The 56123-nt window shown below is 68.9% G+C and carries 51 protein-coding genes (2 of these 51 only partly in view); 23 read left to right on the top strand and 28 right to left on the bottom strand.

The genetic code is table 11. The features are described from left to right. The 5 genes in view from L1Z78_RS26950 to L1Z78_RS26930 are tightly spaced (at most 52 nt apart) and all read left to right on the top strand, a layout consistent with a single transcriptional unit that may run on beyond the window. Positions 1–1030, top strand: partial view of a class I adenylate-forming enzyme family protein gene (locus tag L1Z78_RS26950; RefSeq protein ID WP_234639389.1) — the 3' portion only. The gene continues 485 nt to the left of window position 1, outside the view; the window shows 1030 of its 1515 coding nt (coding positions 486–1515); its start codon lies beyond the left edge, outside the window; the stop codon is at positions 1028–1030. Positions 1031–1082: 52 nt separating this feature from the next. After that, a complete protein-coding gene (locus L1Z78_RS26945) occupies positions 1083–1868 on the top strand; it encodes a citryl-CoA lyase (protein ID WP_234639388.1) in 786 nt (261 codons plus the stop codon). Positions 1869–1916: 48 nt separating this feature from the next. Next, complete coding sequence (locus L1Z78_RS26940; protein WP_234639387.1) at positions 1917–3083, top strand: CaiB/BaiF CoA transferase family protein; 1167 nt, start codon at positions 1917–1919, stop codon at positions 3081–3083. A gap of 33 nt (positions 3084–3116) precedes the next feature. Next, on the top strand, positions 3117–4091 hold the full coding sequence (locus tag L1Z78_RS26935; RefSeq protein WP_234639386.1) for a Bug family tripartite tricarboxylate transporter substrate binding protein: 975 nt from the start codon (positions 3117–3119) through the stop codon (positions 4089–4091). An 11-nt stretch (positions 4092–4102) separates the two neighbouring features. Next, the gene (locus tag L1Z78_RS26930) at positions 4103–4870 is read left to right on the top strand and encodes an enoyl-CoA hydratase (RefSeq protein WP_234639385.1); all 768 of its coding nucleotides are present in this window, start codon (positions 4103–4105) and stop codon (positions 4868–4870) included. 18 nt (positions 4871–4888) lie between these two features. Here L1Z78_RS26930 and L1Z78_RS26925 read toward each other — a convergent pair whose 3' ends face one another. The 3 genes from L1Z78_RS26925 to L1Z78_RS26915 form a co-directional block, all read right to left on the bottom strand. Next, positions 4889–5815, bottom strand: coding sequence for a LysR substrate-binding domain-containing protein (locus L1Z78_RS26925; RefSeq protein WP_234639384.1), 927 nt, complete (start codon positions 5813–5815; stop codon positions 4889–4891). 112 nt (positions 5816–5927) lie between these two features. Next, entirely contained in the window at positions 5928–6641 is a 714-nt protein-coding gene (locus L1Z78_RS26920; protein ID WP_234639383.1) for a Bax inhibitor-1 family protein, read from the bottom strand. A gap of 113 nt (positions 6642–6754) precedes the next feature. Then, positions 6755–7333, bottom strand: a complete 579-nt coding sequence (locus L1Z78_RS26915) for a hypothetical protein (protein ID WP_234639382.1) — start codon at positions 7331–7333, stop codon at positions 6755–6757. 240 nt (positions 7334–7573) lie between these two features. On the opposite strand from L1Z78_RS26915, the gene mnmA reads away from it, so the two are divergent. Next, positions 7574–8728: a tRNA 2-thiouridine(34) synthase MnmA gene (mnmA, locus tag L1Z78_RS26910; protein ID WP_234639381.1), complete on the top strand. Its 1155-nt coding sequence runs from the start codon at positions 7574–7576 to the stop codon at positions 8726–8728. Positions 8729–8798: 70 nt separating this feature from the next. Beyond that, complete coding sequence (locus L1Z78_RS26905; protein ID WP_234639380.1) at positions 8799–10358, top strand: serine hydrolase; 1560 nt, start codon at positions 8799–8801, stop codon at positions 10356–10358. On the opposite strand, the gene L1Z78_RS26900 is transcribed toward L1Z78_RS26905, so the two are convergent. Next, a complete protein-coding gene (locus tag L1Z78_RS26900) occupies positions 10327–10494 on the bottom strand; it encodes a hypothetical protein (RefSeq protein ID WP_234639379.1) in 168 nt (55 codons plus the stop codon). The two genes, L1Z78_RS26905 and L1Z78_RS26900, sit on opposite strands and share 32 nt — an antisense overlap. A gap of 167 nt (positions 10495–10661) precedes the next feature. Beyond that, complete coding sequence (locus L1Z78_RS26895) at positions 10662–11342, bottom strand: LuxR C-terminal-related transcriptional regulator (RefSeq protein ID WP_234639378.1); 681 nt, start codon at positions 11340–11342, stop codon at positions 10662–10664. A gap of 190 nt (positions 11343–11532) precedes the next feature. Here L1Z78_RS26895 and L1Z78_RS26890 point away from each other — a divergent pair, with 190 nt between their 5' ends. Beyond that, positions 11533–12168: a TetR/AcrR family transcriptional regulator gene (locus tag L1Z78_RS26890; protein WP_234639377.1), complete on the top strand. Its 636-nt coding sequence runs from the start codon at positions 11533–11535 to the stop codon at positions 12166–12168. Positions 12169–12183: 15 nt separating this feature from the next. Here L1Z78_RS26890 and paaN read toward each other — a convergent pair whose 3' ends face one another. Further along, positions 12184–13842 carry a phenylacetic acid degradation protein PaaN gene (gene paaN / locus L1Z78_RS26885; RefSeq protein WP_234639376.1) on the bottom strand — a complete coding sequence of 553 codons (1659 nt, stop codon included), beginning with the start codon at positions 13840–13842 and terminating at the stop codon, positions 12184–12186. 148 nt (positions 13843–13990) lie between these two features. On the opposite strand from paaN, the gene paaK reads away from it, so the two are divergent. Genes paaK through paaE form a run of 6 tightly spaced genes read left to right on the top strand, consistent with a single transcriptional unit; the run spans position 13991 to position 19094 of the window. Further along, the gene (gene paaK / locus L1Z78_RS26880; RefSeq protein WP_234639375.1) at positions 13991–15310 is read left to right on the top strand and encodes a phenylacetate--CoA ligase PaaK; all 1320 of its coding nucleotides are present in this window, start codon (positions 13991–13993) and stop codon (positions 15308–15310) included. 24 nt (positions 15311–15334) lie between these two features. Beyond that, complete coding sequence (gene paaA / locus L1Z78_RS26875; RefSeq protein WP_234639374.1) at positions 15335–16357, top strand: 1,2-phenylacetyl-CoA epoxidase subunit PaaA; 1023 nt, start codon at positions 15335–15337, stop codon at positions 16355–16357. Further along, complete coding sequence (gene paaB, locus L1Z78_RS26870; RefSeq protein ID WP_234639373.1) at positions 16354–16671, top strand: 1,2-phenylacetyl-CoA epoxidase subunit PaaB; 318 nt, start codon at positions 16354–16356, stop codon at positions 16669–16671. Before paaA ends, paaB begins: the two co-directional genes overlap by 4 nt. A gap of 13 nt (positions 16672–16684) precedes the next feature. Further along, positions 16685–17455 carry a 1,2-phenylacetyl-CoA epoxidase subunit PaaC gene (paaC, locus tag L1Z78_RS26865; protein ID WP_234639372.1) on the top strand — a complete coding sequence of 257 codons (771 nt, stop codon included), beginning with the start codon at positions 16685–16687 and terminating at the stop codon, positions 17453–17455. Further along, the gene (paaD, locus tag L1Z78_RS26860; RefSeq protein ID WP_234639371.1) at positions 17455–18000 is read left to right on the top strand and encodes a 1,2-phenylacetyl-CoA epoxidase subunit PaaD; all 546 of its coding nucleotides are present in this window, start codon (positions 17455–17457) and stop codon (positions 17998–18000) included. Before paaC ends, paaD begins: the two co-directional genes overlap by 1 nt. Beyond that, entirely contained in the window at positions 17997–19094 is a 1098-nt protein-coding gene (paaE, locus tag L1Z78_RS26855) for a 1,2-phenylacetyl-CoA epoxidase subunit PaaE (protein WP_234639370.1), read from the top strand. The genes paaD and paaE overlap by 4 nt, the downstream gene beginning before the upstream one ends. Before the next feature lie 224 nt (positions 19095–19318). Here paaE and ssb read toward each other — a convergent pair whose 3' ends face one another. Both ssb and L1Z78_RS26845 read right to left on the bottom strand, forming a co-directional pair. Further along, positions 19319–19879, bottom strand: a complete 561-nt coding sequence (gene ssb, locus L1Z78_RS26850) for a single-stranded DNA-binding protein (protein ID WP_234639369.1) — start codon at positions 19877–19879, stop codon at positions 19319–19321. Positions 19880–20038: 159 nt separating this feature from the next. After that, the gene (locus tag L1Z78_RS26845) at positions 20039–21214 is read right to left on the bottom strand and encodes an MFS transporter (RefSeq protein WP_234642273.1); all 1176 of its coding nucleotides are present in this window, start codon (positions 21212–21214) and stop codon (positions 20039–20041) included. Positions 21215–21470: 256 nt separating this feature from the next. On the opposite strand from L1Z78_RS26845, the gene uvrA reads away from it, so the two are divergent. Together uvrA and L1Z78_RS26835 are read left to right on the top strand one after the other, a co-directional pair. Beyond that, complete coding sequence (uvrA, locus tag L1Z78_RS26840; protein WP_234639368.1) at positions 21471–24572, top strand: excinuclease ABC subunit UvrA; 3102 nt, start codon at positions 21471–21473, stop codon at positions 24570–24572. Positions 24573–24580: 8 nt separating this feature from the next. Then, positions 24581–25735, top strand: coding sequence for an NAD(P)/FAD-dependent oxidoreductase (locus tag L1Z78_RS26835; protein ID WP_234639367.1), 1155 nt, complete (start codon positions 24581–24583; stop codon positions 25733–25735). Positions 25736–25738: 3 nt separating this feature from the next. Here the strand turns inward: L1Z78_RS26835 and L1Z78_RS26830 are convergent, their stop codons facing one another. The 4 genes from L1Z78_RS26830 to pyrF form a co-directional block, all read right to left on the bottom strand. Then, positions 25739–26716 carry a succinylglutamate desuccinylase/aspartoacylase domain-containing protein gene (locus L1Z78_RS26830; protein ID WP_234639366.1) on the bottom strand — a complete coding sequence of 326 codons (978 nt, stop codon included), beginning with the start codon at positions 26714–26716 and terminating at the stop codon, positions 25739–25741. Between the two features lie 7 nt (positions 26717–26723). After that, the gene (locus tag L1Z78_RS26825) at positions 26724–27707 is read right to left on the bottom strand and encodes a Bug family tripartite tricarboxylate transporter substrate binding protein (protein ID WP_234639365.1); all 984 of its coding nucleotides are present in this window, start codon (positions 27705–27707) and stop codon (positions 26724–26726) included. A 155-nt stretch (positions 27708–27862) separates the two neighbouring features. Next, positions 27863–28768 carry a LysR family transcriptional regulator gene (locus tag L1Z78_RS26820; protein WP_234639364.1) on the bottom strand — a complete coding sequence of 302 codons (906 nt, stop codon included), beginning with the start codon at positions 28766–28768 and terminating at the stop codon, positions 27863–27865. A gap of 20 nt (positions 28769–28788) precedes the next feature. Next, positions 28789–29616: an orotidine-5'-phosphate decarboxylase gene (gene pyrF / locus L1Z78_RS26815; protein ID WP_234639363.1), complete on the bottom strand. Its 828-nt coding sequence runs from the start codon at positions 29614–29616 to the stop codon at positions 28789–28791. Between the two features lie 88 nt (positions 29617–29704). On the opposite strand from pyrF, the gene L1Z78_RS26810 reads away from it, so the two are divergent. Further along, positions 29705–30586: a DMT family transporter gene (locus L1Z78_RS26810; RefSeq protein WP_234639362.1), complete on the top strand. Its 882-nt coding sequence runs from the start codon at positions 29705–29707 to the stop codon at positions 30584–30586. Between the two features lie 74 nt (positions 30587–30660). Here L1Z78_RS26810 and L1Z78_RS26805 read toward each other — a convergent pair whose 3' ends face one another. From L1Z78_RS26805 to def, 8 genes are all read right to left on the bottom strand, one after another. Further along, positions 30661–31260: a FlgO family outer membrane protein gene (locus tag L1Z78_RS26805; protein ID WP_234639361.1), complete on the bottom strand. Its 600-nt coding sequence runs from the start codon at positions 31258–31260 to the stop codon at positions 30661–30663. Then, positions 31257–31796, bottom strand: coding sequence for a hypothetical protein (locus L1Z78_RS26800; protein ID WP_012202759.1), 540 nt, complete (start codon positions 31794–31796; stop codon positions 31257–31259). Before L1Z78_RS26800 ends, L1Z78_RS26805 begins: the two co-directional genes overlap by 4 nt. A gap of 120 nt (positions 31797–31916) precedes the next feature. After that, on the bottom strand, positions 31917–33110 hold the full coding sequence (locus L1Z78_RS26795; protein WP_234642272.1) for a phosphoglycerate kinase: 1194 nt from the start codon (positions 33108–33110) through the stop codon (positions 31917–31919). Between the two features lie 192 nt (positions 33111–33302). Continuing rightward, a complete protein-coding gene (locus L1Z78_RS26790; RefSeq protein ID WP_234639360.1) occupies positions 33303–33638 on the bottom strand; it encodes an AzlD domain-containing protein in 336 nt (111 codons plus the stop codon). Next, positions 33638–34501 (bottom strand): AzlC family ABC transporter permease, encoded by an 864-nt coding sequence (locus L1Z78_RS26785; protein WP_234639359.1) that lies wholly within the window; start codon positions 34499–34501, stop codon positions 33638–33640. Before L1Z78_RS26785 ends, L1Z78_RS26790 begins: the two co-directional genes overlap by 1 nt. Beyond that, a complete protein-coding gene (gene fmt / locus L1Z78_RS26780) occupies positions 34498–35481 on the bottom strand; it encodes a methionyl-tRNA formyltransferase (protein WP_234639358.1) in 984 nt (327 codons plus the stop codon). The genes L1Z78_RS26785 and fmt overlap by 4 nt, the downstream gene beginning before the upstream one ends. 35 nt (positions 35482–35516) lie before the next feature. Further along, positions 35517–36047 (bottom strand): outer membrane protein assembly factor BamE, encoded by a 531-nt coding sequence (locus tag L1Z78_RS26775; RefSeq protein ID WP_234639357.1) that lies wholly within the window; start codon positions 36045–36047, stop codon positions 35517–35519. Next, positions 36044–36556 carry a peptide deformylase gene (gene def / locus L1Z78_RS26770; protein WP_234639356.1) on the bottom strand — a complete coding sequence of 171 codons (513 nt, stop codon included), beginning with the start codon at positions 36554–36556 and terminating at the stop codon, positions 36044–36046. Before def ends, L1Z78_RS26775 begins: the two co-directional genes overlap by 4 nt. A 200-nt stretch (positions 36557–36756) precedes the next feature. Here def and L1Z78_RS26765 point away from each other — a divergent pair, with 200 nt between their 5' ends. Together L1Z78_RS26765 and dprA are read left to right on the top strand one after the other, a co-directional pair. Further along, on the top strand, positions 36757–37962 hold the full coding sequence (locus tag L1Z78_RS26765; protein WP_234639355.1) for a LysM peptidoglycan-binding domain-containing protein: 1206 nt from the start codon (positions 36757–36759) through the stop codon (positions 37960–37962). A 25-nt stretch (positions 37963–37987) separates the two neighbouring features. Next, positions 37988–39184, top strand: coding sequence for a DNA-processing protein DprA (gene dprA, locus L1Z78_RS26760; protein WP_234639354.1), 1197 nt, complete (start codon positions 37988–37990; stop codon positions 39182–39184). A gap of 46 nt (positions 39185–39230) precedes the next feature. Here the strand turns inward: dprA and L1Z78_RS26755 are convergent, their stop codons facing one another. The 5 genes from L1Z78_RS26755 to L1Z78_RS26735 all read right to left on the bottom strand — a co-directional run bounded on the left by L1Z78_RS26755 (position 39231) and on the right by L1Z78_RS26735 (position 48872). Next, the gene (locus tag L1Z78_RS26755) at positions 39231–41603 is read right to left on the bottom strand and encodes a DUF1631 family protein (RefSeq protein WP_234639353.1); all 2373 of its coding nucleotides are present in this window, start codon (positions 41601–41603) and stop codon (positions 39231–39233) included. A 39-nt stretch (positions 41604–41642) separates the two neighbouring features. Beyond that, entirely contained in the window at positions 41643–42593 is a 951-nt protein-coding gene (secF, locus tag L1Z78_RS26750) for a protein translocase subunit SecF (RefSeq protein WP_234639352.1), read from the bottom strand. Positions 42594–42606: 13 nt separating this feature from the next. Next, positions 42607–44529, bottom strand: a complete 1923-nt coding sequence (gene secD, locus L1Z78_RS26745; RefSeq protein WP_234639351.1) for a protein translocase subunit SecD — start codon at positions 44527–44529, stop codon at positions 42607–42609. A 91-nt stretch (positions 44530–44620) separates the two neighbouring features. Further along, complete coding sequence (yajC, locus tag L1Z78_RS26740; RefSeq protein WP_234639350.1) at positions 44621–44956, bottom strand: preprotein translocase subunit YajC; 336 nt, start codon at positions 44954–44956, stop codon at positions 44621–44623. Between the two features lie 331 nt (positions 44957–45287). Further along, a complete protein-coding gene (locus L1Z78_RS26735; protein WP_234639349.1) occupies positions 45288–48872 on the bottom strand; it encodes an indolepyruvate ferredoxin oxidoreductase family protein in 3585 nt (1194 codons plus the stop codon). A 188-nt stretch (positions 48873–49060) separates the two neighbouring features. Between L1Z78_RS26735 and L1Z78_RS26730 the strand changes: the two genes are divergently transcribed. Continuing rightward, complete coding sequence (locus L1Z78_RS26730) at positions 49061–49564, top strand: Lrp/AsnC family transcriptional regulator (protein ID WP_234639348.1); 504 nt, start codon at positions 49061–49063, stop codon at positions 49562–49564. Between the two features lie 175 nt (positions 49565–49739). Beyond that, positions 49740–51500: an MFS transporter gene (locus L1Z78_RS26725; protein WP_418921656.1), complete on the top strand. Its 1761-nt coding sequence runs from the start codon at positions 49740–49742 to the stop codon at positions 51498–51500. A 301-nt stretch (positions 51501–51801) separates the two neighbouring features. Here the strand turns inward: L1Z78_RS26725 and L1Z78_RS26720 are convergent, their stop codons facing one another. Continuing rightward, positions 51802–52989: a murein transglycosylase A gene (locus L1Z78_RS26720; RefSeq protein WP_234639347.1), complete on the bottom strand. Its 1188-nt coding sequence runs from the start codon at positions 52987–52989 to the stop codon at positions 51802–51804. On the opposite strand from L1Z78_RS26720, the gene L1Z78_RS26715 reads away from it, so the two are divergent. Both L1Z78_RS26715 and L1Z78_RS26710 read left to right on the top strand, forming a co-directional pair. After that, positions 52988–53158, top strand: a complete 171-nt coding sequence (locus L1Z78_RS26715; RefSeq protein ID WP_234639346.1) for a hypothetical protein — start codon at positions 52988–52990, stop codon at positions 53156–53158. The genes L1Z78_RS26720 and L1Z78_RS26715 overlap by 2 nt on opposite strands. A gap of 146 nt (positions 53159–53304) precedes the next feature. Next, a complete protein-coding gene (locus tag L1Z78_RS26710) occupies positions 53305–53988 on the top strand; it encodes an OmpA family protein (RefSeq protein WP_234639345.1) in 684 nt (227 codons plus the stop codon). A 100-nt stretch (positions 53989–54088) separates the two neighbouring features. On the opposite strand, the gene L1Z78_RS26705 is transcribed toward L1Z78_RS26710, so the two are convergent. Together L1Z78_RS26705 and L1Z78_RS26700 are read right to left on the bottom strand one after the other, a co-directional pair. Next, a complete protein-coding gene (locus L1Z78_RS26705) occupies positions 54089–54718 on the bottom strand; it encodes a response regulator transcription factor (protein WP_234639344.1) in 630 nt (209 codons plus the stop codon). A 4-nt stretch (positions 54719–54722) separates the two neighbouring features. Beyond that, positions 54723–56123, bottom strand: partial view of a PAS domain S-box protein gene (locus tag L1Z78_RS26700; protein WP_234639343.1) — the 3' portion only. Its footprint extends 705 nt past the window's final position; 1401 of the gene's 2106 nt are visible here — the last part of the coding sequence; its start codon lies off the right edge, out of view; its stop codon occupies positions 54723–54725.

Genomic DNA, 56123 nt, shown 5'->3' with positions numbered 1-56123 from the left:
CACGGGCCTGCCCAAGGGCGTGATGCAGCCTTGCCGCGCCTGGATGGCCGGCATCGCCAACCAGATCCAGGCCTGGGGGTTCGATGAGCATGACCGCTACGTCATGGCCGCGCCCATCACGCATGGCACGTCCACCTATCTGCTGCCCATCCTCGCGCAGGGCGGCTGCCATGTGCTGCTCGACGGCGCGGGTGCCCAGGCCGTGCGCAACGCCTTTGCCCGGCGCGGCGGCACCGTGTGCTTCATGCCGCCCACCCTGATCTACATGCTGATGGCGCTGCCGGGCGCCAGCCGTGCGGACTTCCCCGGCCTGCGCCGCCTCATCTACGGCGGCGCCGCCATGCCGCCCGAGAAAATCCGCCAGGTGCGCGCCTTCTTCGGCCCCGTGCTGGCCACCACCTATGGCCAGACCGAGGCGCCGCAGATCCTCACGGCCATGCGGCCCGAGGACTTCGAGGACGAAGGCCTGTGGACCTCCGTGGGCCGGGCCACCTGGTTCAGCGACCTGGCCATCATGTCGCCCGATGGCTGCCTGCTGCCCCGGGGCGAGGTGGGCGAGGTCGTGGCGCGCGGCGATCTGCTGATGAGCGGCTACTGGCGCCTGCCCGGCAAGACGGCCGAGACCCTGGTGGACGGCTGGCTGCACACGGGGGACCGGGGCCTGATCGATGCACAGGGCTACCTGCACCTCAAGGACCGCCTGAAGGATCTGGTCATCACGGGCGGCTTCAACGTCTATCCCGTGGATGTGGAAAACGCCCTGGGCCAGCACCCGGCCGTGCACGAGTGCGTAGTCTTCGGCATCCCCGACGACCATTGGGGCGAGGCCGTGCAGGCCGCCGTCCAGCTGCGCACCGAACTGCGCCCGGACCAGCGGCCGGACGAGGCCGAGCTCATCGCCTTCGTGCGCCAGCGCCTGGGCCCCGTGCAGACACCCAAGCGCATCCACTTTCACGCCAGCCTGCCGCGCTCCCCCGTGGGCAAGCTGCTCAAGACGGCCGTGCGCGAGCTCGCGCTGGCACCCCGCTGATCACCGCTGATCCACCGCTGACCCCGCACAACATCACAAGGAAACCCTGGCCATGGCAACCTCCCAACCCCCCGTTACCCGCCTATGCTCCCATACCCTCACCAGCCTGCATTACCGCGATGCCGACCTGGTCGAGGACCTGATGGGCAAGAAGACCTTCACCGAGGTGATGCTGATGCAGATCCTGGGCCGCGCGCCGCGCCCCGTGGACCTGCGCATCGCGGACGTGGTGCTCATCGTGCTGATGGAGCATGGCCTGACGCCCAGCGCCATTGCCACGCGCCTCATCTACATGAGCGCGCCCGAGAACCTGCAAGGCGCCGTCGCCAGCGGCCTGCTGGCCGTGGGCAGCTCCTTCGTGGGCACCATGGAGAACTGTTCCGTGCTGCTCGACCGCATCGCCGCCGCTGCCGACCCCGATGCCGAGGCCCGCGCCATCGCCGCGCACCACAAGGCCTTGAGAAGCCCCGTGCCCGGCTTTGGCCACCACCTGCACAAGCCGGTGGACCCGCGCGCCTACAAGCTGCTGGACATGGGCCGCGCCGAACCCGAACTGGCGGGCAGCAGAATCCGCGCGCTCGAAATCCTCTCGGCCGCCGTGGACGCCGCAGCGGGCCGGCCCATCACCATCAATGCCACGGGGGCCGTGGCCGCCCTGCTGGGCGAGATCGGCGTGCCCACGGCCGTGATGCGCGGCTTTGCCGTCATCTCGCGGGCCGCCGGGCTGGTGGCGCATGTGGTGGAGGAGCAGCAAAGCCCCTCGGGCCGGTTCATCTGGGAAACGGTGGAGGACGCCATCCCGTATGCGGGGCGTGCAGTTTCCGCGAACGCTGCGTGAAGCAATGACCGATGAACCGCCGCGCGCCAAGCCGCGAGCATCGGGTCCATGCAACAAACCAATGGACTGGGCCATGCCCTCGACGGCCTGCGTGTGGTGGACCTGTCCCGCATCCTCGCGGGGCCGTGGTGCACACAGAACCTCGCCGACCTGGGCGCGAAGGTGCTCAAGATCGAGCGTCCCGGCACAGGCGACGACACGCGCGCCTGGGGCCCGCCCTTCGTGCAGGCGCCCGGTGGCGAGGCCGTGTCGGCCTACTTCCTGTCCTGCAACCGCGGCAAGCAGTCGGTGGCGCTGGACTTCACCGAGCCGGCCTCGCATGCCTGGCTGCTGCGTCAGATCCGCGATGCCGACGTGCTGGTGGAGAACTACAAGGCCGGCGCGCTGGCGCGCCACGGGCTGGACTACGCGGCGCTGGCCGCCATCAACCCGGGGCTGATCTACCTGTCGATCACGGGCTTCGGCCAGAGCGGGCCGCTGGCGCACAAGCCCGGCTACGACTATGTGTTCCAGGGCCTGGGCGGCCTCATGGGCTACACGGGCGTGGCCGATGGCGAGCCCGGCGCGGGCCCGCTGCGCACGGGCGTGGCCGTGGTGGACCTGATGACGGGCATGTATGCCACCAGCGCCGTGCTGGCGGCCGTGGTGCAGCGCCAGCGCACGGGGTGCGGCCAGCACATCGACCTGGCGCTGCTGGACGTGGCCGTGGCCATGAATGCCAACCAGGCGGCCAATTACCTGGTCAGCGGCGAGAACCCGCGCCGCACGGGCAACGCCCATCCCAATTGCGCGCCCTACGAGGTGTTTGCCTGCGAAGACGGGCATTTCATCCTGGCCATCGGCAATGACGGGCAGTTCGCCGCCCTGTGCTCCGTGCTGGGCACGGACTGGCACCTGGACGCGCGCTTTGCCACCAATGCCGCGCGCCTGACCGGCATGGCGCAGCTGCGCCCCCTGCTGCGCGCCGCGCTGGGCAGCTGGGCCTTGCAGGCCCTGACCGAGGCGCTGGACACCGCCCAGGTGCCCTGGGGCTGCATCAACACCCTGGAACAGGTCTTCGCCCATCCGCAGGTGCGGCACCGCCAGATGCTGCAGACGGTGGAGCACCCGCAGCTGGGCACGCTGAAGCTGGTGCGCAACCCCATGGTGCCGGCCGGCAGCGGCGCCCAGGTGCTGCCGCCGCCCGTGCTGGGCGGGCCGCCGCACGGGCTCTGAATTTTCCGGTTCGATTCAAAAAAGGAGACAAGGATGACAGTACGCAAGATCTTCCTGACAGCGTCCCTGCTCGCGGCCATGCCCCTGGCGCATGCCTCAGGGGCTGGCAGCTATCCCGACCGGCCGGTGCGCCTGGTCGTGCCCTATGCGGTGGGCGGCGCCACCGATGTGATCGCGCGCGTGGCGGCCCGCTACCTGGGCGAGACCCTGGGCCAGCCCGTGGTGGTGGAAAACCGCCCCGGCGCGGGCGGCAGCACGGGCTCGGCCTATGCGGCCAAGCAGCCGGCCGACGGCTACACCCTGGTGATGATGGTGGAGAGCTCGCACGCCGTGAACCCCAACGTCTACGCCAAGCCCGCGTATGACCCGGTGAAGGACTTCACCCCCATCACCAACATCGCCAACGTGCCGGGCGTGATGGTGGTCAGCGCAGGATCGGCCTACAGGAGCGCCAGGGACGTGAGCGACGCCGCGCGCGCTGCGCCGGGCAAGCTCAACTACGGCTCCTCGGGCAATGGCGGGCTCAGCCACCTGAGCGGCGCGCTGTTCGGCAGCACCACGGGCACTACCCTCACCCATGTGCCCTACAAGGGCCTGGGGCCGGCGCTCAACGACCTGATGGCGGGGCAGCTCGACGTGGTGTTCGACAACATGCCCTCCTCGGGCGCCTTGATCGCGGGCGGCCAGTTGCGGGCCCTGGCCGTGTCCAGCCCCGTGCGCCTGCCGGCCCTGCCCGGCGTGCCCACCTATGCCGAGGCCGGACTCAAGCCCATGAACGACATGTCCTGGTACGGCCTGGGCGCGCCTGCCAGGCTTGATCCCGCCATTCTTGCCAGGCTCAGCGAAGCCCTGCGCAAGACCTTGCAAAAGCCCGAGCTGATCAAGACCATCGAGCAGCAGGGCGCCGTCGTGGACTTCCAGGAGCCTGCGCAGTTCAGGCAGACGGTGGAGCGTTCCAATCGCGCCTGGGCCCAACTGATCCGTGACATCGGATTCGAGAAACTGTGAGGAGATTGGCCATGTACGAAGTGAACTTTCCCACCCCACAAACCGCCGTGCTCACCATCACGGGCGGTGGCCCGCTGAACATCCTGGGCACGCCCGTGATCCGTGCGCTGACGGCGCAACTGGCCGAGCTGGCCGAGCGCCCCGGCCTGCACTGCCTGGTGCTGCGCGGATCGGGCACGCGGGCCTTTGTCGCGGGAGCCGACATCCGCGAGATGGCATCGCTGGATGTCGCCTCGGCACGCGCCTTCATCAGCGGGCTGCGCGACCTGTGCAACGCGGTGCGGCATTTCCCCGTGCCCGTGATCGCGCGTCTGCAGGGCCATACGCTGGGCGGCGGGCTGGAGCTGGCCATGGCGGCCGACCTGCGCATCGCGGCCGATGATGCCGTGGTGGGCATGCCCGAGGTCAAGGTCGGCATTCCCTCGGTGATCCACGCGGCCATGATGCCCGCGCAGATCGGCGGCACGCGCGCCAGCTGGCTGCTGCTCACGGGCGAGAACATAGCCGCCCTGCAGGCCGAGCGCTGGGGCCTGCTCAACGAATGCGTGCCCGGCGACCAGCTCGATGCGCGCATCGCGCAGATTGCCGAGGGCCTGGGCCAGATCGGTATCGCGGCGCTGCGCCAGCAAAAACGCCTGCTGCGCCGCTGGGAGGGCATGGGCGTGGATTCGGCCATCACCGACAGCGTGGCCGAGTTCGGCGCGGCCTTCAACACGGGCGAGCCGCAGCACCACATGAATGCCTTCCTGGAGCGCAAGCAGGCCAAGGCCCAGGCCTGAACCTGGGCCTTGGCCAGACTAGGCTTCGTCGGCCAGCCCTTTCAGAAAGCCGCGCAGCCGCTGCGCGGTGGGCGTCAGCGGCCGTTCGCTGGAGCGCACCAGCTGCAGCGGGCGCCGTGCCCAGGTTTCCTCCAGCGGCAGGCAGGCCACCGCATGCGCGGTGCCGAGCCTGCGGTAGATGCTGTGCGGAATGATGGCCAGGCCCACGCCCTGCGAGACCAGCCGCACGATGGAGGTGAAGTCGTCCACATGGATGCGGCAGCGCAGCGGCCGGCCATGGCGCTTGGCCACCTCCCGCAGAAAGGCGTAGTTGCTGCTGGTCAGCGCCATGCCCACGAAGGCATGGGACAGGGTGTCGAAGAAGCGGCAGGAGGGGCCGTCGCCCTCCTGCGGCATCCCGTCGTCCCGGGTCGCCAGCGGATGGTCGGGCGGCGCGATCACCACCAGGCGGTCCAGCGCGAAGGTCTCGCAGGCCAAGGCGCCGGCCATGGGCTCGCCCGCGTAGATGCCCAGGTCGGCCTCGCCCTCGGCCACGCTGGCGGCAATCGTCTCGCTGGTCTGCTCCACCAGGGTCAGGTTGACCTCGGGAAAGGCGGTCAGGAACTCGCCGATGTGCGGGCCGATGAAGCCGTGCAGCGAGGAACTGTTGGCCGCCAGCGTCGCCTTGCCCTGCAGGCTGCTGCCCAGCAGGGCGGCCTCGGCCTCCATGCCGTCGATGGCGGCGAAGATGCCGCGCGCATGCTCCAGCATGGCGTGGCCTTCCTCGGTCAGCCGCATGCCCTTGTGCTCGCGCGTGAACAGCTGGCAGCCCAGGGCCTGCTCCAGGTTGCGCAGCCGCTGGCTGGCGGCCGAGGGCGTCAGGTGCCGCGCCTGGCTGGCACGCGAGAGATTGCCGGCCTGGGCGATGGCCATGAACAGCTTGAGATCGGTCAGGTCGTAGCGCATGGGGGCGAGCGGCGGGGATCGGAATGGGTGGCCGCCATTATTTCAGCGCCACAAAAGAAGAGGCGGCATGCCTGCGCATGCCGCCCGTGTCTTCACCGCGTTGGCGGTGCGATCAATCGTCGTTGCTGGCCAGGCTGATCAGGATGCGCAGCACATACCAGAGCATGAGGGCGATGGAGGCGAACAGGTGCAGTGCCGCGCCCGCGGGGCGGTCGGCCGGATAGTCGTGGATGATGCGCGAGGTGTCGTAGAGCACGCAGGCGCCGGCGAAGGCCACCATGATCCCGGAGAACCAGATGCCCAGCTTGAAGCCGAAGATGGCGCCCGCGATGATGGTGCCCAGCGCGACCAGTCCCACGACCTTGAGGATGCCGCCGAGGAAGGAGAAATCGGTCTTGCTGGTGAAGGCCGTCCAGGTCAGTGCTCCCACGAGCAGCAGCGTGATGAAGGCCGCCGCGCCGATGGCGCCCGGCGCCACCAGTTGGGCGATGCCGAACATGGGCGCGAAGATCAGGCCTTCGGCCAGCACGTACAGGCCCAGGCCCATGAGCTGCGTCTGCGGGCTCTCTGCGTTGTCGGCCAGGTGCGAGGCCAGCCATCCCACCAGCATGAAGGCACCCATCACGCCCAGCCACAGGAACTTGCTGCCGCTGGCGACCAGCATCCTGGCCGTGGCGCCGGAAAAGCCGCTGACCATCAGCAGCGCGGACAGCACGACAAAGGCCAGGATGGCCGCGCCCAGGTGCTTGTAGGTGGCGACGATGAAATCACGGCGCTCGAAGGGGGCGCCTTGCGGCGAATCGGGGGTCAGGACGTTCGGGTTCATGGATCACTTCTCCAGGGTTGCGGGACCACAGGGACGCAGCGCGGATGCGCCCCGTCCCCCTCTCTCTGTCTTTGTCGATGAACGATGCCGGGCGGGCCGGTGCGCGCCGAGGCTCAGGCCGCCACGGTCTGGTTCTCGGCGTTGGCCTGGGCGGCGCGCAGCCTGCGGTTGAGCCAGACGCCCGCGCCGCCGATCAGCGTCAGGATGAGGGCGGCGATCCACAGCCCCGCGCCGCTGAAGGACTGGGCCGATGCGCTGGCTTCGGCCTGCAGGCGCTGGCGCGTGTCCTCATAGCTGATCAGGGTCTTGCCGCCAATGCTCGCTTCGTAGACCAGGTCGCTGTCGTCGGGATCGGACAGCGTGGTGACCTGCTCGTCGATCATGGATGCCACGAGCTGCTGGGGCGTGCTGTAGTCGATGCGCAGCTTGCGCACATCGCCGCCGCCCTCGGGCTGCACGCTGATCTGGTAGTAGTGCCTGGTGGAGCGGCGCTTTTTCTTGACGGTGACCTCGGCGGCCTCGACCACCTTGCCCTTGACGGTGGCCAGCTGCTCGCGGGCCACATAGGCATGGTCGCCCTCGGCCTTCCAGCCGCTGTACAGCGACAGCGCGGCCAGGCCGGGGCCTGCCAGCAGGACCAGCCATGCATAGCCGGTGACGAAAATGAGAATCTTGCGGACGAAACCGGGCATGGAACCCCCTCTTTGCTGTTGTGAATTGATATGTGCCTGGCTGGGCGCCTGCGTGGGCAGGGCGTGGCTGGGCCCGATCATCTTCGAATCGGTTGTTGCTTGTGTAAGTTCTTGTTTCTTCGTGGCGGGGCTGCCGCACTGGACAGCATGGAGGGGTGCACCGTGGTTGCATCGATGTAAAAGCCTGTCGCAAAGCCCGTGGTGCACAGCGTTCGGGGCACGCTGGGATAATCGCTGCCCATGACTAAACACCGCGTCGTGGTGGGCCTGTCGGGCGGTGTGGATTCCGCCGTCACGGCCCATCTCCTCAAGCAGCAGGGCCATGAAGTGGTCGGCATCTTCATGAAGAACTGGGAAGATGACGACGACAGCGAGTACTGCTCGTCCAACGTCGATTTCGTCGATGCCGCCGCCGTGGCCGACGTGGTCGGCATCGAGATCGAGCATGTGAACTTCGCCGCCGAGTACAAGGACCGCGTCTTCGCCGAGTTCCTGCGCGAATACCAGGCGGGCCGCACCCCCAATCCGGACGTGCTGTGCAATGCCGAGATCAAGTTCAAGGCCTTCCTCGACCACGCCATGCGCCTGGGCGCCGAGAAGATCGCCACGGGCCACTATGCGCGCGTGCGCCAGAACCCGGACACGCAGCTGTTCGAGCTGCTCAAGGGGCTGGACCCGGCCAAGGACCAGAGCTACTTCCTGCACCGCCTGAACCAGGCCCAGCTGTCCAAGGCCATGTTCCCCGTGGGCGAGCTGAAGAAGACCGAGGTGCGCCGCATCGCCGAGGAGATCGGCCTGCCCAACGCAAAGAAGAAGGATTCCACGGGCATCTGCTTCATCGGCGAGCGGCCATTCCGCGACTTCCTGAACCGCTACATCAGCAAGGAGCCCGGCCCCATTCTCGACGACCGCAACCGCAAGCTGGGCAGGCATGTGGGCCTGTCCTTCTACACGCTGGGGCAGCGCTCGGGCCTGGGCATCGGCGGCATCAAGGAAAAGGGCGCGCCGCGCGGCGGCGGCGACCACGCGCCCTGGTTCGTGGCACGCAAGGAACTGGACAGCAACACGCTGCGCGTGGTGCAGGGCCACGACCACCCCTGGCTGCTGTCGCAGGCGCTGCTGGCCGACCAGGTCAGCTGGGTCGCGGGCCATGCGCCGGCCGAGGGCAAGGCCTACGGCTCCAAGACGCGCTACCGCCAGCCCGACTCGCCGGCCCTGATCTCGGGCGCCACGCCCGAAGGTTTCCGGCTCGACTTTCCCGAGGCCCAATGGGCCGTCACGCCCGGCCAGTCGGCCGTGCTCTACGACGGCGACGTGTGCCTGGGCGGGGGCATCATCGCGGCCGTGGATCCGGCTGACCCTCCCTTGACGCCGGGCAGGGCCGCCGCGGCGTGATTTGCTATCGTCACGGGGGCGGCATGACCGCCCCTTTTTTTCATTTTTTGACCGCACCACAGGAGATCCCATGGCTTCACCGATTCTTGCGCGCCGGCATTTGCTGGGCGCGGCCCTGGGCGCCGTGGCGACGGCCGGCTGCAACGGGGAGATTTCCTGGGGCGACCCCATCGGCCCGCCCGGCTCGGACCGGGTCCGGCGTGCACTCGATGAGCTCGACGGCCTGGTGCGCACCCAGATGCGGCGCACGGGCGTGCCCGGGGTGGCCGTGGCCGTGGTGCATGAAGGTCGCCTGGTCTACGCCCGGGGCATGGGCGTGCGCCGCCTGGGCTCCGCGCTGGGCGTCGATGCCGACACCGTGTTCCAGCTGGCCTCGGTCTCCAAGTCCGTGGGTGCCACCGTGGTGGCGCAGCAGGTGGGTCAGCGGCGCGTATCCTGGGACACGCGCGTGCAGCAGGGCCTGCCCTGGTGGACGCTGGAGGATGCCGACGCCGCGCAGCGGATCACCGTGGGCGACCTGTATGCGCACCGCTCGGGCCTGCCCGGCCAGGCGGGCGACACGCTGGAGGAGCTGGGTTATGACCAGCGCCAGATCCTGGAACGCCTGCGCTACCTGCCGCTGCGGCCCGTGGGCACCCGGTACGCCTACAGCAACTTCGGCCTGACCACGGGGGCCGAGGCGGTGGCCGCCATCGCCGGCCAGTCCTGGGCCGCGCTGTCGCAGCAGGCCCTCTACGGCCCGCTGGGCATGACCCAGACCAGCTCGCGCTTCGCCGACTTCGAGGCGCGTGCCAACCGTGCGGCCGGCCACCTGCGCGTCAACGGCGTCTGGCAGCCGGGCCCCGTGCGCAGGCCTGACGCGCAGTCCGCGGCCGGCGGTGTCAGCTCCACGGTGCGCGACATGGCGCGCTGGATGATGATGGTGCTGGACGAGGGCCGTTTCGAGGGCCGCCAGGTGGTCGACGCACAGGCGCTGCGCACGGCGCTGTCGCCGCAGATGCTGCAGTCGCCGGTCGGCAACGGCGAGCCTGCGCGCTACTACGGCTTCGGCTTCAACGTGGGCGTGTCCGAGGCGGGGCGCACCACCTACAGCCACTCGGGCGCCTTCGGCACGGGCAGCGCGACCAGCTTCACCGTCATGCCCGAGCTCAAGCTGGGCATCGTGGTGCTGACCAACGGCATGCCCATCGGCCTGCCCGAGATCGTGGTCTCGCAGTTCCTGGACCTGGTCGAATGGGGGCGCCAGCGCCAGGACTGGGAAGGCATCTGGACCCGGCGGCTCGCGCCCATCATGCAGCCCCACGGGGCGCTGGTGGGCAAGACCCGGCCCACGTTTCCCCGGCCGCCACGGCCGCTGGGCGCCTACGTGGGCAGCTATGCCAACCGCTTTTACGGCCCGGCCCAGGTCGGCCTGCAGGCCGGTGGCGCCGGGCTGCAAATCAGCCTGGGGCAGCAGCGCATCGTGCTCAGCCACTGGGATGGGGACGTTTTCAGCTTCGTGCCCGAAGGGGACTCGCCAGGCAGCCTGTCCCAGGCCGTCTTCGATGGCAACCAGCTCACGCTGGAGTATTTCGACGATGTGCTGACACCGGCCGGCGTCAGTGCGGGGATAGGGCGCTTTTCCCGCTGACGGGCCCGCGCGCGGCGGCCTGGGCCGTGTCCTCGCCGCCATGCTGCGGTGCGGGCTCGGCTACGGGGAGCCAGGCGGCCAGCGTGGTCAGGTCCGGCCCGGAATCCATGTCCAGGTGGCCGCCCAGGCGCTGCATGCGCGCCTGCATGCTGCACGGCGGCCACGTCGAAGCCCGCGCCGTCATCGGTGATGCGCGGCATCATCCAGCGCGGCTCGGTCCACTGCGGCTCCACCTGCACCTGCTGTGCTTGATTACATTGGCCAGCGCACGGGCCGCGAGCCGGCGCCGCGGGTCCATGGGTCTCAGCCCAGCAGGCCGCGCGATCGCGCCGCGCTGACGGCGCGGGTGCGCGATGAAACGGCCAGCTTGCGGTAGATGTGCTTGATGTGGCATTCGACCGTGTAGCGCGACAGATGCAGTTGCTCGGCGATCTCGCGATTGGTCAGGCCCTCGGCCACCAGGCGCAGGATCTGGCTTTCGCGCGCACTCAGCGCGGCCTGAGGGTCGTCACCTGCCGTGGCCGGCATGGAGCCCTGCAGTTCGGCGATGACGCGCCGCGCGATGAAGGGATCGATGGGCGCGCCGCCACGCAGCACGCTGCGGATGGACAGAGAGACCTCCAGGTCATCGCGCTCCTTGAGCACATAGCCGGTGGCGCCTGCGCGCAGTGCGGCAAGGATGGCGTCTTCCGTGCTCCAGGCCGAGATCACCAGGATGCCCATGGCCGGGTCGGCGCCGCGCATCTGTGCGATCAGGTCGATGCCGCTGCCGTCGGGCAAGCCCAGGTCCACCAGGGCCAGGGCCACGGGCTCGGCCAGGCAGGCACGGGCCTGTGCCACGGAGCCGGCGAACAGCATGGCATCCGGCGTGTAGCCGAGCTGGCCCAGCACGGACTGCAGCCGCTGGCGGATCAGCGGCTCGTCCTCCACCACCAGCACAGGCGCGGGAAGCGTGGACTCTTGGAAAAGCAGATGGGTGTGCATGGAGGGAGGTGGGCGCAGGAACGGCAGTATGGATGCCGGACTGTGGGGGACGCCCGCATCTTTGCATATCCCTGAAAACTGGTAATCGCGCGGGCGCGCGCCGCCGTCCGTCCATAATCGCCGCGCAGGCCGGGCGGGTGCAAGCTCCGCCGGCCGATGGCAACGACACATCCCGAAAGGACGCCGCCGCATGGCCCGCGTACGTGACCCTGCTGGCTACGATGGCCAGCGCGAAATGATCCTCTCCCATGCCGCCCAGCTGTTCGCGCAGCGCGGCTATGCGGGCACCTCCATGAACGAGGTGGCCGCCGCCTGTGGTGTCTCCAAGGCCACGCTCTACCACTATGTGATCGACAAGCACGACCTGGCCGTGCGCATTGCCGAAGAGCATGTGCTGCGCCTCGAAGCGCTGGTCAACGACACCCTGCAGGCCCATGCCGATCCCGAGCAGCGCCTGCATGCGCTGATCCGCGGCTTCGGCCGGGAGTACGCCCAGGCCCAGAACGCGCACCGCGTGCTCACCGAGGACGTGCGCTTCCTGCGCGAGGAAGACCAGCAGCGCATCCTGGACGTGGAGCGCCGCGTGGTCGCCGCCTTTGCGCAGACCATTGCCCAGGTGCGCGGCGAGCCCGCCGACAGCGCCCTGGGCAAGCCCCTGGCCATGCTGCTGTTCGGCATGATCAACTGGACCTTCACCTGGCTCAAGCCGGGCGGCATGCTGGACCATGACGCCATTGGCACCATGGTGTCCCAGCTGTTCTTCGGCGGCGTGCGCGCGGTCAGCGCGCCTGACGAAAAGAAGCCGCGCAAGGCCCGCCAGGCCTAGGCTCGGCCCGGTCCCTTACCACCTGCGCTGCACGACCACGAAGCGGTCGGCCACGAAGGCCAGCGTGGTGTAGCTGGCATTGGCGGCGGGGTTGCCGCCCGTGGCGTGGAAGTCCGAAAAGCCGGCCGACTGGTTGACCATCACGCCCTGCGTGAGGTTGATGGACAGGGCCACGCGCGCGCGCAGCGCCGAGGCCGCCACGGCATCGACGAAGGCCGCATCCGTGGAGTACAGGCCCAGCGTCATCGCGCCATGCGCGCGCACGCTGCGCTCGGCCAGCTCGCGCGCAGCCTGGGCCGAGGGCACTGCCACCAGGTAGGACACGGGGCCGAAGCATTCGCGCTCATAGATGGCGGCATCCGAGACATCCAGCGCGCGCAGCGCGGGCGTGCGCACTTCGGCCTGCGGGTATTCGGGATGCGTGAGCTTTTGCGAGGCGCGCACCGCGCGGCCCACGTGGGCGGCCTGCTCCACGCGCTCCACGGTCTGGGGCGAGCCAATGGCGCCCAGCACGGTGAAGGCCACCTTGGGCTCGGCCAGCAACTGGTCGATGGCGGCGGCCAGGTCGGCGCCGACCTGCTCGAAGCTCTTGCGGCCCTGGTCGGTGTCAATGCCGTCCGCGGGGATCAACAGGTTCTGCGTGGTCGTGCACATCTGGCCGCTGTACAGCGACAGCGACAGCGCGAGGTTGCGCAGCATGCCCGCATAGGCATCGGTCGACTCGATGAGCACCAGGTTCACGCCGGCCATCTCGGCATACAGGCGCGCATGGGGTGCATGCGTGCGCAGCCACTGGCCGAAGGCATTGCCGCCCGTGAAGTCGATGGAGGCCACGGCCGGGTGCGTGGCCAGGGCCTGCGCCAGCTGCGGCTGCTCGCTCACGGCCAGGGTCACGAGGTTGGGGTCCAGGCCCTGCTCGGTCAGCACGTCGCGCAGCACGCTCACGGTGAGCGCGGCCGGCAGCACGGCGTTGGGATGGGGCTTGACGATCACCGGATTGCCCGTGGCCAGCGCGGCGAACAGTCCGGGGTAGGTGTTCCAGGTCGGGAAGGTGGCGCAGCCCACGACCAGGGCCACGCCCCGGCCCACGATCTCGAAGCGCTTGTGCAGCACGGCCGGCGGGTTCTTGCCCTGGGGCTTTTCCCAGATGGCTTCTTCGGGCACGTCGGCCATGGCCTTGAAGGCCACGGCGATGGCCTCCAGCGCGCGGTCCTGGGCGTGGGGGCCGCCGGCCTGGAAGGCCATCATCGCGCCCTGGCCCGTGGTCAGCATCACCGCGTGGGCGATCTCGAAACTGCGGCGGTGGATGCGTGTCAGGGCTTCCAGCAGCACGCCGGTGCGGCCCCTGGGGCCCAGGGCCTGCCAGGCCGGTTCGGCCGTCTGGGCCGCGTCCACCAGCGCCTGGGCATCGCACTCGGGATAGCGGATGTCCAGGGCCACGCCATAGGGCGAGCGCTCGGTGGCCACGCGGGCGCGCTCGCCGGGCTGGGTGATCGGATAGTCACGGCCGAACAGCGACTGCACGGCGGCCTGGCCTTCGGCCTGGGCGGTTTCTCCATAGACCTTGGGCGAGGGCGCTTCGGGGAAGGGCGACCAGTGGCCGCGCCGGGCCAGGGCGTTCAGGGCATCGTCGAGCAGGGGGCGGTGGCGTTCGTACAGGGCGAGGGCGGGCATGGGGGACGTCTCCTTGGATTGGAATGGGCGGCTATCAGGGTTACTACCGGAAAACAAGCCTTGTTGCGCAAGAAAGCCGCATCTTATAATCCTACCGTCCGGTCGGTCAATTATTCTGAAACCCTGCCTCACCACGCCAGATACCCCGATGAACCAAGACCTGCGCCCCGCCCCCGGCAGCCTCGACCCCATCGAGACCGCCAGCCGCGACGAGATCCAGGCCCTGCAGCTTCAGCGCCTGCGCTGGTCGCTGCAGCACGCCTACGACAACGTGCCGCACTACCGCCGTGCCTTCGACGCACAAGGCGTGCACCCCTCGGACCTGCGCACGCTGGCCGACCTGTCGCGCTTTCCCTTCACCACCAAGAAGGACCTGCGCGAGAACTACCCGTTCGGCATGTTCGCCGTGCCGCGCCAGAAGGTGGCGCGCGTGCATGCCTCCTCGGGCACCACGGGCAAGCCCACCGTGGTGGGCTACACGCTGAAGGACATCGACCACTGGGCCAACCTGGTGGCGCGCTCCATCCGCGCGGCGGGCGGGCGACCCGGCGACATGGTGCATGTGGCCTACGGCTACGGCCTGTTCACCGGGGGCCTGGGCGCGCACTACGGTGCCGAGCGCGCGGGCTGCACGGTGGTGCCCATGTCGGGCGGGCAGACGGAAAAGCAGGTGCAGCTGATAGAGGACTTCCGGCCCGACATCATCATGGTCACGCCCAGCTACATGCAGGTGATCGTGGAGGAGATGCAGCGCCAGGGCCTGGACCCGCGCGCAAGCTCCTTGAGGATCGGCATCTTCGGCGCCGAGCCCTGGACCGAGGCCATGCGCCGCGAGATCGAGGGCAAGGCGGGGCTGGACGCGGTGGACATCTACGGCCTGTCGGAGGTGATGGGGCCGGGGGTGGCCAGCGAATGCGTGGAAAGCAAGGACGGGCCGGTGATCTGGGAGGACCATTTCTACCCCGAGATCATCGACCCCGACACGGGCGAGGTGCTGCCGGACGGAAGCGAGGGCGAGCTGGTCTTCACGTCGCTGTCCAAGGAGGCCATGCCCATCGTGCGTTACCGCACGCGGGATCTGACGCGGCTGCTGGCGCCGACATCGCGCAGCTTCCGGCGCATGGGCAAGATCGTGGGTCGCAGCGACGACATGATGATCATCCGTGGCGTCAACGTCTTCCCGACCCAGATCGAGGAGATCGTGCTGGCCAACGCCAGCCTCACGGGCCTGTACCAGATGCACATCAGCCGCGAAGGCCTGCTGGACACGGTGGAGGTGCACTGCGAGCTGCAGCCGCAGCGGCGCGGCCTGGGCGAGAGCGAGCGCGGCGAGATCGCGCAGTGGGTGCAGCACCGCATCAAGACCCTGGTGGGCATCTCCACGGCGGTGCGCGTCTTCGATCCCGACACCATCGAGCGCACGCAGACCGGCAAGGCCCGGCGCGTGTACGACAAGCGGCCGCGCTAACCATTTCATTCAAGGAGATCGCACATGTATACCCAGGCCATGGACACCATGGGCAAGGAAGCGGGCGATGGCGTGAAGGCCGTGCGCTCGGCCGACGAAATGCGCCTGCAGCAGCGCTTCGACGAGCGCATCGATGCCGGCGAATTCATCGAGGCCAAGGACTGGATGCCCGACAACTACCGCAAGACGCTGCTGCGCCAGATCAGCCAGCACGCGCACAGCGAAATCGTCGGCATGCTGCCCGAGGGCAACTGGATCAGCCGCGCGCCCACGCTCAAGCGCAAGGCCATCCTGCTGGCCAAGGTGCAGGACGAGGGCGGCCACGGCCTGTACCTGTACGCGGCCGCCGAGACCCTGGGCAGCAGCCGCGATCAGATGCTCGATGCCCTGCATACGGGCAAGGCCAAGTACAGCTCCATCTTCAACTACCCGACGCTGACCTGGGCCGACATCGGCACCATCGGCTGGCTGGTGGACGGCGCGGCCATCATGAACCAGGTCCCCATCTGCCGCTGCTCCTACGCACCCTATGCGCGCGCCATGGTGCGCATCTGCCGCGAGGAGAGCTTCCACCAGCGCCAGGGCTACGACAGCCTGCTGGTGATGATGCAGCAGGGCACCGAGGCGCAGAAGGCCATGGTGCAGGACGCCGTCAACCGCTGGTGGTGGCCCTCGATCATGATGTTCGGCCCGCCCGACGACCAGTCGCCCAACAGCGCCCAGTCCATGCGCTGGGGCATCAAGCGCGTGTCCAACGACGCGCTGCGCCAGAAGTTCATCGACGCCACGGTGGAGCAGGCCCGCGTGCTGGGCGTGACCCTGCCCGACCCGGACCTCAAGTGGAACGAAGAGCGCCAGGCCCATGACCACGGCCCCATCGCCTGGGACGAATTCTGGCGCGTGATCGGCGGCGACGGCCCCTGCAACCGCGAGCGCCTGGGCGCGCGCGTCAAGGCCTGGGACGACGGCGCCTGGGTGCGCGAGGCCGCGCTGGCCCATGCGCGCAAGCAACAACGCAAGAACCAGACCCACAAGGAGGCAGCATGAGCAGCACCGATCAGAACACCCCCCAGAACACCCTCCAGGAGTGGCCCTTGTGGGAAGTCTTCGTGCGCAGCAAGGCCGGCCTGGACCACAAGCACTGCGGCAGCCTGCATGCGGCCGACCCGCAGATGGCGCTGCAGATGGCGCGCGACGTCTACACGCGGCGCCAGGAGGGCGTGAGCGTCTGGGTGGTGCGCTCGGACCAGATCGTGGCCAGCGACCCCGGCGACAAGGACATGTTCTTCGACCCGGCCCAGGACAAGGTCTACCGCCATCCGACCTTCTACCAGCTGCCGCCCTCGGTGGACCACATGTGAGCGGGGAGCAGCCATGACCTCCATTGCCATCGACGCCCGCCCCGAGGTGCAGTACCTGCTGCGCCTGGGCGACACCTGCCTGATCCTGGCCCAGCGCCTGGGCGAGTGGTGCGGCCACGCGCCCATCCTGGAGGAGGACATCGCCATGACCAACATGGCGCTGGACCTGGTGGGCCAGGCCCGCGCCCTGCTCACGCGCGCCGGCCAGCTCGAAGGGCGCTCGCACGACGAGGACCAGCTCGCCTTTCTGCGCGACGAGCGCGACTACTTCAACGCCACGCTGGCCGAGCTGCCGCGCGGCGACTTCGCCTTCACCGTGCTGCGCAACGCCATGGCCGCGACCTGGATGCGCCTGATGTGGGAGCGCCTCACCGGCTCCGGCGACACGGAACTGGCCGCCATCGCGGCCAAGGCGCTCAAGGAGGCGCGCTACCACGAGCAGCATGCGGGCGACTGGGTGGTGCGCCTGGGCGACGGCACGCCCGAATCGCGCCAGCGCATGGAGGCCGCGCTGGCCCAGCTGTGGCGCTACGCGGCCGAGCTGTTCACCGATGACGCCGTGGACGCCGCGGCGCGCGCCAGCGGCCTGGGCCCGGCCTGGTCCGAACTGCGCGATCCCTGGATGGCGGAAATGACGGCCCTGCTGGACGAGGCCACGCTGGACATGCCGGCCGAATCGGCCTTTCGCAGCACGGGCCGCAACGGCGTGCACAGCGAGCACATGGGCTTCATCCTGGCCGAGATGCAGCACCTGCAGCGCGCCTATCCGGGCGGGGTGTGGTGATGGCCGCCGCAGCGGTGCCTTCTCCGCAGGCCGAGCGCGAGCGCCTGGCCTGGGCCGCCCTGCAGGACGTGCCCGACCCCGAGGTGCCCGTGATCTCGGTCTGCGAGCTGGGCATCGTGCGCGAGGTGCGGGCCCTGCCTGGCGACGAGGGCATGGAGATCGTGCTCACGCCCACCTACTCGGGCTGCCCGGCCACCGAGGTCATCGAGCGCAGCGTGCTCGATGCCATCGAGGCCGCCGGCCTGGGCCCCGCGCGCGCCGTGCTGCGCCGCGCGCCGGCCTGGACCACGGACTGGATCAGCGCCGACGGCCGGCGCAAGCTGCGCGAATACGGCATCGCGCCGCCGGGACCGACAGGGCTGCCTGCGGGCACCGCGCCCATCCGCCTGGTGCGCAGGCGTGCCGGCATGCCCGAGCCCGTGCCCTGCCCGCATTGCGGCAGCGTGCACACCGAGCGGCTGTCGGCCTTCGGCGCCACGGCCTGCAAGGCCCTGCACCGCTGCCTGGACTGCCGCGAACCCTTCGAACATTTCAAACCGATATGACCACGACCCCGATGTTCCACCCGCTGCGCGTGCGCAGCATTGCGCCCGACACGGCCGAGGCCGTGGTCGTCAGCTTCGATGTGCCGAGCGAGCTGCGCGAGGTCTTCGGCTTCACCCAGGGCCAGTACCTGACGCTGCGCCACGAGATCGATGGCCAGGACCTGCGCCGCAGCTACTCCATCTGCGCCGGCGTGGACGATGGCGAGCTGCGCGTGGGCGTGCGCAAGGTGCGCGGCGGCCAGTTCTCCAACTGGATCAACCAGCACCTGCGGCCCGGCGACACCCTGCAGGTCATGGCACCCCAGGGCCGCTTCTTCGTGCCCATCGAGCCTGGCGCCGCGCGCCACCACGTGGGCATCGCGGGCGGCAGCGGCATCACGCCCATCCTGTCCATCATGAAGACCGTGCTGGCGCGCGAGCCTTCCAGCCGCTTCACGCTGATCTACGGCAACCGCCAGCTGCAGTCCACCATGTTCAAGGAGGAGATCGAGGACCTCAAGAACCGCTACATGGCGCGGCTGTCGCTGCAGCATGTGTTCTCGGACGAGCACACCGACCTGCCCTTGAACATGGGCGTGATGGACCGCGCCAAGATCGGCGAATTCCTGCAGGGCCTGGTGCCGGCCGCGCAGATCGACCATGTCTACATCTGCGGCCCCTTCCAGATGAACGACGAGGCCGAGGCCGCCCTGCTGGCCGCGGGCGTGCCCGAGGAGCGCATCCACATCGAACGCTTCGGTCTGGCCCAGCCCCAGGGCGGCAGCGCGCCGGTCGGGGCCGTGGTCCACGCGTCCCAGCCCGGCGACGCGGAAACCGCCCGCATCGTGCTGGTGCGCGACGGCCTCTCGCGCGAGATCCCGTTCACGCGCGGCCAGCCCAGCATCCTGGACGCGGCCTCGGCCGCGGGCCTGGAAGTTCCGTATTCCTGCACGTCGGGCGTCTGCGGCACCTGCCGCGCCAAGGTGGTCGAGGGCGAGGTGCGCATGGAACGCAACTTCGCCCTGGACAAGAACGAGGTGGCCTGCGGCTTCATCCTGACCTGCCAGGCGCACCCGCTGACCGAACGCGTCGTGTTGTCGTTCGACGAGCGCTGAGAGGCGGCTGGTGGGCGATCCGTGTGCGCACGTGCTCCTCCCGGGGGACGATGCAAACCCCGGCAGCCAGCCCCGGTGCCAGGTTCAGGCCCCCTGGAAGGAGTCAGGGCAGCAGGGTGGGCATGGATCGCGCGGGAAGGGGAAGGAAGACGCCACCCCGAAGAAAGCCCGCCCTCCATTGGAGGGCGGGCTTTCTTCGGGCATGGAGAGTGCGGTTGCGCCGTTCAGAACGGGATGTCGTCGTCCATGTCGTCGAAGCCCGAGGCCGCGCGCTGTGGTGGGGGCGCCATGGGTGCGGGGGCGGGACGTTGCGCTGGGGCCTGCCGCGGTGCTGCGGCCATGGGCGCGGGAGCCGCGCGGCGCTGCTGCTGGGGCGGGGCGTCGTAGCCGCTGTCGCCGTAGCCTTCATCGCCGTAGCCGCCGCCTTGCTGGCCGCCACCGCCGCCCTGGCGGCTGCCCAGCATCTGCATGGTGTCGGCACGGATTTCGGTGGCGTAGCGTTCCTGGCCGCTGGCCTGGTCGGTCCACTTGCGCGTGCGCAGGCTGCCTTCCACGTAGACCTGGCTGCCCTTGCGCAGGTACTGGCCGACGATCTCGGCCAGGCGGCCATTGAAGACCACGCGGTGCCACTCGGTGGCTTCCTTGTTCTCGCCCGTGTTCTTGTCGCGCCAGCGGTCGGTGGTGGCGATGGTCACGTTGGCCACCTGGTCACCGCTCGGGAAGGTGCGCATTTCGGGGTCGCGACCCAGGTTGCCGACGATGATGACCTTGTTGACGGATGCCATGTGTGAAAACCTTTAATCAGAGGGATGGCCCGGGCATAGAGGGATGGATCCCGGGCCAGACGCGCCATTGTGCCGCAAGCCGCCTTCCGTGGGCAGGGGGGCGGATATACCGGGGCGGCTGGCGGTGGGGCGGCTTGTAACCGTCTGAAAGCCCGTGGCTCAGCCGTGGCGGCCGACGGGCCGCAGGGGCCAGGTGACGGCCAGCCACACCAGGGTCAGCACCGCCGTCATGGTGAACAGCCCCGGCATGCCGGCCCATTTGGTCACGGCGCCGCCAAGCGCTCCGCCCGCGAACAGCCCCAGCGACTGCAGCGTGTTGTAGGCGCCCAGCGCCGTGCCACGCAGCGGCGCCGGCGCCATGCGCGAGACCAGGCTGGGCTGTGTGGCCTCCAGTGCGTTGAAGCCGCAGAAGAAGATGAACATCAGCAAGGCCATGCCCCACAGCGGAGGTTGCTTGCCGTCGGCAGCGAGGACGCCCAGGCCGATCTGCACGATGGTGACCAGGGCGATGGCGCCCAGCAGGGCCGCACGCAGGCGTCCGCGCCGCTCCATGGCGAACAGGCCGCCCATGGCAGCGAAGGACAGCACCACGGCCGGCAGGTAGACATGCCAGTGGGCCTGCTTGTCCAGGCCCGCCTGCACCAGCATGGCGGGCACGGCCACCCACATGGACATCTGCACGGTGTGCAGCACGAACACGCCCAGGTTCAGCCGCAGGAGGTCGCCGTGGCGCCACAGATCGGCCATGCGGCCGCGCGGCTGGTCGGCGTGGCGGGCCGGCTCGGCGGGAACCACCCACAGCACGACGGCAATGCCGGCCAGCGCCAGCGCACAGGTCAGCCCGAAGATGCCCGGCAGCCCTCCCCAGGCGGCCAGCAGGGGGCTCAGCACCAGGGCCAGCGCGAACATCAGCCCGATGCTGCCGCCGACCATGGCCATGGCCTTGGTGCGCACGCTGTCGCGTGTGAGGTCGGCCAGCAGCGCGGTCACGGCGGCCGAGACGGCGCCCGCGCCCTGCAGGCCCCGGCCCCACATCAGGCCTGGCAGCGAGTCGGCCGTGGCCGCCAGCAGGCTGCCGGCCGCAAAAACCAGCAGCCCGGCCACGATGACGCGCTTGCGCCCGAACCGGTCGGATGCCAGGCCCAGCGGCAACTGGAACACGGCCTGCGTGAGCCCGTACAGCCCCATGGCCAGGCCGATCATGGCCGGATCGTCCCCGCCAGGATACTTGCGAGCTTCCAGAGCGAACACCGGCAGCACCAGGAACAGGCCCAGCATGCGCAGCGCAAAGATCAGCGCCAGGCTGGCGCTGGAGCGGCGTTCCTGAGGGGTCATGCGGCTGGCGGCCAGGGCGGTGGCGGGCGCCGTGGCGCCTGAGACGGGAGTGGGGGAATCGAGCACGGGGTGCACTGAGGAGGCAAGCAATCCCGCCATTCTCGCCCATGGACCCTGGTTGCGGACAACCAGGGGATGCATGGCTGTCGTGTCCTGGGTGGATGAGATCGATCAGAGCGGCGCCAGGCCCGTGTGCTCCACGCCGCCGCAGGTTCTGACCTATCATGGCAGGTTCGACTTCGCAGGGGTTTTCCCGATGCCCGGTTCCCACACGATTCCCGAAGAAGGCGCGCCCCACCGGGCCGCCGGCCACAGCGTGCAGCCCGATGGCCGCTACCTCGGCCAGGCGCTGGCGCAGTCCCGCATTGCCATCCGTGGCGCGCGCACGCACAACCTCAAGAACATCGACCTGGACATCCCGCGCAACCGGCTGGTGGTGATCACGGGGTTGTCGGGCTCGGGCAAGTCCAGCCTGGCCTTCGACACCCTGTATGCCGAGGGCCAGCGCCGCTATGTGGAAAGCCTGTCGGCCTATGCGCGCCAGTTCCTGGGGCGGCTGGACAAGCCCGATGTGGACCTGATCGAGGGCCTGTCGCCCGCCATCAGCATCGAGCAGAAGGCCACCAGCCACAACCCGCGCTCCACCGTGGGCACGGTCACCGAGATCAACGACTACCTGCGCCTGCTGTACGCGCGCGCCGGCACGCCCTACTGTCCCGACCACGACCTGCCGCTGCAGTCCCAGACCATCAGCCAGATGGTGGACGCGGCCCTGGCCCTGCCCGAGGACACGCGCCTGATGGTGCTGGGCCCCCTGGCGCGCAACAGGAAGGGCGAGTTCGCCGAGCTGTTCGCCCAGATGCAGGCCCAGGGCTATGTGCGCTTTCGCATCGACGGCAGGATCCACGAGGCCCATTCCTTGCCGGTGCTGGAGAAAAACGAGCGCCACGACATCGACGTGGTCATCGACCGCCTCAAGGTGCGCCCCGATGCCCAGCAGCGCCTGGCCGAGAGTTTCGAGGCCGCCCTGCGCGCTGGAGGCGCCGAGGCCGGCGGGCGCGTGATCGCGCTGGAGATGGACAGCGGCAGGGAGCACCTGTTCAGTGCCAAATTCGCCTGCCCGCTGTGCAGCTATTCGCTGCCCGAGCTGGAGCCGCGCCTGTTCTCGTTCAACTCGCCCATGGGCGCCTGCCCGGGCTGCGACGGCCTGGGCTGCACGGAGTCCTTCGATCCGGAACGCGTCGTGGCCTTTCCCACGCTGAGTCTGGCCAGCGGCGCCGTCAAGGGCTGGGACCGGCGCAACGGCTACTACTTCTCCATGCTGGAGAGCGTGGCGCGCCACTACGGCGCCGACATCGAACGGCCCTTCGAGGAGCTGCCCGAGAAAGTGCGCCACGTGCTGCTCTGGGGCTCGGGCGAGGAGGAGATGGCCTTCAGCTACGTCTTCGACAGCGGATCGCGCAAGGGCGAGACCCTGGTCAAGCGCCACCCGTTCGAGGGCATCATCCCCAACATCACGCGGCGCTGGCGCGAGACCGAGTCCAGCGTGGTGCGAGACGATCTGGCGCGGCTGCGCAGCGTCAGCGTCTGTCCCGACTGCGGCGGCACGCGGCTGCGCCGCGAGGCGCGCTTCGTGCGCGTGGGCGAGGGCGACCAGGCCCGCGCCATCTACGAGGTGGGGCATGCCACGCTGGCCGAAGCCCATGCCTGGTGCGCGTCCCTGCAACTGTCGGGCGCCAAGGCCGAGATCGCGGGCAAGGTGGTGCGCGAGATCGCATCGCGCCTGCTGTTCCTCAACGACGTGGGCCTGAGCTACCTGAGCCTGGAGCGTGGCGCGGACACCCTGTCCGGCGGCGAGGCCCAGCGCATCCGCCTGGCCAGCCAGATCGGCAGCGGCCTGACGGGCGTGATGTATGTGCTGGACGAGCCCAGCATCGGCCTGCACCAGCGCGACAACGACAAGCTCATCGGCACGCTGCAGCACCTGCGCGACATCGGCAACAGCGTCATCGTGGTCGAGCACGACGAGGACATGATGCGCGCGGCCGACCAGATCATCGACCTGGGTCCGGGCGCAGGTGTGCATGGCGGCCGGGTCATGGCCCAGGGCAGCTACGAGGAGGTCCGCGCCAACCCCGATTCGCCCACGGGCCGCTACCTGGCGGGCACGCAGCGTATCGAGGTGCCGGCGCGGCGCACGCCCTGGCTGCCCGTGGTCGAGGTGGCGGCCGAGGAACAGGCCAGGCCCGCGGGCAAGGGCTTTCCCGCCAGCGCCGCGCGCCAGCCCGCCGCCGATGCGGCGCCGGCGCCAGCGCTGCAGGCCGTGCGCGTGGTCGGCGCGAGCGGGCACAACCTCCAGGGCGTGACGGTGGACTTCCCCGTGGGCCTGCTGACCTGCGTGACCGGCGTCTCGGGCTCGGGCAAGAGCACCCTGGTCAACGACACGCTCTACACCGAGGCTGCGCGCCAGATCCACCGCGCCGGTGGCGAGGCTGCGCCGCATGAGGACATCGTCGGCATGGGCCATTTCGACAAGGTCATCAACGTGGACCAGTCGCCCATAGGCCGCACGCCGCGCAGCAACCCCGCCACCTACACGGGCCTGTTCACGCCCATCCGCGACCTGATGGCCGAGACCAACACCGCCAAGGAGCGCGGCTACGGGCCGGGGCGCTTCTCGTTCAACGTGGCCGGCGGGCGCTGCGAGGCCTGCCAGGGCGATGGCATGGTCAAGGTGGAGATGCACTTCCTGCCTGACGTCTACGTGCCCTGCGACGTCTGCAATGGCCAGCGCTACAACCGCGAGACGCTGGAGGTGCAGTGGAAGGGGCGCAACATCTCCCAGATCCTGGAGATGACGGTGGAGGACGCGCATGCCTTCTTCAAGGACGTGCCTCCCATCGCGCGCAAGCTGCAGACGCTGCTGGACGTGGGCCTGAGCTACATCCGGCTGGGCCAAAGCGCGACCACGCTGTCGGGCGGCGAGGCGCAGCGCGTCAAGCTGGCCCAGGAGCTGTCCAAGCGCGACACGGGGCGCACGCTCTACATCCTGGACGAGCCCACGACGGGCCTGCACTTCGCCGACATCGCCCTGCTGCTCAAGGTGCTGCAGCAGCTGCGCGATGCGGGCAACACCATCGTGGTCATCGAGCACAACCTGGACGTGATCAAGACGGCCGACTGGATCATCGACATGGGCCCCGAAGGCGGCGCAGGCGGCGGCCAGGTGGTGGCCATCGGCACGCCCGAGGACGTGGCGGCCAACCCGGCCAGCCACACGGGGCGCTATCTGCGGCCCTACCTGGAGGCAGCGGCGGCTCCCGCGCAGGCCAAGCCAGGCCGCAAGAACGCAAAGTGAGGCCGGCCATGGACAGCAGCATCCGTGATTTCGTGGTGGTGGGCGCGGGCATCGCTGGCGCCTCGGTGGCCTGGCAGCTGGCGCGCGATGGCGGCGCCTCGGTGCTGGTGCTGGAGCGCGAGTCCCAGCCCGGCTACCACAGCACGGGCCGCTCGGCCGCGCTCTACGAGGAGCATTACGGCCCGCTCCAGGTGCAGGCACTGACGCGCGCCAGCCGCGCCTTCTACGAGCAGCCGCCGCAGGGCTTTGTGCAGGCGCCCATCCTGGCGCCGCGCGGCGTGCTCTATGTGGGCACGGCCGCGCAGAAGGACCTGCTCGATGCCGCCCATGCCGAGGCGCTCCTGCACTCGCCCCATGCGCGGCGCCTGGGGGCCGATGAACTCAAGGCCCTGGTGCCCTGCCTGAACACCACGCTGCTGGTCGATGGCTTTGCGGACGACGGCGCGCGCGACATCGACGTGCATGGCCTGCACCAGGGCTTCCTGCGCGGCCTGCGGCAGTGCGGCGGCGAGCTGCGCTGCAGCGCCGAGGTCCGTGCGCTGGCGCATGCCGCAGGTGTCTGGACCGTGGACCTGGCCGATGGCAGCCAGGTGCGTGCGCGCTGCGTGGTCAACGCGGCCGGCGCCTGGGCCGATGCGCTGGGTGCGCTGGCGGGCGCAGCGCCCATCGGCCTGGTGCCCAAGCGGCGCAGTGCCTTCACCTTTGCCGTGCCCGAAGGCATGGATGCCGCACGCTGGCCCGCCGTGATCAGCGCCGACGAGGGCTTCTACTTCAAGCCCGATGCAGGCCAGCTGCTGGGCTCGCCCGCCAATGCCGACCCCGTGGCGCCGCAGGACGTGGTACCCGAGGAACTGGACGTGGCCACGGGCATCTGGCGCATCGAGGAAGTGACCACGCTGCAGATCCGCCGCCCCTCGCACACCTGGGCCGGGCTGCGCAGCTTTGTGGCCGACGGCGAGATGGCCGTGGGCTGGGATGCCTCGCCTGCGCCGCTGCCGGGTTTTTTCTGGGTGGCCGCCCAGGGCGGCTACGGCATACAGAGCGCCTTCGGCTACAGCCTGCTGGCGCGCAACCTGCTGCGCGGCGAGCCGCTGGATGTGCGCCTGGCCGCGCAGGGCGTGCAGCCCGAACGGCTGTCGCCCGCGCGCTGCCAGCGCCCCTGACGCTCAGAGCGGCGAGCGCCGCGCGAAGCGCACCACGGTCACGCCCGCACGCGCCTGGCGCACCGAGGGCATGACCAGCACGCAGTCGCCATAGGGCGTGATCACCGGCTCGCCATCGTTGTCGCCGATCACCGTGCCGGCCTTCTCGAAGCGCTCCAGCCCCGTGAACGGCGCCGTGAAGCGAAAGCCGCTGCTCTTGGCCACTACGGGCGCCGTGACTTCCAGCGCCCACTGGGCCGGTGCGTCGGCCTGCTTCCAGCCGGGCAGGGCGGCGTGCAGCGCGCTGTTGTCGAAGATGGCGGCCACTTCGAGGAAACGCAGGCACTGGTCGTGCGCCACGTCGCGGCTGGCCAGATCGCCATGGAAGCCGCATTCGATCAGCAGCGAGCGCGAGTCGCCGGCCTCGGCGTCGGGCAGGCCGAAGCGCCCATAGTCGCGCAGCCGCGTGCCGTCCTTGTGGCCGGCATCCACGACGATGGTCGCCGGCGCGCCCATCTGGCGTGCCAGATCGCGGTTACGCGGCTGCATGCCGGTCAGCAGCAGCGGGGCCGAGGGCTCGTGCATGGAATGCAGATCCAGCAGCCAGTCGGCCTGCTGCACGAAGGGGCGCAGCGCGGCGGCGCGGCGGCGTTCGCGGGTGCCGCCCTCGTCGATGCGTGCGTCTATCCACTGGCGGTTCATGTCCTCGTCCACGAAGCGCGAGGCATCGTGGTGGGCCGCGTCGAAGCGGTCGAAGGCATCGAGGTTGGCCAGCACCAGGGTCAGGCGGCCGTTGTCCAGCGCCAGGCCGTTGTGCAGTGCCTCAAGCAGACCAGACACGGCCCAGGCGCCGCAGATCTCGTTGCCGTGCACCAGCGCGGAAATCATCACGTGGCGGCCCGGGCGTCCCGAGTCGAATTGCCACACGCCCTCGGTACCGGTATTGCCCGCGCGCCAGGCGCTCAGGTCGGGCAGGGGAAGGTCAAATCGCAAAGCGTCCATGGCTGACTCAGTTCTCGATGTGGGCAAATTGGACGATCTTGGTGTACTTGGCGATCTCGGCGTTGATGTACTTGCCGGCATCGGTCTTGGGATCGGCCACGACCGAGCCCGACTCTTCCATCTTCTTGCGGAACTCGGGCGAGGCCATGGTCTCGTCCAGCGCCTTCTTGACCTTGGCGGCCACGGGTGCGGGCAGGCCCTTGGGCGCCATCAGCGCGAACCAGACGTTGATGTCCACGTTCTTGTACTGGGGCAGCTCGGACAGGGCCGGGATGTCGGGCGTGATGGCCGAGCGCTTGGCCTCCGTCGTGCCCAGGGCGATGACCTTGCCCGCGCGGATCTGGGGCAGGCCCGAGGACAGCACGAACATACCGAACTCGATGTTGTTGCCCACCAGGTCCGTGGTCAGGGGCGCCACGCCCCGGTAGGGGATGTGGGTCATGTGCAGCTTGCCCTGCTCCTTGATCATTTCACCGGCCAGGTGCAGTGCCGTGCCCACGCCCGAGCTGCCGTAGCTGAACTTGCCCGGGTTCTTGGCCACCAGGGCGCTGAACTCGGCGGCGGTCTTGACGCCGGCCTTCTGCGAGGCCACCAGCACCATGGGCTGGGAGCCGATCATGCCGATGGGCGTGAAGTCGCCGATGGAGTACTTGATGCTCTTGTTGATCAGCCGTGCAATGGCCAGCTCGTTGTTGGCGCCCACGAACAGGGTGTAGCCGTCAGGCATGGCCTTGACGGCCTTTTGCGCGCCGATGGCGCCACCCGCGCCGCCCAGGTTCTCCACCACCACGGGCTGGCCCAGGCGCGAGGCCAGGCCATCGGCCACGAAGCGGCCCACCAGGTCGGTGCTGCCGCCAGCGGGGTAGCCCACGATCATGGTGATGGCACGGTTGGGGTAGCTGGCGGCGTCGTCGGCGAGGGCGCTGCCGGTGGCGGCGATCAGCAGGCCGCAGGCCAGGGCGGTGCGGCGCAGGAGGGAGTTGCTGGGCATGGGGTTATTCCTGAAATGTATGAGATTGATTGTGCGAAGGACTACCCAGGCATTTGGTGCTGATTCGGCACGAGGCAGAGCCATTGCGGCACCAAAACCCGCTTGTTCCACAGCGCGGTGCGGGTTTGCACCAGGAGGGCGCATGCATGCACCCGTCAGGCGCCCGTGATGTCGCTCCAGAACTGCTCGGCCGCGGGGCCCAGGTGGCGCTTGGGACGGTACAGGCGCACGTCGAAGTGCACTTCCAGGCCCGGGTCGCCGGCCACGGCCAGGCGGCCGGCCTGGCAGTCGCCGCGCACCATGGACCACGGCATCCAGGCCACGCCCAGGCCGCGCAGCACATATTCGTAGTGGGCGTCGGCCGAGTCGCAGTCCACGCAGCGGCGCAGGCGCGGCGCCAGCGGATGCCGCGCCAGGTGGTCTTCCACCAGCCGGCCCAGGGCCATGCTGTGCGAGAAGGCCAGGTAGGGCACGGGAGCGACGGGCTGGTGGCTGGACGACAGCTCGTACAGCGGGCGGCCCTGGGCATCGGCGCGGGCCACGGGCACCAGCTTGTCCTGCATCACCGTCAGGTAGCTGAACTGGCGGCCATCCAGGCGCACGCCAATGGCGGCGTGGTGGTAGACCAGCGTGAAGCTGACTTCGCCGCGCTGCAGCATGGCCACGGTCTCGTCCAGCGTGCGCGTGACCACGCGCAGCTCGGCCGTCTGCAGCACGCTGCCGTGGCGTGTCAGCCAGTCGGCCACGATGGTGCGCGCCAGCGTGCGCCCCGTGGCGAGGGTGATGACGCGGGCCTGGCGCCCGGCCACGGCCTGCAGTTCATCGTGCGACTGGGCGAGCGTGCGCACCAGTTGCTCGGCCGTGTCGCGGAAGGCTTCGCCGGCCGGGGTCAGCCGCACGGGGCCGCCGCCGGGCTCCACCAGCGGCGTGCCGGCCCAGGCCTCCAGCGCGCGGATGCGACGCCCGAAGGCCGGATGGGTGACATGGCGCAGCTCGGCCGCGCGCGTGAAGCTGCGCTCCTGGGCCAGCAGCAGGAAGTCTTCCAGCCATTTGCCTTGCATGGCCGGGCTTGCCTGCCGTCTCAGGCGGCGGCTGCGTCTTGCAGCGTCTGGCGCGTGGCCTGGGCGGCGGTGCGGGCGGCGGCAGCGAAGTCCTCGCCCTGTGACGCATAGAGCACCGCGCGCGAGGAATTGATGACGATGGGGCCGCCGCCGATGCGCGCCGCCTTGACCGTGGCCACGGCGTCGCCACCCTGGGCGCCCACCCCGGGAATCAGCAGCGGCAGCGAGGGCGCGAATTCACGCACGCGCTCGATCTCCTGCGGGCGCGTGGCGCCCACCACCAGGCCGAGCTGGCCGTTGGTGTTCCAGGGGCCTTGCGCCAGGCGCGCCACATGCTCGAACAGGTGGGGCTGGCCCGGCAGGTCGGCCAGGCGCTGGGCCTGCAGGTCGTCGCCGCCGGGGTTGGAGGTGCGGCACAGCAGGAAGGCGCCCTTGCCCTCGTACTGCAGGTAGGGCGTGATGGAGTCGAAGCCCATGAAGGGCGACAGGGTCACGGCGTCGGCGCCGTAGCGCTCGAAGGCTTCCTTGGCGTATTGCTCGGCGGTGGAGCCGATGTCGCCGCGCTTGGCGTCCAGGATGATGGGCACATGGGGCGCGACGGCGCGCATGTGGGCCATGAGCTTTTCCAGCTGGTCCTCGGCGCGGTGGGCCGCGAAGTAGGCGATCTGGGGCTTGAAGGAGTTCACCAGGTCGGCCGTGGCCTCGACGATGGCGGCGCAGAAATCATAGATTTTGCTTGCATCGCCGCGCATGGCCGCAGGAAAGCGGCTGGGTTCGGGGTCCAGGCCCACGCACAGCATGGATTGGTTCTGGGCGGTGGCATTGCGCAGCATGTCGAGAAAGGTCATGGGGCGCGATTTTAGCGATCGGCCCTTCCCGGGGCCTGTCGCCGGGCATCCAGCGGGCCTGGCGGCCCGGAGGCACAATCGGCGGCCTATGCCTGCCTTCACCGCCCGACAAATCCTTTTGCTGATCGCGCTGACCCTGATCTGGGGCATCAACTGGCCGGTGATGAAGCTGGGCGTGCAGCATTTCCCGCCGCTGAGTTTCCGCATGGCCTCGATGTGGGTGGGCCTGCCCATCCTGGCGGCCTTCGTGGTCTGGCGCCGCCTGCCGCTGTCCGTGCCGCGCGCCTATTGGCCCCGGCTGGCGCAGCTGACGCTGTTCAACATGGTGCTGTGGAACAGCCTGATCATCATTGCCATTCCCATGCTGTCCAGCGGGCGGGCGGCCATCCTGGGCTACACCATGCCCATCTTCTCGGCCGTGCTGGGCAGCCTGTTCTTTCATGACCGGCTGGCGCCGCGCGCCTGGGCTGGTGTGGCGGCGGCCTTGGCGGGCGTGCTCCTGCTGCTGTGGCACGAGGTCGGCGCCCTGGGCAGCCGCCCCATCGGCGTGGGCCTGATGCTGGCCGCCGCGCTGAGCTGGGCCTTCGGCACCCAGAAGCTGCGCCGCGCCGAGGTGCCCGTGCCCCTGCTGACGATGACGCTGTGGATGGTGGCGCTGACCGCGCTGACGCTCACGGTGCTGGCCTGCGTCTTCGAGCGCCACCTGTGGCAATGGCCCGATGCGCAGGCCACGGGCGCCATCGTCTTCAACGGTGTGCTGGTGCTGGGCTTTGGCCAGACGGTCTGGTTCTTCCTGGCGCGCAGCCTGCCCCCCGTGGCGTCCACGCTGAGCGTGATGATGATCCCCGTGCTGGGCGTGTTCAGCGGCGCCTGGTGGCTGGGCGAGGTGCTGCACTGGCAGGACTGGACGGCCGTGGCGCTGATGGTGGTGGCCATCGCCTCGGTGCTGTGGCCGGCGCGCGGCCGCTGAGGGGAATCAGGCGAAGGTCAGGGGAAGAAGACGCAGCCTGACTGCGAACACGGGCGCAGGCAGGCTGCAGGGCCTCAGCGTTGCGCCGTGGCCGGAGCGCCCAGCAGGCGCTGGATGTCGATGTTGTTGGGCAGCGCGTAGTCGTGGCTGCGCACGATGCGGCTGTCGTCGGTGCGAACCAGCTTCAGGCTCACATAGGTGTACTTGGCAGCCGCCGAGTATGTGCCCACCAGGACCAGGGCCGCATTGTGGTTGCGGGCGATGTCCTTGATCTCGCGCGACAGCAGCAGTTCGCCCGTGCCTTCCTTGACGTACACATCGCCGCGCAGCTTCAGTTCCTTGACGTTGTAGCCCTTGGCGGACAGCTGGGAGGCGTACAGCTCGCTGAGCGTGCGGCCCAGGGGAGCCGAGCGCGTCAGGTCGTTGACGTTGACCACGGTGGCCACGAGCACGGGCGCCTCGCCCAGTTCCTCGGTGTTCAGCCCCCTGACCAGCTCGTCCACGGCCGCGCGGCTGCTGGCGATGAAGGGGTTGGCTGCGGCCGACTGGTAGGTGGGCTCGCCGCGGCGTGCGGCCGACGATTCGGGCGTGGGCGCGGGAGCGGGCACGGCGCAGGCGGACAGCAGGGCCGCCGCAGCCAGCGCGGCCGGCAGGAGAGGCGTGCGCAGCGTCATTGGCCCACCACCTTCAGGTTCTTGGCGGGGAATTCGGGGCGCTCGTCCTCGGCCGTGAACAGCACGGCGTCGCTCTTTTCAAGGTAGTAGACGTCGGTCTTGCGCGCCAGGTACTGGTTGTTGCGCACCACCGTCGTCGTCAGCACGAGTTCGGGGTTGGGCAGGCGCTTGCCGTGGCGCACGACCTGGGCGCCGTAGCTGACCTGCAGCTGGGCCTGGGCCGGCTGCTGCATGACGGTCACGCCGCTTTGCACGAGCTTGGTGATGATCAGCTCACGAAAGCCCTTGTCGAACTGGCTGGGCTCGGCCGGCAGGGCCACATGGACCGGCGTGGTGCGCTCGATGCCGGTCTTTTGCAGTGTTTCCAGCGTCTTGGCGACGACATCGTTGGCCACGGAGTCCCAGTGGCCGGCAGCGCCGATCTTGGGCTGGGCCGTGGCTTCGAAGTAGCTGGTCATCGGTGCATTGACGCAGCCCGCCAGGGCCAGGCAGAGGCCCGCCAGGGCCAGGCCGCCGGCGGATTTGAACGATCGCATGGATTTCTCCTCGGTGCGGGGGCGCGCTGCGGCGGATTGCTGCAGCTGCGCAAAGTGTCGATTGTGGCTTCGCCGCGAGGCACTGACAAGAAAGTGCCCCGTATCCGGATGTTGCCGTGCTCAGCCGTTGGCGCGCTTTTGCAGGATCTCGAAGGCCGGCAGGGTCTTGCCTTCCAGCACTTCCAGGAAGGCACCGCCGCCCGTGGAGATGTAGCCCACCTTGTCCTCGATGCCGTACTTGGCGATGGCGGCCAGGGTGTCGCCGCCACCGGCGATGCTGAAGGCCTCGGACTCGGCAATCGCCTGGGCCACGACCTTGGTGCCGTTGGCGAACTGGTCGAACTCGAACACGCCCACGGGACCGTTCCAGACGATGGTGCCGGCCTTCTTGAGCTGTTCGGCCAGACGGGCCGCGGTCTCGGGGCCGATGTCCAGGATCAGGTCGTCGTCAGCGACTTCGGTGGCCTTCTTGACGGTGGCGGGCGCATCGGCCGCAAAGGTCTTGGAGACCACCACGTCGGTGGGAATCGGCACCTCGGCGCCGCGTGCGGCCATGGCGTCGATCACGGCACGGGCCTCGCCGACCAGATCGGCCTCGGCCAGGCTCTTGCCGATGTTCAGGCCGGCGGCCAGCATGAAGGTGTTGGCGATGCCGCCGCCCACGATGAGCTGGTCCACGTTCTTCGCCAGCGACTGCAGGATGGTCAGCTTGGTCGATACCTTGGAGCCGGCCACGATGGCGGCCAGCGGGCGGCGCGGGTTGGCCAGGGCCTGGGTGATGGCGTCGATCTCGGCCGAGAGCAGGGGACCCGCGCAGGCAATGGGTGCGAACTGGGCGATGCCGTAGGTGGTGCCTTCGGCGCGGTGTGCGGTGCCGAAGGCGTCGTGCACGAAGATGTCGCACAGCGCGGCCAGCTTGCGGGCCAGTTCTTCCTTGTTCTTCTTCTCGCCGACGTTGACGCGGCAGTTCTCCAGCAGCACGACCTGGCCGGGCGTGACCTGCACGCCATCCACCCAGTTGGCGACCAGGGGTACTTCACGGCCCAGCAGCTCGCCCAGGCAGCGCGCGACGGGGGCCAGCGAGTCCTCGGGCTTGAACTCGCCTTCGGTGGGGCGGCCCAGGTGGCTGGTGACCATCACGGCGGCGCCGGCCTTCAGGGCCATCTCGATGGCGGGCACGGAGGCGCGCACGCGCGTGTCCTCGGTGATCTCGCCGGCATCGTTCAGGGGCACGTTGAGGTCGGCGCGGATGAAGACGCGCTGGCCCTGGGCCTTGCCCTGGGCGCACAGATCGGAGAAACGGAGAATGTTCATGACGGCGGCGTTGCGATCGGTGGCGATCGCCATGGAATTGAAACGAAAAAGAGGTAAAGCGCGGCCATTGTAGGCGGCGTGCCCACCCTGGCAGCGGGCGTGCGCACCGGCGATCCGGGGCATCAGGAGCGCCTGTAATCCGGTTTCAGCCGGGCGGCGGGGCGCTCTCGGCCGCGCTGTGCCGCGCTGTGCCTACCAGCCCAGGCCGATATGCAGTGGCAGATAGACCGCCATGCCGAGCGCGATCGTGCCCATGATGCTGCGCTTGTAAAAAAAATACATGACCGCGCAAGCCAGGGCCGGCAGGCGCGCATCGACCACGGTGGCGATCAGCCTGCCGTTGGTCATCACGATCTCGGGCGCGATCACGGCCGCCAGGGCCGCCAGCGGCGCGTACTTGAGGCCACGCTTGAGCCATTGCGGCAAGGGCACTTCGCGCTCGGGAATCAGGAAGAAGGCGCGTGTGAACAGCGTGATGGCCGCCAGGCCCACGCAGGCCAGCCAGGGCCACAGCCAGGACAGATCCATCAGAGCGTCTCCTTTTCCTTGGTTTCCACGGGCCGTGCGTCTTCGTCCAGCGGCAGCCGGGCATGGCGCTCGCCGCGGGCTGTATCGGGCGGGAGAATCACCGGGCCCGGCTCCCCTTTTTCAGGCGCCTGCCGTGCGCGCAGCCGCTGCTGCAGCGTTTCCGCCAGCAGGCCTGCGGCCACGGCCGCCGCGATGGCCACGAGGATATTGAGCTTGAGCGGCAGCGCAAAGGCCGCCACGGCCGCGCTGGCCGCAACCGCGCCTGCCACCCAGGTGGCACGGTCGTTGAGCATGGACAGCAGCACGCCCATGAGGGCCAGCACGCCGGCAAAGCCCAGGCCCCAGGACAGCGGCACCTGGTCGGCCAGCAGGATGCCCAGCGTGGACGGGATCTGCCAGGCCAGCCAGTTGGTCGAGGCGGCACCCCAGAAATAGGGCAGCTGCTCGGGCTGGGGTCGGGCATCGGGGTAGCGCTTCATGAAGCCCACGAAGATCACGTCGCCGCTGAAATAGGCGATGGCCAGGCGGTGGCGCAGGCGCAGGTGGGCAAAGTAGCTGCGCCACATGCTGCTGAGGATGACGAAGCGCAGGTTCACGCAGATGGCCGTGAACCAGACCACCCACATGGGCGCGCCCACGGCCATCAGCGGCAGCACGGCCAGCTGGGCACTGCCTGCATAGACCAGCAGGCCCATGAACAGCGCCAGGGGCAGGGACATGCCGCTCTTGATCATGGCCACGCCCGTGACCAGGCCCCAGGCGCCTATGCCCAGCGCCGTGCCCGACATGTCGCGCACGCCGGTCATGAAGGCGGGATCGCGCGCAATGCCGCGTGCGCGCTCCACCAGGGGCTGCAGGTTCATGGCGTGCCGCCGTCGGCAGCGCCTTCCAGGACGGCTCCTTCAGGCAGATCGAAACCGCGCAGGAAATCGCCCGCCGCCAGCCGCTTGCCGCCTGCGCGCTGCAGCAGCGTCATGCACAGCACGCCATTGCCGCAGGCCACGCGCACGCCGTCGGCGCCTGCGGACAGCACGGTGCCGGGGGCTGCCGTCGCTGCGGCGACGGCGGGATCGGCGTGAGCCTCCCAGACCTTGATGGCTTCAGTACCGTACTGCGTGGCGCCGCCCGGGAAGGGGTTGAAGGCGCGCAGGCGCCGGGCAATGGCCTCGGCATCCTGGCGCCAGTCGATCTGGCTTTCGGCCTTTTCGATCTTGTGCGCGTAGTTCACGCCTTCGGCGGGCTGGGGCGTGCGCGGCAGGCCGCCGCAGGCGCTCATCTCCAGCGCCTCGACGATGAGACGCCCGCCCAGGTCGGCCAGCTTGTCGTGCAGGCTGGCCGTGGTGTCGTCGGCGGTAATGGGCAGGCGCTCGACCAGGCACATGTCGCCCGTGTCCAGGCCCGCATCCATCTGCATGATGGTGACGCCGGTCTCGGCATCGCCGGCCTCGATGGCGCGGTGGATGGGGGCGGCGCCGCGCCAGCGTGGCAGCAGGCTGGCGTGGATGTTCAGGCAGCCGCGCGGGGGCGCATCGAGCACCCACTGGGGCAGGATCAGTCCGTAGGCGGCCACGACCATGACATCGGCCCTGGCCGCTTCGATGGCGGCGCGGGCGGCGGCGGCCTCTTCCGGGTATTTGCCGTCCAGGCGCAGGCTGCGCGGCTGGGCCACGACAATGCCATGCTCCAGCGCGCACTGCTTGACGGGCGAGGCCTGCAGCTTCATGCCGCGCCCGGCGGGACGGTCGGGCTGGGTCAGCACCAGGGGGACGGTGAAGCCCGCGGCGAGCAGGCGTTCAAGGGCAACGCGCGCGAACTCGGGCGTACCGGCAAAAATGACTCTCATGCAATCCAGTAGGGACAGTGGGACGGTGTGCAGGCTCAGCGGCGGTCGTCGTCGTTGAACACTTCGTCGGTGAACATCACGCGGCGTACCACGCCGGCGGGGTCGATATGCACATGGGCCTGGCGGCGAATGCCATTTTCCAGGATACGGTAGGTCCAGATGTCGCCGTTGAAACTGTAGACCTTCTCGATCAGCGCAGGCGGGCCGAACAGCTGGCCCACACTTTCCCGGGTGTCCTCGCCATTGCGCAGGGCGTGGAAGCGTTCGATGGTGAGCACCTGCTCCACGCGTACCAGACGCTGGTTGTCGTCGAAATCCATGTGGTAGACCTGCTGGCCCGCGGGCTGCCGGCTGTAGACCAGGCGCGTGCCGCCGCCGTCCAGCGGCAGGCTCAGGGTCGGGCGGCCCATGCCGCGTTCAATCTCGGCGCGCGGCGTTCCGGGCTTTTGCCACTCGGGCACGGTGCAGCCGGCCAGCAGCAGGCACAGCACCAGCAGCGCGCACAGGGCGGCCGCGCCGTCCATCCTCCAGCGCGGCCTGAAGCGGAGCGCTGGCGGGTAGGTCATGCGCGTTCGGCCTGTTTCTGCTGCTTGAGCAGCTTGGTCTTGATGCGGTTGCGCTTGAGGGGCGACAGGTACTCGACGAAGACCTTGCCCATCAGGTGGTCCATCTCGTGCTGGATGCAGATGGCCTTGAAGCCTTCGGCCTCGATGATGCGTTCGTTGCCGTTCTCGTCCAGGGCCTTGATGCGGACGGCCGTGGAGCGCTCCACGCCGTCGTAGATGCCGGGCACGGACAGGCAGCCCTCCTCGCCCAGCTGCTTTTCCTCACTGGCCCACAGCAGTTCGGGGTTGATCAGCGCGAAGGGCTCGTTGCGTCCTTCGGAGACATCGACCACGACCACGCGTTCGTGGACATTCACCTGGGTGGCTGCCAGGCCCACGCCCTGGGCGTCGTACATGGTGGCATACATGTCCTGGACCAGCTGGCGGATGCGGTCATCGACCTTGGCGACCGGCTTGGCGACGGTGTGCAGGCGGGGGTCGGGATAGCAAAGAATGGGCAGAATGGACATGGCTTGGTCGGTGAATGTCGTTATTTTCGCCACTTTTCTGCCTGGGCGCAGCCGGTGGATGCAATAAGCGTTGCCCTCTCAAGGCCTTGCACGCAGAATCTTTGCTGATTTGTAAGACCTGTATGGCTGTTCGTGACAAGATCGGCCATGCCGCAGTGCCTAGGAGGGACGCTGCGTCACGCCACAAGAAGAGGAATTCCATGACTGCATTCGCCAACGCCCGTTCCTGGACTGTCGCAACGGCCCTGATCACCGCGCTCGCGGCCGCCCACGCGCAGCAGTATCCGGTGACGGCCTCGCAGCGCTCGGCCGCCCAGCAGGTGGCGCAGCAGGGCATTCCCGTGGGTGAACTGGCGCCCGATGCGCCCGACAGCTACACCGTCAAGCGGGGCGACACGCTGTGGGGCATCTCCGGCATGTACCTGCGCCGTCCCTGGCGCTGGCCCGAGCTGTGGGGCATGAACATGCAGGCCATCTCCAACCCCCACCTCATCTATCCGGGCCAGGTGCTGTTCCTGGACAAGCGCGACGGCTATGCGCGCCTGAGCACGGCACGGCCCGCCGGCGATGGCGGCGAGCCCGGCGTGGTGCGCGTGACGCCGCGCACGCGCAGCGAGTCGCTGGCGCAGGCAGCCCTGCCCACGCTGCAGCCCCACCTGATCGAGCCGTTCCTGGCGGAGCCGCTGGTCGTCGACGAGGGCACGCTGCTGCGCGCACCCCGCATCATCGCCACCACGGACGAGCGTGTGATCATGGCCAGTGGCGATCGCGCCTATGCGCGCGGCCTGGCCGAGGCGCCGCTGCGCAAGGGCGATGGCCTTCCCCGGCAGTTCCGGGTCTTCCGCGATGCCGTGGCGCTCAAGGACCCTGTCTCCGGCGAGGTGCTGGGCTACGAGGCCAAGTACCTGGGCCTGGCCGATCTCGTCGAGGGCGAGACCACGCTGGAGATCATCGACAGCAAGGGCGAGCGGCATGCGCAGGCTTCTCCCGCCACCGTGGACCTGTCGCGCTCCAAGAGCGAGATGCGCGCCGGCGACCGCCTGCTGCCAGCCCCCGAGCGCAGCTACATGAACTATGCGCCGCATGCGCCCCGGCAGGCCGTGAAGGCCCATGTGGTTTCGCTGTACGGCGACCAGGCCGTGCGCTGGGCGGCGAACAACCAGGTCGTCTCCATCAACAAGGGCGCGCAGGATGGCATGGATGTGGGCACGGTGCTGGAACTGGTGCGCCGTGGCGTGCGCATCATCGACAAGACCGGCGAGAAGAAGGAAGAGGTCCAGCTGCCCGACGAGCGCAATGGCTATGCCATGGTGTTCCGTACCTTCGACCGGGTTTCCTACGCGCTGATCCTGGAGGCGCGGCGCGGTGTCGAGGTGGGCGACAGCCTGACCTCGCCGGAACCCTGAGCCAAGGCGGCACGTCGGCAGTGCCATGGCGGCCGTGCTCCAGCCCATTGACCGGATGGCTCCCGAGGAGTTGCGCGCCTGGCTGCGGCTGCTGCTGACGCCCGGGGTAGGCCGGGCCACGGCCCGCCGCCTGCTGGCGGCCTGCGACGGTGTGCTGGACATCTGGGGCGGTCCGCCCTCGCGCTGGCAGCGCCTGGTGACGGAGGCCCAGGCCCATGCTCTGGGTGCCATGCCGCCGCGTCTCGAACCGGTGCTGTCCGCCACCGGGCAATGGCTGGACGAGGCCGTGGACGGACAACTGCACGCGGTCGTCCCGCTGGGCCATCCCCGTTACCCGCAGGCGCTGCTGCAGACCGAGGATCCTCCGCTGCTGCTCCATGTGCAGGGCAGCGTGCAGTGCATGGTGGGTGCGGGCCCCTGGTTTCCGTATCCGCAGTCCCTGGCCATGGTTGGCAGCCGCAGCCCGACCGCGCAGGGGGCGAGCAATGCGCGTGCCATGGCCCAGGCCTTGGCCGAGGCGGGCCTGTGCATCGTCTCGGGCCTGGCGCAGGGCGTGGATGGCGCGGCCCACGAAGGCGCGCTGCGGGCGGTGCCGGGCATGGGTCTGGAGAACATGCCACGCACCATTGCCGTCGTGGGAACGGGCCTGGACCAGGTCTATCCACGCAGCCACACGGCTTTGGCGCGCGAGGTGGCCTGCCAGGGACTGATCGTCAGCGAATACCCCCTGGGAACGGGACCCATGGCCACGAATTTCCCCCAGCGCAATCGCATCATCGCAGGGCTGTCCCAGGGCACGCTGGTGGTGGAGGCTGCCTTGCAGTCGGGCTCTTTGATCACGGCCCGCCTGGCTTCGGAGCAGGGCCGCGAGGTGTTCGCCATCCCGGGCTCCATCCACGCGCCGCAGTCGCGCGGCTGCCATGCATTGCTGCGCCAGGGGGCCAAGCTGGTGGAGACGGCCCAGGATGTGCTCGATGAACTGCAGGGCATGGCGACGCGACTGCCCGCCATGCCATCACCATCGGCGGCCGCACCAGCGCCCGAAGAGGACAGGGATCCCACCCTGCGCGCGCTGTCCCACGATCCGCTGTCGCTCGATGCGCTCATGGACCGCACCGGCATGGACGCGGCCGTCCAGCAGGCCCGCCTGCTGGAGCTGGAACTCGAGGGCCGCATCGAACGCCTGCCCGGCGGCCTCTACCAGCGCCTGTCCCTGGCCTGACGGCGGCGCCCTCGCGCGCGAGACGGCACGGAGGGCGGGCGCCGCCTCAGGGGGCGCTCAGCCTTTCGGGATTGGCCTGGATCTTTTGCAGCGCATCGCGCGTGGCGCGCACGGTCAGTGCCTCCTCGTCGTGCACCGACAGCAGGCCCGATTGCAGGTAGGAGGCCATGCGCCGCAGCTGCAGCAGATGGCAGGTGCCGTCGAGCGCGGCGAACAGGTGCAGCTGCTTGCGGCGGCTGCGCCAGGCGTACTGCACCTGGATGCGCGCGCCGTTGTGGTCCAGCGTGAACCAGCGGCCCGGCTCCAGCGAGGTGGCCCATTCCAGCATCACCGGCTCCACGGGCGTGTTGGTGCTCGGGATGACGTTGAGGCCGGCCGTGTCCACGCCCAGGATCATTTCGATGTTCTCGGGCGACAGCGGCATGTCCTCGTCGAGGCTGCCGTCTTCGCTGATGTATTGTTCCAGATGGGCCAGCCGCTGGGCCATGGCCTCGATGCGCGCAGGGGCGATGGTGGCGGTCTTGGAGACGAAGGCCTCGGCCAGCGTGTCGGTGACCTGCTTGATGCGCGCGGACTGCGCATCGCCCGTGGTGCCGATCAGGGCAAGACCTTCGCGCAGGGTCTGCAGCAGCGTCGGTAGCGTCTGGATGACGCGGGAGCGCTCCTGGCGCGTGGGCTTGGCGCTGGCGGCCCAGACCAGTTCGCTGGCCGCCTGCTTGAAGCGCATGGTGCGGGCGTCCTTGGCGCCATGGCGCACGGCGGCCAGGGCCAGCACCTCGGTCCAGGTCTTGAACAGGAATTCCCGGATCTCCTCGCGCACCGGCATGTCGGTGAGCAGGTGGCGCAGCTCGATGGTGTACTGGATGGCCAGGGTTTCCTTTTGCTCGACCTGCTGGGCCACGCTGACGATCTTGGCCTTGTCCTGTGACTGGGTCAGGTAGCGCGCCAGGAAGTCCTCGAACTCGCGCAGCACCAGCACGAACACCTTCTGGCCGGTCTCCGGGTACTGCTCGATGACCTGGACGATGCGCCGGATCTCGGATTCCAGCGCGCTGCCGCCGATGCTGGAGGCATCGAAGCCCATCACGCAGGAGCCCAGGCGGTCGATCAGCAGCCGGGCCGGATGGCGCAGGTTGCTGAAGAAGTCCGGCTCGGCCAGCGCGACGCGCAGCACGGGCACCTGCAGGCGGGCGAACCAGACCCGCACCGAAGGCGGGATCCGGTCTTCGGTCAGGATGGCCTGGAACATCAGGGCCACGATCTCGATAGTGGCCTTCTCGCCCGGGGTGGCCGCCTTGCGCTTGAGGTCGGCCGAACGCTCGCGCACCTGGCCCACCAGGTGGCCGATGGCGGCCGGACTGGCATCGATGTGCAGCGTGGTCAGCCCCTGGGCCAGCATCTGCTGGTACTGGGTCTGCGCCACGACACGCTGCTCCAGCAGGGCCTGTGCCAGGGCCGCCGACGCCGGGGCCTGGGGAGCCGTGCCACCCACGCCGGGCACCAGGCCCGCCATGCCGACGCCGGGCTGCATGAGCAGCCTGCGCAACTGGCCGACCACCTCATGGGCGCGGTGGCGCGCGCGCGCGAGCGTGGTCAGGCCCACGGGCATCTGCCCGAGGGGAGGCGTGGCAAAGGAGGATGGGGCCGGCCCGCTGCCCATCTGTACGGGCACATGGCCGGAGGACGGCGTTGCCGACGGGCCAGGGGCCGTCGGCGATCCCAGGCCCATGGCGCGAGTGGAGTGGCCCGCCTCGGTGCGCCGTACCCGCATGGCCACGTCCTGCGAGCGCGTGACGCCCTGGCCATCGAGCAGCACATGGGCTGCCTGGTACCCGGCGGCAAGCAGGGGCGCCAGGGCCGCCTGCAACAGGTCCAGCACGCGCTGCAGGTCGCCGCGTTGCAGGCCGGCCTGCAACCATTGCTCGACCAGGTGCCGACACACGGATTCGCTGCGCAGGATGTCATCGGAGGGCAGCTCCCGGTCTTCCAGGAGCTGCATGCGCAGGCGCAGCGTATCGAAGGCAGGGGCCGTGGTCTCGCCCATGGCCAGCGCCATGCGGGAGGCCAGTATCTTGTTCTCCACCACGTCGTCGCTGAGCAGCTCGAACTGCAGTGCCCCGCGCTGCGGCGCGGGCGCTGGTGCGGCCTTGCCAGGCAGCAGTGCGCCTTGCAGTGCCTGCGTGCCGCCGCTCAGCCAGGCGGCCTGGCGCTGGCAGTAGTTGGCCCATGCCTCGCGCCGCTCCTGCATTTCCCGTTGCGTGCCCACGGCCTGCGCCTGCTGCTCCATCTGCGCCTGGAGTTGTGCTGCGACGGAGGGCAGTCCCTTGCACAGCCCGCGGATCCAATGCAAACGCGCCTGCTGGCCCAGTGCGGACTGGGGGCCGGCAGGCGCGTTGGAGGATGTGGGCAGGGAAGACATGCCCGCGAGTGTAAGCCGGTCTAGGTCAAAAACATCCGCTTACACGGTGGCGCCGGCGTTCGGATCATTGGGATCGTTGGCCGCCTTGGGGGCCTTGATCAGGTCCTCGCGCTTGACGCCCAGCCACATGGCGATGGCGGCGGCCACGAAGACCGAGGAGTAGATGCCGAACAGGATGCCGATGGTCAGCGCCAGTGCGAAGTAATGCAGGCTGGGGCCGCCGAAGAAGAACATGGACAGCACCATGGCCTCGGTGGAGGCGTGGGTGATGATGGTGCGGCTCATGGTGCTGGTGATGGCGTGGTCGATCACCTCGGTGGTGCTGAGCTTGCGGAACTTGCGGAAGGCTTCGCGGATACGGTCGAAGATCACGACCGACTCGTTGACCGAGTAGCCGAGCACGGCCAGAACGCCGGCCAGCACCGACAGCGAGAACTCCCACTGGAAGAACGCGAAGAAGCCCAGGATGATGACCACGTCGTGCAGGTTGGCGATCACCGCGGCCACGCCGAACTTCCATTCGAAACGCATGGCCAGGTAGATCACGATGCCCAGCACCACGAAGCCCAGGGCCATCAGGCCGTTGTGCATCAGCTCGTCGCCGACCTGCGGTCCCACGAACTCGGTGCGTCGCAGCGTGACCTCGGCGTCTTCCTTCTTGAGTGCGGCAAGCACCTGCTCGCTTTGCTGGGCAGACGTCACGTCCTTTTGCACGGGCAGGCGGATCATCACGTCGCGCGAGGTGCCGAAGTTCTGCACCGTGACGTCGGCATAGCCCAGGCCGGAGACCGTGTCGCGCACCTTGGCGATGTTGGCAGGCTGGGTGTAGGCCACTTCCATCACGGTGCCGCCCGTGAACTCCACGGACAGGTGCAGGCCGCGCGTGACCAGGAAGAACACGGCCAGCGCGAAGGTGATGAAGGAGATCGCGTTGAGAATCAACGCGTACTTCATGAAGGGGATGTCTTTGCGGATGCGGAAGAACTCCATGGTCTTCCCCCTTTCAGTTGTTGGCGCCGGAATCGGCGGCGCTTGTACCCTTGGCGGCCACCGAGCGCAGTTCGCTCGTGTCCTCGGGCTTCCAGACCTGGCCGATGGAGACGCTCTTGAGCTTCTTGCGTCGGCCGTACCAGAGGTTGACCAGGCCGCGCGAGAAGAACACGGCCGAGAACATGCTGGTCAGGATGCCGATGCAGTGCACGACGGCGAAGCCGCGCACCGGGCCGGAGCCGAAGGCCAGCAGCGCCAGGCCTGCGATCAGCGTGGTCACGTTCGAGTCCAGGATGGTGTGCCAGGCGTTCTCGTAGCCCGCGTGGATGGCGGCCTGCGGCGAGGCGCCGCCACGCAGCTCCTCGCGGATGCGCTCGTTGATCAGCACGTTGGAGTCGATGGCCACGCCCAGCGCCAGCGCCATGGCGGCGATGCCGGGCAGGGTCAGCGTGGCCTGCAGCATGGACAGGATGGCCAGCAGCAGCAGCACGTTGACCGACAGGGCCACCGTGGAGATCACGCCGAACAGCATGTAGTACACGCACATGAAGGCCGCGATGGCCACCAGGCCCCAGACCACGGAGTGGATGCCGCGGTTGATGTTGTCGGCGCCCAGGCTGGGGCCGATGGTGTATTCCTCGATGATCTCCATGGGCGCGGCCAGGGAGCCGGCGCGCAGCAGCAGGGCCGTGTCGTTGGCTTCGGCCGTGGTCATGCGGCCCGAGATCTGCACGCGTCCGCCGCCGATCTCGGTGCGGATCACGGGCGCCGTCACGACCTCGCCCTTGCCCTTCTCGAACAGGATGATGGCCATGCGCTTGCCCACGTTCTCGCGCGTGATGTCCTTGAAGATGCGTGCGCCCTTGGCATCCAGCACCAGGTTGACCGTGGGCTCCTGGGTCTGGCTGTCGAAGCCGGGCTGGGCGTCGGTCAGGTTTTCGCCGGTGAGCACGACCTGCTTTTGCACGATCACGGCCTGGCTGTTGCGGTCCAGGTAGCGTTCGGAGCCGAAGGGCACGGGGCCCGAGCCCAGCTCGGCGCCACGCGCCTCGGAGGATTCATCGACCAGGCGCACCTCCAGCGTGGCCGTGCGGCCCAGGATGTCCTTGGCCTTGGCCGTGTCCTGCACACCGGGCAGTTGCACGATGATGCGGTCCAGGCCCTGCTGCTGGATCACGGGCTCGGCAACGCCCAGTTCGTTGATCCGGTTGTGCAGGGTGACGATGTTCTGCTTGAGCGCCTGCTCCTGCACCTTGCGCAGGGCCTCGGGCTTGATCGTGGCGCGCAGCTTGAAGCCCGCTCCATCGGGCTCGGAAGTGGCGGCCAGGTCGGGAAACTGGTCGGAGATCAGGTTGCGCGCGGCCGTCAGCATGGCCTCGTCGCGCACACGGATCTCGACGTTGTTGCCGTCGCGCGAGACACCGCCGTGGCGGATGTTCTTGTCGCGCAGCGAGGTGCGCAGGTCGCCGGCGAAGGAGTCGGCCTTCTTGGTCAGGGCCGCGGCCATGTCCACCTGCAGCATGAAGTGCACGCCGCCGCGCAGGTCCAGGCCCAGGTACATGGGCTTGGCGCCGATGGCCGTCAGCCACTGCGGCGAGCGCGAGACCAGGTTCAGCGCGACGATGTAGGCAGGGTCGCCGGCATCGGGGATCAGGGCCTTCTGGATCACGTCCTTGGCCTTGAGCTGCTCGTCGGGCGTGTTGAAGCGCGCCCGCACCGAGGTGCCTTCGATGGACAGCACGTCAGGCCTGACGTCGGCGGCCTTCAGGGCCTCCTCGACCTTGTGCAGCACCGCGGTGTCCACCTTCACGGTGGCCTTGGCCGAGGAGACCTGCACCGCAGGCGCCTCACCGAAAAAATTGGGCAGGGTGTAGAGCACCCCCACCAGCAGCGCGATCACGATGATCGCGTACTTCCAGACCGGATATCGGTTCATGATCGCGCTCTTCGCTCTTTGTAGACAGCAACGCACAAAAGGGTGTGCCGCCGCCTGCGCGGTCCGCACACCCGCAAGACAGGGACGGCGCTTACTTCAGCGTGTCCTTGGGCAGCACCTGCACGACGGCGCTGCGCTGGATCTGGATCTCGACGCCCGAGGCGATCTCGATGTGCAGGAACTGCTCGGACATGCGCGTCACGCGGCCGATGATGCCGCCGGCCGTGGCCACTTCGTCGCCCTTGGCCAGCGCCTCGACCATGGCGCGGTGTTCCTTCTGGCGCTTCATCTGCGGACGGATCATCACGAAGTACAGCACCACGAACATCAGCGCCAGCGGGGCCATGCCCATCAGCTGGGACATGAAGTCACCGCCAGAGGCGGCGGCTGCAGGTGCGGTCTGGGCAAAGGCGGAAGAAATAAACACGGGCAGGACTCCAGGATCGGAAGGTCGAAAAATGGTCGCTGCGCGCACCGACAAGGACGGGCCCGCGCAGGAGAACGGAACATTGTATGCGTCAGCCCCGACCCGCGTTGGCTGCCAGGACCTGGCTGCCACGGGTTTTTCGGCGACGATGGCTGCAACTGGCTGCCATCTGCCGTTTTTAAAGGGGTGGAGCGCGGTTTTTCGTGATTTTTGCGCCCGGCCTGACGGAAAAGAAGCGGTTGAGCAAACAAGCCGCGCCACCCGGCACCTTGCGGTGCGGGCGGCGCGGCGATCTTACAGGAGGCCCGGGCGCTGCCCGGGCCGTGGGGGCTCAGGCGATGCCGACGGCCGGCTGGCCGGCGCCGCCGGCCGTGCCGCGCGCCGGAGCGTTCCAGCGTGCCATCAGCGCCTTCCACTTGGTGCGGGCCGCTGCCAGGTTGCGTTCCTTGACATGGCCGTAGCCGCGGATGTCCTCGGGAATGCTGGCGATTTCCACGGCCAGCGCCAGGCGCTCGGGCGTGAGTCCTGCCAGCAGGCCTTCGATGCACTGGCGGTATTCCTGGATCAGGGCACGTTCGGTGCGACGCTCCTCGGTGCGACCGAAGGGGTCCAGTGCCGTGCCGCGCAGGCCCTTCATCTTCGCCAGCACCTGCATGGCCTTGCGCATCCAGGGGCCGTAGGCCTTCTTGACCAGGTGGCCGTGCTCGTCCTTGGCGGCCGAGGAGGGTGGCGCCAGATGGTGGACCACGCGGTAGTCGCCCTCGAACATGCTGCTGATGCGCTCGCTGAAGGCCGCGTCGGTGTGCAGGCGCGCGACCTCGTACTCATCCTTGTAGGCCATGAGCTTGAACAGGTAGCGTGCCACGGCCTCGGACAGGCGCGTGCCCTGGCCACCCAGTCCGCGCTCGGCCGCATGGACCTTGTCCACGAAGGCCTGGTACTCGGCTGCGTAGGCGGTGTTCTGGTAGCCCGTGAGGAAGTCCACGCGCTTGGCGAGCATCTCGGTCAGCGAGGGCTTCCTGACGAACTGGATCACCTGGGCGGTCTGGAACAGCGCACGCACGGCGGCCAGATCGTGCGCGCAGCGCCGGCCCCATTCGAAGGCGGCCTTGTTGTTGTCCGCCTGCACGCCATTGAGTTCGATGGCACGCATCAGCGCGGCGTGCGACAGCGGCACGCGGCCCTTCTGCCAGGCGTAGCCCAGGATCAGGGGATTGGTGTAGATGCTGTCGCCCAGCAACTGCACGGCCACCTGCTCGGCGTCGAAGCTGCCCAGCAGTTCGGGTCCGACGGCCTGGGCCAGGGCGCTGGCGCAGCGGTCATCGGGTGCCTGCCAGTCCGGGTTGGTGACGAAGGCGGCCGTGGGCGAGCCGTGGCTGTTGAGGGCCACGAAGGTGCGGCCCGGCTGCATCACGGCCATGGTGGTGGGCGTGGCCGTGACGATGGGGTCGCAGCCGATCACCAGGTCGGCCTTGGCCATGTCCACCTTGGTGGTGTAGATGGCCTCGGGGCGGTTGGCGATCTGGATGTGGCTCCAGGTGGAGCCGCCCTTTTGCGCCAGGCCGGCCGCGTCCTGGGTGATCACGCCCTTGCCCTCCAGGTGGGCGGCCATGCCCAGCAGCGAGCCGATGGTGATCACGCCCGTGCCGCCGACACCGGCCACCACGATGCCCCAGGCCTGCTCGGCCACGGGCAGCACGGGCTCGGGGATGCCCGGCAGCACGGACAGGTCGCCCTTCTTTTCCTTCATGGGCTTCTTGAGCTTGCCGCCTTCGACGGTGACGAAGCTGGGGCAGAAGCCCTTCACGCAGGAGTAGTCCTTGTTGCAGGTGTTCTGGTTGATGCGGCGCTTGCGGCCGAATTCGGTCTCCACGGGTTCGACCGACAGGCAGTTGGACTGCACCGAGCAATCGCCGCAGCCTTCGCAGACCAGCTCGTTGATGACCACGGTCTTGTCGGGCGTGGCCAGCGTGCCGCGCTTGCGGCGGCGGCGCTTTTCGGTGGCGCAGGTCTGGTCGTAGATGATGGCCGTGCAGCCCTTGAGCTCACGGAACTCGCGCTGGATGCGATCGAGTTCGTCGCGGTGGTGCACGGTCACGCCTTCGGCCAGGGGCACGCCGTCGTACTTGGAGGGCTCGTCGGTGACGATGACCAGTTTGGCCACGCCCTCGGATTGGAGGCTGTTCATGATCTGCAGCACCGAGTGGCCCTCGGGGCGCTCGCCCACGCGCTGGCCACCCGTCATGGCGACCGCGTCGTTGTACAGCAGCTTGTAGGTGATGTTCACGCCGGCCGCGATGCTCTGGCGTATGGCCAGCAGGCCGCTGTGGAAGTAGGTGCCGTCGCCCAGGTTGGCGAAGACATGGGCATCCTTGGTGAAGGGTGCCTGGCCCACCCAGGTCACGCCCTCGCCGCCCATCTGCGTGAAGGTGCTGGTGGAGCGGTCCATCCACACCGTCATGTAGTGGCAGCCGATGCCGGCCACGGCGCGGCTGCCCTCGGGCACGCGGGTGCTGGTGTTGTGCGGGCAGCCGCTGCAAAACCATGGCACGCGGTCGCCCGTGGGCTGGCTCTGCGCGGCCTTGAGGGCGGCTTCGCGCGCATCGAGCACGGCGATGCGCTCGTGCATGCGCCGGGCGATGTGCTCGGGCACGCCGATCTTGGTCAGGCGCTGGGCGATGGCGCGCGCGATGATGGCCGGCGTCAGGTCGGCATTGGGGCGCAGCAGCCAGTCCGTGCTGGGATTGGGCACGGACCACTCGCCACCGTGCTCGTCCGAGAACTTGCCGACCACGTTGGGCCGAACGTCGGAGCGCCAGTTGTACAGCTCTTCCTTGATCTGGTATTCGATGACCTGGCGCTTTTCCTCGACGACCAGGATCTCCTGGAGGCCGCGCGCGAAGTCGCGGGTGATCGTGGCCTCCAGCGGCCAGACCACGTTGACCTTGTGCACGCGGATGCCCAGCTGGCGGCAGGTGTCGTCGTCCAGTCCCAGGTCGGCCAGGGCCTGGCGCATGTCGTTGTAGGCCTTGCCGCTGGCGATCAGGCCGAAGCGGTCGTTGGGGCCGTCTATCACGTTGTGGTTGAGGCGATTGGCGCGCACATAGGCCAGGGCCGCGTACCACTTGTAGTTCATCAGCCGCTGCTCCTGCTCCAGCGGCGCGTCAGGCCAGCGGATGTGCAGGCCGCCGGGCGGCATCTGGAAATCCTCGGGCAGGATGATGTTGACGCGGTCCGGCTCCACCGAGACGCTGGCCGAGGACTCGACCACCTCCTGGATGGTCTTCATGCCCGACCACAGGCCCGAGAAGCGGCTCATGGCGAAGGCGTGCAGGCCCATGTCCAGGATGTCCTGCACGTTGCTGGGGAAGAACACCGGCGTGCCGCAGGCCTTGAAGATGTGGTCGCTCTGGTGGGCTGCCGTGCTGCTCTTGCTGATGTGGTCGTCGCCCGCCAGCGCGATCACGCCGCCGTGCCTTGCCGTGCCCGCCATGTTGGCGTGCTTGAACACGTCCGAGCAGCGGTCCACGCCCGGTCCCTTGCCGTACCACAGCCCGAAGACGCCGTCGAATTTCCTGGCCTCGGGATACAGGTCCAGCTGCTGCGTGCCCCAGACGGCCGTGGCGCCCAGCTCTTCGTTGACGCCCGGCTGGAAGACGATGTTGTTGGCTTCGAGGTGCTTTTTCGCTGCCCATAGCGCCTGGTCATAGCCGCCCAGGGGCGATCCCCGGTAGCCGCTGATGAAGCCCGCGGTGTTCAGGCCGGCCGCGGCATCGCGCTGGCGCTGCAGCATGGGCAGGCGCACCAGGGCCTGCACACCGCTCATGAAGGCACGGCCATGCTGCAGTGCGTATTTGTCGTCGAGAGTGACCGTCTCCAGGGCACGGCGCACGTCTTCTGGCAGTGGGGCATTCATGGCTTGTCTCCATCAGTGGTCGGTGCCGTGTCATGTCTTGCCCGGGACGGGAAAGAGGCATGCGCAGCACTCGTTGTCGCAACCAAATCGCCTTTTTTCAGTGTATTCGCGCTCGTCGGATAGGTCTTTGCGTTCTTTGCGCTGTTTCAAGTATTCTTGGCAAGAATCTTTCTTGAAAATGGTGTTTTGTGGAGACTTTGGACAAATTCGACATCGCCATCCTTGCGCACCTTCAGGCCGATGCACGCCTGACCAATGCCGAGCTGGCCCAGCGCGTGGGCCTGTCGGCCGCGCCCTGCTGGCGCCGTGTGCGTGCGCTGGAGGAGACGGGCTTCATCCGCGGCTACCACGCCGACATCGACCGCCACAAGATCGGCCTGGGCGTGCTGGCCTTCGTGCGGCTGGACGCCGTGCGCACGGCCGGCAGCCTGACGTTGGAGATGGAGGACGCCATCCGCAAGCTGCCCGAGGTCGTGACCTGCCACTACATCAGCGGCACGGGCACCTTCGAGCTGCAGGTCGTGGCGCGCGACCTGGACAGCTTCGCGCAGTTCGCGCGCAACACGCTGCTGAACCTGCCCAATGTGAAGGACATGCAGACCAGCTTTTCGCTGGGCGAGATCAAGTCCAGCCATGCGCTGCCGCTGTCGCAGCTGGGGCCCATGGCGGGACAGGGCTTGGCGGGCCACTAGAGCGTGTTATGCACTTTTACGTGCCCGCGAAAGCCGGGGAAAGGTCGCACCGAAGCGACAGTGCGCTCCTTCGCAAGGAGCAGAAAAGCCAGGTGCCGCAAAGCGGAAAGCGCGATTCTTAGTATGGCAACCGTTTCTGGCGCCACCTCGCGTTTGGCCCGAGAATCGGGGGCACATGGCCGCAGAACAATCACCACCAGCCCCCGCCCAGCCGCCTGACACCGAATCCCCGCATCCCGCCGCGTCCCCGGCCGAGCCCTCGGGCATGGGGGCGCCGGGCACTCTGATCGAGGATCCGTCCGGCATGGCGGCTGCGGACAGGGCGGCCGCGGAAGCCGAAAGCCAGAAGGCGGCGCAGGCCCAGACCGGTGTCTGGGCGCCGCTGTCCGGCCCCACCTTCCGCATGCTCTGGCTGATCTGGATGGCGGCCAATACCTGCATGTGGATGAACGACGTGGCGGCGGCCTGGCTCATGACCTCGCTGACCACCTCGCCCGTGCTCGTGGCCCTGGTGCAGTCGGCCTCCACCCTGCCCGTGTTCCTGCTGGGCCTGCCCAGCGGGGCGCTCGCCGACATCCTGGACCGGCGCCGCTACTTCATCGTCACGCAGTTCTGGGTGGCGGCCGTGGCCCTGGTGCTGTGCCTGTTCGTGCTCTCGGGCCGCATGACGGCGCACTGGCTGCTGGTGCTGACCTTCGCCAACGGCATCGGCCTGGCCATGCGCTGGCCCGTGTTCTCCGCCCTCATCCCGGAGCTCGTGCCCAGGCACCACCTGCCCTCGGCCATGGCTCTCAATGCCGTGGCCATGAATGCCTCGCGCATCATCGGCCCGCTGGTGGCCGGCGCCATCATCGCCAGCCTGGGCAGTGCCTGGGTGTTCGTGCTCAATGCCGTGCTGTCCATCACCTCGGGCGTGGTGCTGATCCGCTGGAAGCGCCGCCACATCGCCAATCCGCTGGGCCGCGAACGTCTGCCCTCGGCCATGCGCGTGGGCCTGCAGTTCGTGCGCGAGTCGCCGCGCATGCATGCGGTGCTGGCGCGCACGGTGAGCTTCTTCCTGCAATGCACGGCCGTGATGGCCTTGCTGCCCCTGGTTGCGCAGCGCCTGCACGGCCCGGCCGATGACGGTGGCGGCGCCGAGACCTTCACGCTGCTGCTGGCCTCCATGGGCGCGGGCGCCATCGTGGGCGCCATGTTCCTGCCGCGCCTTCGCCAGGCGCTGTCCAAGGAAAAACTGGTGCGGACAGGCTCGGCCGTCCATGCGCTGGCCACGCTCACCGTGGCGGTCGCCCCCCATGTCTACGTGGCGGTGCCGGCCATGATGCTGGCCGGCATGGCATTGATCTCCACGGCCAACGTGCTGGGCGTCTCGGCCCAGATGGCGCTGCCCAACTGGGTGCGGGCGCGCGGCATGTCCATCTACCAGATGTCCATCATGGGCGGTACGGCGGCCGGTGCCGCGCTCTGGGGCCAGGTGGCCAGCATGGTGGGCGTGCGCGGCAGCCTGATGGTGGCCGCCGCCACCGGCGTGGCCTGCATGCTGCTGGTGCAGCGCCTGGTGCGCGACCGCCAGATCGAGGAAGACCTGAGCCCTTCCAAGGCCTTCCAGCGCCCCGAGGTCGGCATCCCCGAGGCAGGCCGCGTGGTCGTGACCATCGAGTACCAGATCGACCCTGCGCAGGCCGAGTCCTTTCGCGCGCTGATGCAGGAAAGCCGCCGCAGCCGCATGCGCCAGGGCGCGCTGGCCTGGAGCCTGCTGCACAGCATGAGCCACCCCGAGCGCTACGTGGAGCAGATCGTCGACGAGTCCTGGACCGAGCACCTGCGCCGCTTCGACCGCGTCACCGCCGCCGACGTCGCCCTGCGCGACCGCAAGCTGGCCTACCACCAGGGCAAGGAGCCTCCGCGCGTAACGCGGTACTTTGATACCCCCTGAGGCGCTGCGCGCCTTCCCGTTGCACGGCGCCCCCTCTCGCTGCGCGGGGGGGACGACACCCTCGGTGCGGGGCGGCCCTTCCTCGGTGTCCCTGCTTTGGGCCGCGCCCGAGCGAAGAATGGCGGACAGCGTGGGAAACTGCCACGGCCCGACCCATGGCATCTCCCCACAAAGCAAGAGGAGCAAGCCTTCCCCGGTCTTGCGCCTCGCCAGTGAGACATCTGGGCGCAACGGATAAAACCGGCACTCACCAAAAGCGGGGGCGCCGTGCAACGGGAAGCCGCGCAGCGGCTCAGGGGGCCTACCGAATATTAGGGGCCTGGCTGGCCAGGGCGCGGGGCCAGAAGGCCCACAGGCGCAGGTTCTGCTTGACGCGGCCGGCCAGGTCGCCGGCTTCCACGCCCCAGCCCATGAAGTAGTCGGCACGCACGGCGCCGATGATGGCGCTGCCGGTGTCCTGGGCAAAGACCAGACGGTTCAGCGACACCGTGGGACCGGGTGTGGAAAGCCAGACCGGCGTGCCGTAGGGAATGCTCTGGCGATCCACCGCGATGGAACGGCCGGGGGTGAGGGCCACGCCCTGGGCGCCCTTGGGACCGAACTGCTGGTCCAGGCCTTCTAGCGGCTCCTCGCGGAAGAACACATAGCGTGGATTGCTCCACAGCATCTCGTTGACCCGGCCCGGGTTGGCGGATACCCAGGCGCTGATGCCGGGCCAGGTGGCATCGCGCACCAGGCCCTGGTCCAGCAGCCAGCGGCCCACGCTCTTGTAGGGCTGGTCATTGGTTCCCGCGAAGGCCACGCGGATCATGCGCTGCGTGCCGTTGGGCTCGGTGATGTTGAGCCGGCCCGAGCCCTGGATGTGCAGTACCAGCGCATCGACGGGATCGCGCATCCAGGCGATGGCGCGGCCCGCCAGGGCCGCCTGGGCCTCGGGCAGGGTCTCGATCTGCTGGCGCGAGAACCAGGGCTTGCGGCTGCCGAAGCCCGCGCCTGCAGGCGTCTTGTACAGCGGCACGTTGAAGCCGTCGCCGGGCAGGCGCCGGGCATCGAACAGCGGCTCGTAGTAGGCCGTGAGCATGCCGTCCGGGCCGCCGCCCAGGGCCTCGATGCGGTAGGGCTGCAAGGTGGCCATCAGCCAGGCGCGCTGCTCGTCCGCGGTGGCGATGCTGAGCTGGCGCACATCGCGGCACAGGCTGGCGAAGACCGTGCTGGGCCGTTCGCAGTTCTTGAGCCAGGCATTCCAGGCTTCGTGCAGCGCATCGGTTTGCAGCCCGGGCAGCTCATTCCACTCGGTGGGAATCCAGCGGCTCTTGGTCGGCATGGTCGGCGTCAACGGCGGCCTGGGCGTGCTGGGTGCGGTGCCGCCATGGGGCTGCAGGTCTGGCACGGGCGAGGGGTCGTACACCGGCTTGGTGGTGGTCGTGCAGGCGACCAGCGTCCCTACAATCAGCGCCATCGCGGCATGGCGCAGGAGGTGGAAATTCATGGGATTGATTTTGCTCGAAGCACTGCTGGCCTTGGTGATTCTGGTCGCTATTGTGTGGTGGACCATGTTCTCCGGTCGCCGCCGGGGTGAGTTGCCCGTGGATTCGTCCCGGAAATCTGCGCCACCCACCGATGACACGGCGGCCGCGCGATCGCAGGAGCGCGATTGAGAACGGCGCGGCGAAGCGGGCGTCGTCCTACGGGTATGCCCTGCAGGCACTGATACGCTCCCCCACCGAACGCCCCGACAATGGGGCCCTGCCGCGGGGCTGGCCCTGCGCCACCGCATTCCCTTCGTTCCAACAAGGAGTTTCCCATGCGCAAGCACATCGTTCTGGCCGCCGCCACGGCGGCCGCACTGTTCATCTCGGGCTGCGCGAACATGAGCGACACCCAGCGCCGCACTGCCACGGGCGCCGGCGTAGGCGCCGCAGCCGGTGCCGTGCTGGGCGCGGTGACCGGCGGCAAGGCCGGCACGGGCGCCGTCATCGGTGCCGGCGTCGGCGCCCTGGGCACCTACATCTGGTCGCAGAACATGGAAAAGCAAAAGCGCGAGATGGAGCAGGCCACCCAGGGCACGGGCGTGGGCGTGAGCCAGACGGCCGACAACCAGCTCAAGCTCGACATTCCCAGCGACATCTCGTTCGACACCAACCGCTCCGACATCAAGGGCAATTTCGCCCCCATCCTGGACCGCTTCGCCGAAGGCCTGCGCAACAACCCCAATGCCGAGGTGCGCATCATCGGCCACACCGACAGCACGGGCTCGGACGCCATCAACAACCCGCTGTCGCTGGACCGCGCCAACAGCACGCGCAACTATCTGACCATGCGCGGTGTCTCGGGCGCGCGCATCGCCACCGAGGGCCGTGGCTCGCACCAGCCCGTGGCTTCCAATGACTCGGCCAGCGGCCGGGCCATGAACCGGCGCGTGGAGATCTTCGTGGGCGAGATCCCGCAGCAGCACCAGCAGCAACCCCAGTACCAGCAGCCCCGCTGATTCCCGCGGGTCCCGGCGGCAGCTGCCACGCAAATACGCCCCGCATCGCGGGGCGTATTTGCGTGGCCCGCCTGCGTGCAATGGCAGGTGCGGCCCGGTGTCAGCCCTGGGTGCGCAGCAGGTTGGCCAGCTCGACGGCGGACTTGACCTGCATCTTGTCGAAGACGCGTGCGCGATGCACTTCGACGGTGCGCACGCTGATGTCGAGCTGGTCGGCGATGAGCTTGTTGGGAATGCCCTCGACCACCAGCCGCATCACATCGCGCTCGCGCTCGGTCAGTTCGTTGAAGCGCGCGCGCACCGCCTCGCGCCCGCGCATCTCGGCCTGGTGCTGGGCCGACAGTTCCAGCGCCTGCTCGATGCGGTCCACGAGCGCATTGTCCGAGAAGGGTTTCTCGCAGAAGTCGAAGGCGCCGCGCTTGACCGTGTCCACGGCGGTGGGCACGTCGGCATGGCCTGTCAGGAAGATCACGGGCATGCCCTTGATCTGCTTGCGCTCCAGCATGAGGTTGAACAGTGCCAGGCCGCTCATGCCACCCATGCGCATGTCCAGCAGCAGGCAGCAGGGATTGCGTGGCGGCGGGCGCGACTGCAGCATGGCATCGAAGGCCTCCGCGCTGTCATAGCATTCGCTGAGCAGGCGGCGCGAGCGCAACAGCCAGGCCAGCGCTTCACGGACATCGGCGTCGTCATCGACGATGTAGACGGTGGCATCAGGTACAGGTTCCATGCGCCTATTGTTCCATCTGTGCGGGGGCGTGTGCCGGCAGCGTGAAGGCGAAGACCGTGCCTCGCGGGTGGTGGGGGCTGTGCTGGAGGTGGCCGCCGTGCTGCTCGACCACGGTGCGGCACAGGCTCAGTCCCAGGCCCATGCCCTCGTTGCGCGTGGTGAAAAAGGGTGTGAACAGCTGTTCCGCCACATGTTCCGGAATGCCGCTGCCACAGTCCATGACGGCGAACTCCACCCAGCTGCGGCGGGTGCTGGCGGCCGCGCGCCGCACGCGCAGCCGCAGCTCGCGCTCCAGGGTTTCGGGCGAGTCCATGGCCTGCATGCCGTTGCGGGCAAGATTGAGCAGCACCTGCTCGATCATGGTCGGATCGCACAGTACCGGGGGCAGGCCGGGCTCGATATCGGTGGTCACGCGCACTCCCAGGTTGCGCGCCTGCAGGCTGATCAGCGGCAACACAGCCTCGATCAGCTCGGCGGCGCCCATGACCTCGCGCGACTGGTCGCGCCGCCGCACGAAATCGCGCACGCTCTTGATCACGCGGCCCGCACGGTCGGCCTGGAAGCTGATGCGCTCCATGGCCATGCGCAGATCCTGCAACTGCTGACGCAGTTGCCGCTCGCGGCCCGCTGCATCCCCCCCCGACCCCGCGCGCGCGCCGGCGTCGGCCGCCAGCATGTTCAGCGAACCGGTGGCGTAGCTGGAGATGGCCGCCAGGGGCTGGGTGAGCTCATGGCTGAGCAGCGATGCCATCTCGCCCACGGTGGCCAGGCGGGCTGTCGCCTGCAGGCGCTCCTGCGAGGCGCGCGAGATCTCTTCCATGCGCTTTTGCTCGCTGATGTCGATGAAGGCGCTCATCCAGCCCGTATGCTGGCCCTGGGCATTGATCAGGGGCGCCTCGAAGATCAGCACCGGAAAGCGCGTGCCGTCCTTGCGCATGAAGATGCTTTCGTGGCCCTCGCGCGGCGGTGGGGCGTTGCCCGACAGGCGGCTGTCGCGCCGGCGCGTGTAGACCTCGGCACGCTCGGGAGGCCAGTAGGGGGCGATGCTCAGGCCCAGCAGTTCATCGGCGGTGAAGCCCACCATGTTGCAGAACGCCGGATTCACATAGCTGATGCGGCCCTGCAGGTCGCGCGCCCGCAGGCCCGTGACCAGCGAGTCCTCCATGGCCTTGCGAAAGGCCAGTGCGTCCCCGAGGTCGCGCTCGGCGCGCAGGCGCCGCCGGTTGTCGCGCACCAGCACCGCGACCACCGAAACCAGGGCGATGGACATCAGTGTCACCAGGGCCGTGAGCACGTTGGGGAACACGCTGGGCGCGCGGTGCCAGCTGTCCATGCGCAGCACCAGGGTGCTGCCGGGCAGGTCCAGCAACTGCTGCGCCGTGAACATGCGCGTGCCGCGCCAGGA

Origin of the sequence: Delftia tsuruhatensis (assembly GCF_903815225.1) — a bacterium.
GTDB lineage: Bacteria > Pseudomonadota > Gammaproteobacteria > Burkholderiales > Burkholderiaceae_C > Comamonas > Comamonas tsuruhatensis_A.
This window is presented reverse-complemented; position numbering and strand designations above follow the sequence as displayed.

Bases quoted from the DNA above. Each gene is read 5' to 3' on its own strand.
- L1Z78_RS26810 (WP_234639362.1), top strand. From the start codon at position 29,705: ATGCCTGCCTTCACCGCCCGACAAATCCTTTTGCTGATCGCGCTGACC.
- paaD (WP_234639371.1), top strand. From the start codon at position 17,455: ATGGCCGCCGCAGCGGTGCCTTCTCCGCAGGCCGAGCGCGAGCGCCTG.
- L1Z78_RS26830 (WP_234639366.1), bottom strand. From the start codon at position 26,716: ATGGACGCTTTGCGATTTGACCTTCCCCTGCCCGACCTGAGCGCCTGG.
- L1Z78_RS26715 (WP_234639346.1), top strand. From the start codon at position 52,988: ATGGGATTGATTTTGCTCGAAGCACTGCTGGCCTTGGTGATTCTGGTC.
- paaB (WP_234639373.1), top strand. From the start codon at position 16,354: ATGAGCAGCACCGATCAGAACACCCCCCAGAACACCCTCCAGGAGTGG.
- L1Z78_RS26775 (WP_234639357.1), bottom strand. From the start codon at position 36,047: ATGACCTACCCGCCAGCGCTCCGCTTCAGGCCGCGCTGGAGGATGGAC.
- L1Z78_RS26735 (WP_234639349.1), bottom strand. From the start codon at position 48,872: ATGAATGCCCCACTGCCAGAAGACGTGCGCCGTGCCCTGGAGACGGTC.
- paaK (WP_234639375.1), top strand. From the start codon at position 13,991: ATGAACCAAGACCTGCGCCCCGCCCCCGGCAGCCTCGACCCCATCGAG.
- L1Z78_RS26825 (WP_234639365.1), bottom strand. From the start codon at position 27,707: ATGCCCAGCAACTCCCTCCTGCGCCGCACCGCCCTGGCCTGCGGCCTG.
- paaE (WP_234639370.1), top strand. From the start codon at position 17,997: ATGACCACGACCCCGATGTTCCACCCGCTGCGCGTGCGCAGCATTGCG.
- L1Z78_RS26800 (WP_012202759.1), bottom strand. From the start codon at position 31,796: ATGCGATCGTTCAAATCCGCCGGCGGCCTGGCCCTGGCGGGCCTCTGC.
- L1Z78_RS26790 (WP_234639360.1), bottom strand. From the start codon at position 33,638: ATGGATCTGTCCTGGCTGTGGCCCTGGCTGGCCTGCGTGGGCCTGGCG.
- def (WP_234639356.1), bottom strand. From the start codon at position 36,556: ATGTCCATTCTGCCCATTCTTTGCTATCCCGACCCCCGCCTGCACACC.
- L1Z78_RS26945 (WP_234639388.1), top strand. From the start codon at position 1,083: ATGGCAACCTCCCAACCCCCCGTTACCCGCCTATGCTCCCATACCCTC.
- ssb (WP_234639369.1), bottom strand. From the start codon at position 19,879: ATGGCATCCGTCAACAAGGTCATCATCGTCGGCAACCTGGGTCGCGAC.
- L1Z78_RS26935 (WP_234639386.1), top strand. From the start codon at position 3,117: ATGACAGTACGCAAGATCTTCCTGACAGCGTCCCTGCTCGCGGCCATG.
- paaA (WP_234639374.1), top strand. From the start codon at position 15,335: ATGTATACCCAGGCCATGGACACCATGGGCAAGGAAGCGGGCGATGGC.
- L1Z78_RS26925 (WP_234639384.1), bottom strand. From the start codon at position 5,815: ATGCGCTACGACCTGACCGATCTCAAGCTGTTCATGGCCATCGCCCAG.
- paaN (WP_234639376.1), bottom strand. From the start codon at position 13,842: ATGCCCGCCCTCGCCCTGTACGAACGCCACCGCCCCCTGCTCGACGAT.
- L1Z78_RS26835 (WP_234639367.1), top strand. From the start codon at position 24,581: ATGGACAGCAGCATCCGTGATTTCGTGGTGGTGGGCGCGGGCATCGCT.
- L1Z78_RS26915 (WP_234639382.1), bottom strand. From the start codon at position 7,333: ATGCCCGGTTTCGTCCGCAAGATTCTCATTTTCGTCACCGGCTATGCA.
- L1Z78_RS26725 (WP_418921656.1), top strand. From the start codon at position 49,740: ATGGCCGCAGAACAATCACCACCAGCCCCCGCCCAGCCGCCTGACACC.
- L1Z78_RS26900 (WP_234639379.1), bottom strand. From the start codon at position 10,494: ATGCAGCGCCTGGGCGGCCACCTGGACATGGATTCCGGGCCGGACCTG.
- L1Z78_RS26785 (WP_234639359.1), bottom strand. From the start codon at position 34,501: ATGAACCTGCAGCCCCTGGTGGAGCGCGCACGCGGCATTGCGCGCGAT.
- L1Z78_RS26940 (WP_234639387.1), top strand. From the start codon at position 1,917: ATGCAACAAACCAATGGACTGGGCCATGCCCTCGACGGCCTGCGTGTG.
- mnmA (WP_234639381.1), top strand. From the start codon at position 7,574: ATGACTAAACACCGCGTCGTGGTGGGCCTGTCGGGCGGTGTGGATTCC.
- L1Z78_RS26705 (WP_234639344.1), bottom strand. From the start codon at position 54,718: ATGGAACCTGTACCTGATGCCACCGTCTACATCGTCGATGACGACGCC.
- L1Z78_RS26755 (WP_234639353.1), bottom strand. From the start codon at position 41,603: ATGTCTTCCCTGCCCACATCCTCCAACGCGCCTGCCGGCCCCCAGTCC.
- L1Z78_RS26845 (WP_234642273.1), bottom strand. From the start codon at position 21,214: ATGACCCCTCAGGAACGCCGCTCCAGCGCCAGCCTGGCGCTGATCTTT.
- dprA (WP_234639354.1), top strand. From the start codon at position 37,988: ATGGCGGCCGTGCTCCAGCCCATTGACCGGATGGCTCCCGAGGAGTTG.
- L1Z78_RS26820 (WP_234639364.1), bottom strand. From the start codon at position 28,768: ATGCAAGGCAAATGGCTGGAAGACTTCCTGCTGCTGGCCCAGGAGCGC.
- secF (WP_234639352.1), bottom strand. From the start codon at position 42,593: ATGGAGTTCTTCCGCATCCGCAAAGACATCCCCTTCATGAAGTACGCG.
- L1Z78_RS26920 (WP_234639383.1), bottom strand. From the start codon at position 6,641: ATGAACCCGAACGTCCTGACCCCCGATTCGCCGCAAGGCGCCCCCTTC.
- L1Z78_RS26930 (WP_234639385.1), top strand. From the start codon at position 4,103: ATGTACGAAGTGAACTTTCCCACCCCACAAACCGCCGTGCTCACCATC.
- L1Z78_RS26890 (WP_234639377.1), top strand. From the start codon at position 11,533: ATGGCCCGCGTACGTGACCCTGCTGGCTACGATGGCCAGCGCGAAATG.
- L1Z78_RS26905 (WP_234639380.1), top strand. From the start codon at position 8,799: ATGGCTTCACCGATTCTTGCGCGCCGGCATTTGCTGGGCGCGGCCCTG.
- L1Z78_RS26805 (WP_234639361.1), bottom strand. From the start codon at position 31,260: ATGACGCTGCGCACGCCTCTCCTGCCGGCCGCGCTGGCTGCGGCGGCC.
- L1Z78_RS26720 (WP_234639347.1), bottom strand. From the start codon at position 52,989: ATGAATTTCCACCTCCTGCGCCATGCCGCGATGGCGCTGATTGTAGGG.
- fmt (WP_234639358.1), bottom strand. From the start codon at position 35,481: ATGAGAGTCATTTTTGCCGGTACGCCCGAGTTCGCGCGCGTTGCCCTT.
- uvrA (WP_234639368.1), top strand. From the start codon at position 21,471: ATGCCCGGTTCCCACACGATTCCCGAAGAAGGCGCGCCCCACCGGGCC.
- L1Z78_RS26795 (WP_234642272.1), bottom strand. From the start codon at position 33,110: ATGAACATTCTCCGTTTCTCCGATCTGTGCGCCCAGGGCAAGGCCCAG.
- L1Z78_RS26765 (WP_234639355.1), top strand. From the start codon at position 36,757: ATGACTGCATTCGCCAACGCCCGTTCCTGGACTGTCGCAACGGCCCTG.
- paaC (WP_234639372.1), top strand. From the start codon at position 16,685: ATGACCTCCATTGCCATCGACGCCCGCCCCGAGGTGCAGTACCTGCTG.
- L1Z78_RS26895 (WP_234639378.1), bottom strand. From the start codon at position 11,342: ATGCACACCCATCTGCTTTTCCAAGAGTCCACGCTTCCCGCGCCTGTG.
- L1Z78_RS26710 (WP_234639345.1), top strand. From the start codon at position 53,305: ATGCGCAAGCACATCGTTCTGGCCGCCGCCACGGCGGCCGCACTGTTC.
- secD (WP_234639351.1), bottom strand. From the start codon at position 44,529: ATGAACCGATATCCGGTCTGGAAGTACGCGATCATCGTGATCGCGCTG.
- pyrF (WP_234639363.1), bottom strand. From the start codon at position 29,616: ATGACCTTTCTCGACATGCTGCGCAATGCCACCGCCCAGAACCAATCC.